The sequence below is a fragment of the Streptomyces sp. NPDC041968 genome, assembly GCF_055589025.1.
This window is the reverse complement of sequence record NZ_JBVJCB010000005.1, coordinates 335445-390948: the sequence shown is the minus strand read 5'-3', so window position 1 is coordinate 390948 and position 55504 is coordinate 335445. Positions and strand designations below refer to the sequence as shown.

Sequence of the window (55504 nt, the reverse complement as noted above, 5' to 3'; positions counted from 1 at the left end):
GGCAGCGCCTTCATGGACTGCGCCCGGCTGCCGCACACCGTCGGCATGGTCAGTGACCTCGACGCCCACCTGACCGAACGGGCACTTGCCTCGCTCGCCGCCGAACTGCACCGCCGCGAGAAGATCCTCTTCGACGCCGCCGCCAAGGACATCGAGGACTACAACGACACCCGCAAGCTCCGTCCCGAACTGGAGCCGATGCCCCGACTCGTCCTCGTCATCGACGAGTTCGCGTCCCTGGTCGCCGAACTCCCGGACTTCGTCGCCGGCCTGGTCGACATCGCCCGCCGGGGCCGCTCCCTGGGCGTGCACCTGATCCTGGCCACACAGCGGCCCGCCGGCGTCGTCAGCGCGGACATCCGCGCCAACACCAACCTGCGCATCGCGCTGCGCGTGACCGACGCCTCGGAGTCCATCGACGTCATCGAGGCCCCCGACTCGGGCGCCATCGCCAAGTCCACCCCCGGCCGCATGTTCGTCCGCTCCGGCGCCCAGTCCCTGGTCGGCGTCCAGTCCGCCCGAATCGGCGGCCGTCGTCCCGCGGTCGGCGGGACCGGCCCGAAGGCGACCCTGCTGCCGCTGCCGTGGCACGCCTACAGCCGGCCGCTGCCCAAGCGCGACGAGGCCGAGGACGACGGCACCATGGTCACCGACCTGGCCGTGCTCGTGGACGCCGTGTGCGACGGTGCGCGCCGGATGGGCTTCGGCGAGCAGCGCAGCCCCTGGCTCGACCCGCTCTCCGAACTGGTCACGGTGGACGAGGCGACGGCGTACGCCTCCCCGGCCGGACCGGAACCGGCAACGGACGTCGCGCCCATCCCGTACGGCCTGATCGACCTGCCGGCACGGCAGACGCGCATGCCGCTCTCCCTCGACCTGGTGCACGGCGAGCACACCATGATCCTGGGCGGTGCCCGCTCGGGCCGCTCGACGGCCCTGCGCTCCCTGGCGGGCTCCCTGGCGCGCAGCACCTCCCCGCACGACGTGCACGTCTACGGCATCGACTGCGGTTCCAACGCGCTCCTGCCGCTGATGCGGCTCCCCCACGTCGGCGCCGTGGTCACCCGTGACGAACCGGACCGGGTCCGCCGCCTCATCGAGCGCCTGCTCGCGGAGATCGCCCGGCGGCAGCAACTGCTCGCCATGGAGGGCGCCTCCAGCGCCGCCGAGCAGCGCGCGACGGCCTCCCCGGAGGACCGCCTCCCCTGGATGGTGCTCCTGCTGGACGGCTGGGAGGGCTTTGCCTCGACCTTCGAGGCGTACAACTACGGCTCCCTCCTCGAAGCGGCCCAGCGCATCTTCCGCGAGGGCTCCGCGGTCGGCCTCAAGGTCGTCATGACCGCCGACCGCACCGGCCTCAGCGGCCACGTCTCGTCCGCCTTCGCCGACCGGCTCATCCTGCGCTTCGCCGACCCGAACGACTACTCCACGGCCGGACTCCAGGCCCGCGAGGTCCCCAAGAACATGCCGCCCGGCCGCGCCCTGCGCATCACCGACACCGGCGTGGACGAGACCCAGATCGGCCTCCTCGCCCCGGACCCGGCCGGCCAGGCCCAGGTACGGGCGCTGCGCGAGATCGCCGAGGAGACCGCCGCCCGCCACGGCCGGATCCCCGCGGCACGCCGCCCGATGCGGGTGGACGCCCTCCCGTCGCACATCACGTCCTCCGAGGCCCTCGCCCTCGACCCCGACTTCACGCCGCCGTCCGCCCTCTGGGCGCTGATCGGCGTGGGCGGCGACGAACTCCACCCCGTCGGCGTGGACCTGGAGGAGAGCGGCCCCGGCTTCGTCATCGCGGGCCCGCCCAAGTCCGGCCGCTCGACGACCCTGATGGCCGCGACGGAGTCCCTCCTGCGCGCCGGGACGCCGGTGGTCCTGGTCGCCCCCCGCCGCTCCCCACTGCGCGACCTGGAAGGACGGGACGGCGTCCTCGGCCTCCTCAACGCCGACAGCCGCGAGTCCGACCTCGACGAACTGGTGGCCAAGGCGAACGGCGGCTCCTACGCCGTCGTCGTCGACGACGCGGAACTCCTCTACGACACGAGTCTCGACGAGGCCCTGGAAACGGTGGTCCGCAAGGGCGCCGACGGCGGCATCGGCCTCATCGCGGCCGGCTCCACGGACAGCCTCTCCGGCCAGTACCGGGGCTTCGCGGTCGAGGCCCGCAAGTCCCGCAACGGCATGCTCCTCACCCCCCAGAGCCCCTCCGAGGGCGAACTCTTCGGCATCCGCCTCCCCGCGAACGCCGGCGGCGGCCCAGCAGGCAGCGGCCTCTTCGTGACCGGAGGCTCCTTCATGCCGATCCAGGCAGTACTGAACGGCTGACGCCGCGTCACGGCACGAACACGGGCCCCTGCCTGGGAGGCGGGGGCCCGCAGCGGCGTCCGGGATGCCTACGGTTTGGTGAGGCGAACGCGGGTGATAGGGATGGTTTCGGGTTTCTCGGGGGGCCAATTGCGAAGCACCCAAAGACGGCGAAAGAATAGCACTACGGCCCCGACTAGAAAGAAAGCTGAAAGGATCGAGGTGCCGAACACGGGAAAGTTGGTTGGGGGAATACTGACCCAGTGGCGAGAGAGGAGGCGGGAAGGGTTCTCAGGGTCGTAAATCGCCCACATGTGGTCACCGGTGTGAAAGTCGGGATGCATGCCGGAAAATTCTGATAGCTCAACTTCTTCTCCTGCCCTAGGGCCCAGGGTGAACTTGATTTTTACAAATTTGGCGGTCTCGTTGACGTCCGTAACGATGGCGGGCGCAGCTACGCCACGTTCACGCAAATCTTGCAGCAAAGAGTGTGCTGGGAACCAAAGGAAAAGCGCCATTCCCAGAGTGAGTAAAAACCCACCGAATGCGCCAAAAATGTGGCGGTAACCAGGGAGGGGTGGTTGTTCCCTGTGTGTCGCCCGCCGGGCAGCGGACTGTTGATTCCGTGCGACTCTTGGCGGCAGTTTGTACTCACCAGGAGGACGCTTCTTTTTAGTCTTTTTAGTCATCCCTGCCTGCCTTCATGAGATCCATCTGCTCACGCACTTCTTGACGTCGGACGCGGCGTCGCCGATGACGGCACCTGTCTGCTTTACCGCTCCTGTGACCGCATCAACTGCAGGTTTGCCATACTCACTCTTGATGACATAGGAAGCCCCGTATCCGGCTCCGAAACCCAGCACCACGCCCGCAGCGATACCCCAGCCGACTGGCCCTCCGGCCAGCGCTACTAGTCCCATCGCGCCCCACGTGCCGACTGTGCCGGCCGCCATTCCCCCAACGTTGGCGGCGATGGCTACATCCGTCTCCGTTCCGTGAGTGACGTCCCAGCCGATGGCCCCGATGGTCAGTACCGTCCCTACCAAAGGCAGCTTTCCGCCCGCATGCAGCGATCGACCGAAGAGAGACGTCGAGCTGGGGGGACGGAGGCCCGGTACCTTACTCACCAACCAACTGCCCCCGTCCGCGACGGACGCCTCCATCAGGCGTGAGAACGATCCCATCCCGAACTTGCCGAGGATCCGCTCCGCCTCACGGACCGATTGCCTCGACGCTCGGGCCGCGCGCTTGGTCTCGTTCTTGAACTTCCTCTTGTCCTCCTTGCTCATGGCGTTGAGGCGCTGTTCGTACAGCCGACCCGCTTCGTCGGAGAACCTTTGCGACCGCTCCCAGAAATGCCCCGCGTACTTCGCCTGCGCCCCGATGACCGCGGCCAGCAATCCGGCTGTGTCCGACCAGGTGTCCGCAGGATCGCCCAGCTTCTTCACGGCAATCTTCGTATGCATCCAGGCCATGTCCCAGAGGGTCGGATCATCCCCCTGCATGAGCGCCCGGTTGAACACCGCAGTCGGCTGGTCCTCGTCGAAGTCCCCGTGGAACAGGGCGGCCGCCTTCTCGAACCCCGGCGCAGGGGAATGGGCGTAGATCGCGGCGGTGAAGGCCGAGCCGAACACCTTCACGTCCTCCTCGGCGGTCGACGCGCCGGCGGCCGCAACGGTCACCGGAAGAACCTCGAGCAGCCTCGGGTCCATCCTGGCGAAGAAGGCCGACGCAAAGTCCGGATCGCCCTTGTGCTTCGCCAATTCCGCCGCAATCCGATGGAAGGCGGCACCCGACTCGCCCGCACCGGGATCGAGCGTCTCGTTCATCTCGTCGGCGAGCTTCTTCCCGCCCGCCCGTGCTTCCCCCACGGTCGAAACCGGCTCACGCAGGTGCACCATGGCGCCGCGCCTGACGCCGCCCGGGTCGGTCTCCATGGCCGCTGCCAGCGCCTGCCTGCGCCGCAACATGGGCAGCTCGTCGTCCACCCACGCTGCGATCTTCCCGATCTCCCCGAGGTGCGTGGTGTCCACGCCGAGGCGCTGGAACCGGGTCGCGTACGAGGATTTCGCATCGTGCAGCGCCTTGCTGCCGCGGGCGAGGTCGTCGATGGTCCTGCGGAGGTTCTCCGGATTGATGCCGTTGAAGTCGGGGTCAACCACGGCCGGACTCCTGCTGCCCCTCGTCGGCCGGTCGCGGATCGACCAGTACGGTCCGCACCCCGGACCCGGCGAGGCAGTTCTCCAGTTCACCCGTAGGGATGATCACCCACGGCTGCTGCTCACCCATCGCCTCGACCAGGAGGGGGACCGACGTGAAGGCGAGAGCGGTGAGGTGAGTCGTGCCGTCGTCGCCGGTCGTCGGCAGGAGGGCCGCCTCGACCTGGTTGTCGCCCAAGGGGGTGCCGTCGGGATTGCGCGCCATCCCGGCCAGGGTGGGCAGCACAAGGAACTCGGGATTCGCCCGAGTTGTGTCACGGGACGTCATCGCCTCAGATTATGTGCTGGTGAGAGGCGGACCGGATTCGCTGATGCGCTGCGGCAGCAATGTGTTGACCAGTCGATGTCGAAAATATGAAAAGCAGTAGGGAGGTCCTTGTGGCGGAACAGGGAGCGAAAGTACCCAACCCGAAAAGGGCCGAGCTGGAGAAGCTCCGCAACGACCTCGCCAAGGAGGTGGAAAGCCTCCGCAAGACCCTCAAGACCCCGACCGAGGAGATCGGTGGTGACAAGGTCTGGGTCGGGAAGAACGCGAGAGCCTGGCACCGGGAGTTGGACGGCCGGCACCGGAAGCTCGCGGAGCAGGTCGGGAAGTTGTTGCCCGTCGTCGACGCGGCCATCCGCGGTGAGCCCGAGAAGGTGTCGGCGGCCGAGGCGCGCTCGTACCACCAGGCCCGGTGAACGCCGTCGGGGCGCCGGGGCCGCGGTCCCAAGGACCTGGCCCCGGCGCCCCGGCCGGTCACCCCGCTGCGCTGGAAACGCCTGCGATCAGGTGGCGCGCTCGATGTTGTCGGCGCTGGTGTTCGCGGACTTGCTGGCGTCGTTCAGCGTGTCGACCCACTTGTCGAAGGTCGGCTTCACATCGCGCCAGTCGTCCCGGAACCGGTCGGCCTTCGGACCCTTCCAGTAGCCGGAGCTGTCCGCCGTGGCCGACTGCAGGTCCTTGATCAGGAGCTGCAGGTCGTGGGCCTTGCGGGCGTACAGCTTCGACAGTTCCCGGAGCCTCGTGAGATCTGCACCGCGATCCATGGGCGTTCCTCCCCGTGTCATCAAAGGCAAGCGGACTGTCCGTTCGCAACAGTGGACGCTACAACACCACCTGCAGTTCCCGTCCACCGCTGTTGCGAATGGGATCTTCCGGTGAACGACCGGTGTGTACGGCGTGTGGCGGGGCAGGTCAGGCTCCTGCTGTGGCGCGGGGGGTGCGACAGTATCCTGGAGTTCCGGAGACAGCGGGGGAGAGCTGCTATGGCAAATCCTGACATACAGGAACTCAATCAGCGCGCGAGCCAGTTGAGGTCACTGGCCGACCACATAGACGAACTCGTCGACACCGCGAAGAACCACAGCACCACCGGCATGAAGACCTGGTCGGGTCCGAACGCGGACGACGTGCGAGGCGCGCTGAGAACCTGGAAGACGAAGTGCGGCACGGTCGCGAAGGCCTTGCGCGACGAGGCGCAGAAATGCTCTCAGGACGCCAAGGACTTGCAGGACAAGAAGAAGTAAGAGGCGAAGAGACCAGTGCCCTCCTTTGACAGCTCCCGTGCCCGCTTCCGGCTCGCCGACCGCCACATCGCGGTCTTCGCCCACCTCCTGGACGGTGAGACACCGCCGGAGGAGCTGACGCAGTCACTCACCGAGCTGCAACGCATCGGTCTGGTGGGCGAGGAGGGTGAACTCGCCCCGCTCCTCGGTGACCTGCTCCGCACCCTCGCCGACCCGGTCATGATGATCCAGGTGGAGATCACCGGAGCGCACGGCCCGTTGAACCACGGGGTGGTGGTCGGTCAGGACGCCGTGATCGCCCACGACGGCTGGCCGGGCGAGGAGGAGTCGGAGTACGTCTCCATCGAGCCCAACACCCTCGTCTGGGAGCTGGCCCGCAAGGTCAACCTGCACCGCGGTGAGCGGCCCGAGGAGGGCGCCCCCGAGGTCCGTGTCGGTACGACGATGGCCGCCCTGGACGCCGCCTTCGTCGCCCTGGAGGAACCGGGCCCGGACGACGACGCCACCCGCGACCTCGTCCGCACGGCACTCGTCGAGGCGGACCCCGCGCTCGCGGACCGGGACCAGGCACTCACCACCCTCCGCGACCTGATCGTCTCCCTGAACGCGACCTGGCGTATCACCACGAGCTGGGACGGCGAGCACGAGGGCGAACGCGCAGCCATGGTCCGCGCCCTGGCCGTCTGGGACTGCGGCCCTCTCGGCCACTGGATCCGCGAACAGCCGGAGGAGCCGATCCTGCCCGGGCAGGTCGGCCCCGAGAGCCCGCTGGTCCTGGTGCGCTCCCACGCGGCGGAGGTCTGGCGGAAGATCACCGCCCTGATCCCCGACCGGGAGGAACTGGTCGGCGGCAGCGCCGCGTGACTACCGCTCACACGGCCCCCGCGGGGGCGGCGCCCCCCGCCCGCGGGCCGGGACGACGCTGGTGGCCGGCGACCCTCTGGGTCACCCTGGGCACCCCACCGGCGCTGGCCGGCTGCGGCTGGCTCGGACAGGACGCCGGTCTGCTTGCGACGCTGCTCGGTGTGGTGGTGGCCCTGCTGGTGCTCGCCGTGGCCTGGATCCTGTGCGGCGCGAAAGCGGGCGCCGGCGTCGCTGTGTTCGGCTTCGCCTTTCTCCTTTTCGTGGGCCCCGCCCTCGGCGACTACGCGATGCAGGAGCGCGGAGTCCGGCACGACGACGCCGTGATCACGGAAGTCAGCACGTACCGGGGGAAGGGCGGGGAGAGGCGCCCCGTGTGCTCGGTCGCGCTCACCGACACCGACCGCGGACGCACCGTCGAAATCGGCGACACCGGCGGCTGCACACGCGACTTCACCCCGGGCACCCACGTCACCCTCGTCGACGACCCGGAGGGCCACCTCGCCCCACGTCTGGCCGACAAGGCCGACGGAGTCGCCCCCTACCTCCTGTGGACACTCGCCGGCCTCCTCACCGCCCTGGAGACCTGCGCCGTACTGGGCAGACAGCGACGGCGCCGGCGACACGACGAAACGCGGCCGGATCCGAGCTGACGGCAGGCTCGATCCGGCTCAACGGCGTCCATGGTCACCCGGTCTGACGAGTCGGAAGCGAGCAGGCCGAGTAGAGAAGGGGGCAGGGTATGTCGTTCCGGGGGGCGAACCCCGAGGATCTGGAGCGTCTGGCGAAGCTGCTGGACGGGCGTGGTGGGACGGCGGAGCGCCTCGACGAGGCTTTTGCCCGGGCGTCCCGGCTGGGGGTGAGCGGGCAGCTGGCGGTACTGAGGCCGATGCGGGCGTGGTCGGCCGACGGGGCCAGGGACCTGCGCAAGCGTGCCGTGATCCTGCGGCTGGAGAACGGTGATCCGACGGCGGGCCTGCTGTGGGCGGGGTTCACGGCGGAGGACCTGGAGAAGTACAAGGGCGAGGGGATCAAGCCGGAGACGCTGCTGCTGGCCAACTCGGTGGCGGCGAGCGGTGATCCTGCGGCGAAGGACCTGGCGCGGCAGCCGGGGGAGAAGCTCGGCGACTGGGTGGCCCGTCTGGAGGCGCACGCGCTGTCGAAGATCCCGGGTCTGGAGCCGCACGAGGAGACCCTCACCGAGATGATCAAGTTCGGCAGCGATGCGTTCAACGTCGCCGCCGCGGCCCAGGTCGTGGGCGCGACCGGTTTCTCGGGGACCAAGGTCCTGCTGGGCAACGCGATCAAGACCGGCAAGCTCGGTCCGATGAAGGACGCCCTCGCCGCCCGGTGGACCGCGCCCGGCAGCAACCCCCTCCTGAACTGGGCGGGATCGCGTCTCAGGAGTTACAACCCGCCGATCCGCTCGCTGTCCGCGCCGGGCAGCTGGTTCCCCGGTCAGCTCGGCAACATGGCCTCCCGGAGTCAGACGTACCAGCGGGTCGCCAACGTCCCCCTGAGCTCCGGCTTCCTCGGCGACCGCTGGGGTCGCGGTTGGGATGCGCTGCGCCGGCGCGGGTTCATGAACGCCAAGCTGCTGGGCGTTACTCCCAACCAGGCCATCAATCTCATCACCGGGTCGGACGACGTGGCCCGCATGTACGGCGGGCTGACCCACTCCGGGCAGGATGTCGTGCGGGCAGGGAATGCCAGCCTGGTGAAAGTCGGTAGGGCGGGTGGATTCAAGGCAGCGGTCAAAACTGCGGGGGCTTTCCGGGGCGGGGGCATCGTTTGGTCGGCGGGGGCGACGGCGTTCTCGGTGGCCAACATCGCCACCATGGACCACGGGAAGGAGTGGGAGAAGAGCAAGGCCGGCTACCTGGCCAACTACGCGGAGGTCGGGTTCAACGCCTCCCTGACCGCCGCGATGGTCGCCCCCACCCCCCTCACCATCGGCCTCGCCGTGGGCACCGGCATCGTCTACGGCGGACTGAAGGTCGTCGAGCACTGGGACGACATCACGGAAGGCGCCGACAAGGCCGCCGACTGGGTGGGCGACAAGGCGAGCGACATCGGAGGCGACATCGCCGACGGCGCCAAGAAGCTGGGCGGAGCGATCAATGTTTTCGACTAGCGGGCTGCGCAGGGCGTGAGCCGATCGAAGCAAGGAGCGGTCCTACACGCGATCTCCCACGAGCGCGAAGGCGAACGCAAGGCGCCGGTCGATCCAGTCGGCATGCACGGTCACCTTTTCGCTGCCCTCCGACGTCATGACCACCTCGTCTCCTACCCGCCACTCGAGCGAGCGGGGTTTGGAGCGCTGGTCACCGCCTTCGGAACCCAAGTCGGCGACTGCGCTGACGACGGTTCCGAGCAACCGGCCGGCCACACGACCGGCGATCTCCTTGGCGTCTCCGCTGACCCACTCATTGCGCCCCACGATGGCCGGGTGGCCCGGCTGCTCGATGCGCCAGGTGTGTCGCAGAGGGCGGTGCTTCGGCGGCACACGCGTGAGCGTGCCGAGGACCTGTCCTCGCCCGTCGCGCACCAGGTGGCGCTGCTCGCCCTCCTCGTCGACGGGCGGTTCCACGTGGCACAGGAGGCGACGGAGCACGGGATCCTCGTACAGGGTGTGTTCAGGGCGGGACGACAGCGCGGGTGGGTGAGCCTCGGCGTTCCCCAGGAAGGCGCAGGGTGCCATGACGCGCAGGGCATCGGATCCCTGCACCACCCGCACCGCGGGCGTTCCACGCACGGCGTACTTGCGCTTGACGGTCGCGGGGCGTTCCACGGATGAGATGACGAACGTCTGGACGTCGGCCCATTCGATCGGCTCCACCGGGGGCTCGTGGACCTTCTTCCTGCCGAACGCCATGTCTGCCTCTCCAGGCCTCTCGGGGTCCTCTCCACACGCTCGCCGAACGACTCTACCGAGACACTTCGCGGGTGGCGTGGCCCGCTACGCGCTCGTCCGAGTCAGCTCGACGCCCTGCTCCGTCAGGCCCGTCACCTCGAACTGCACCCCCGCGAACTCCACCGTCTCCCCGCTGCGTACGTCCTTGTAGAGGGCGACCGGAATCCCGGCACAGTTGGCGCCGATGCCCGCGGTGCCTGCGGTGGTGTCGACGTAGGAGACCGTGAGGGACAGGCCCGTGGGGAAGCGCTGGACGCCGCCGTTGTCGAGGAGGGAGAGGGTGGCGCCCTTGGGCGGGAAGCCGCCCGCGGCGGTGGTCAGGACCGTGCGGTTGGTGGTGAAGCAGAGGCCGTCGTCGGCGGGGCCCTGCCGGGATTCGAGGACCTCCGGCGCGGCGGCGAGGGTCGCGCGGTCCTCGGCGGCCTTCGGCTCCAGGACCACGCGGTAGGTGCAGATCTGCCGCACGGAGTAGGCGCGGCCGGCGACGGTGAGTTCCGCTCCTGGCTCCACGTTCCACTGCCGTTGCCCTGACGCGTACTTCGCGCCGTCCCGCAGCGTCGCCGTACGCTTCGTGCCGTCCGCGTCGGCTCCGGCGTACTGCACGCCGCCACCGCCGGGCAGCCGGAAGCCGCCCCCGCGCAGGACGTGCACACCGTCGGCCGGGGCGGTCCCCACGCAGGCAGGGCCCTTGTCGCGGGTCGCGGGGCTCGCGCCGCCGCCGCCCTCGTCACCACCGTCGGACGACGACCCGCAGCCGGCCAGCGCCAGCACGGCCAGCGCGACGATCGTTGCCGCCGCCCCCGAAACCCCGTATCGCGTACTACTCACCGGCCTGAACACCGCTCTCCTGCTCGGCCACGACCTCGGTCGGGCGCTCCAGAACGACACGGGTGCGGTAGTCGACCTCCGCCACCCGCCATGTGTCACCGGTGATCTCCACGGTGTCGCCCGCGGTCAGCCCGTCGTACTCCACGGGCGGCCGGCCCTCGCAGCTGACCTGGATGCGGCCGTGCACCGAGGGCTGCGCGAAGACCGTCGCGACGATCCGGTGCGGGAGCCCGTCGTGCTGCACCGTGTACGGCACGTGGTACCGGAGCACCCACCGGCCGTCGAACTCGAAGGGGTACTTCACCTGGGGTCGGTCGGGCACTGCACTCACCTGCGGGGCATCGTCACGGGACATCGAAGGCCTCGGGTCCCTGGAAGTACTTGTCGAGCTGGTCCTGGCTGACGGTGATCGGAGGGTAACCCTGCACGCCCCAGGGATTGCCGAGGATGATCCTGCCGTCGTCGGTGAAGCCGCGCACGTAGTAGGCGTGGTTGCTGTGGTACGTGCTGCCCCACTCCTGCGGATGGTCCTTGTCCAGACCCTCGTCGTCCGGGGTGGAGAGGGTGACGACCTTCCCCGACTCGTACGCGCTGCGCAGCGAGTCGATGTCCTTGTCGTCGTCCTTGCCGATGCCGAGGAAGCCGCCGGACTCGAGGTCGTCGCCCTCCCGGCCGGTCAGGTAGGGGGCGGCCTTCTTCGGGTCGTCGCCCTCGATACCGCCGTACCCGCGCTCCCCCTCGCCGTCCTCCGAGTAGGTCATCGCGAAGGCCTTCTCGTAGTACGCCGGCCAGGTCTCACCGTTGCCGTACGTGCTGATCGGGTTCCCGTTCTGGTCGGTGGGCAGGTCGGAGGTCATGGTCACCCAGTGGTGATTGCCCTCCTTGTCCCAGACACGCACGCTGACCGTGCCGTTGGGGTTCTCCTTGATGCCGTCCTGGATGAACTTCGGGTCCTTCTGTGCCAGGCCGGCCAGCGAGGCGACGTACCAGCAGTCGCCGAACTGGTTCTGGCTGACGTCGTCGGCGGAGACCCCGTTCTGGAACAGCGGGTCGGAGGGAGGCGCCCAGTGGATGCCGTTGTTGGTCTGGCCGTTCTGGCTGTTGCCGCCGCTCTCGTAGGCGTCGGTGTTGGTGAACGTCGGCTGCATGCCGGGGAAGGCCGCCTGGAACTTGCCCACGTTCTCCGGACTGATCTTGGACAGCATCAGGCTCAGCGTGTCCCGGCGCGCGGCCTCGGGCAGGCCGTTGTGGTCGAACGGGCTCCAGTTGGAGTCGTCGGTGTCGGTGAGCAGCTCGTTGTAGAAGGCCAGGTCCTTGGGGGAGGCCTTCGTCATGAAGGCGTCCAGCTCGGCCGCGGTCAGGCCGTCCAGTTCCCCGGAGAACTTCTGCAGGTCCTCCCGGTTGCCGTTGCTGCCGAAGTCCTTGCCGTCCAGGGCCCGCAGGTCACGCAGAGCTGAGTCGATCTTCTTCGCGTCCGGCGGCTTCTCGTCCAGGAAGACGCTGCCGTCGCTGACCGGGTACCCGCGCATCTCCAGCTCCTGCAGGCCCTCCATCTGCTTGACGCGGCGCTTCATGGACGCCTGCATGTCACCGAGCTCGCCCTGGAGCGAACCGGGCAGGCGCCGGCGGCCACCGAAGAACGACGGCATGGGGATCAGGTCGCCGACCAGCCCCTGGAGATCGGGGTCGCGGGAGGCGCTCTGCCCGGCCGGCAGGTTCTGCTGGGCGGTGGTGAGCAGGGTCGCGAGCCGGCTGTGCAGCTGCCCCGAGTGTCCGGCGAGGCTGTCGAGATCACCGGCCAGCGCCCGCAGCTTCGCGGCGTCGAAACCTCGGAACGCCATCAGTTGCCGCCCGTCCCGGCCTTGGCCTTGTCCTTCTCCTTGGCCTGCAGGTCCAGCTCCTCCGCCTGGCTCTCCCAGCGGGTCGCGTCCGCCAGCAGGGCCGTACCCATGCCGTTGAGCGTGCGCTGCCGCTGCTGCAGGGTGCCGGTGCACTCGTCGGCGAACGGACCCTGCCAGATCGCGCCCTCGTCGTCACCGGTACGGAAGCCGGCGGCGCGCGGGGTGGCCTTCTTCACCGCGTCGTCGAGGTACGGGCCGAGCTGACGGGCCAGGGTGCGCGCCTCGCGGGCACACTCGCGCAGCTGCTTGGCGCGCTTCTTCAACTCGACGGCGTCCTCGCTGGGCCCCACGTCCGCATCCTCCCCCGTTCGCCTTCTTCGTACGGCGCCGGGCTCGCTCGACGGAGCCATGACACCGCTGGTGCAGCATACGGGGCGCGGGATCAGGGCCCAGGAGGAGGCGATTCGTCTCCACGGATGACGCACAACCACCACACTTGCGCTCCCGGCCGAGGGCGGCGACGTGCTGTCCCGGCACGGGTGCGATGCGCCACCGGCCGGCTCGGAGCCCTCGCGGCCATCCTGCGACAGCCGGGCTCCGCCTGGCACCATGAGGTGTTCCGCCTCCCACGGGGGTGGGCCGGTGGTCGACGGACGGGGGACAGGTATGTCGTTCCGAGGGGCGAACCCCGAGGATCTGGAGCATCTGGCGAAGCTGCTGGACGGGCGTGGTGGGACGGCGGAGCGCCTCGACGAGGCTTTTACCCGGGCGTCCCGGCTTGGGGTGAGCGGGCAGCTGGCGGTACTGAGGCCGATGCGGGCGTGGTCGGCCGACGGGGCCAGGGACCTGCGCAAGCGTGCCGTGATCCTGCGGCTGGAGAACGGCGATCCGACGGCGGGCCTGCTGTGGGCGGGGTTCACGGCGGAGGACCTGGAGAAGTACAAGGGCGAGGGGATCAAGCCGGAGACGTTGCTGCTGGCCAACTCGGTGGCGGCGAGCGGTGATCCTGCGGCGAAGGACCTGGCGCGGCAGCCGGGGGAGAAGCTCGGCGACTGGGTGGCCCGTCTGGAGGCGCACGCGCTGTCGAAGATCCCGGGTCTGGAGCCGCACGAGGAGACCCTCACCGAGATGATCAAGTTCGGCAGCGATGCGTTCAACGTCGCCGCCGCGGCCCAGGTCGTGGGCGCGACCGGTTTCTCGGGGACCAAGGTCCTGCTGGGCAACGCGATCAAGACCGGCAAGCTCGGTCCGATGAAGGACGCCCTCGCCGCCCGGTGGACCGCGCCCGGCAGCAACCCCCTCCTGCGCTGGGCGGGCACCAAGCTGGGCAACTACAACCCGCCGATCCGCTCGCTGTCCGCGCCGGGCAGCTGGTTCCCCGGTCAGCTCGGCAACATGGCCTCCCGGAGTCAGACGTACCAGCGGGTCGCCAACGTCCCCCTGAGCTCCGGCTTCCTCGGCGACCGCTGGGGCGGCGGATGGGACTTGCTGCGCCGGCGCGGGTTCATGAACGCCAAGCTGCTGGGCGTCACTCCCAACCAGGCCATCAACTTCTTCGCCGGGTCGGACGACCTGGCCCGCATGTACGGCGGGCTGACCCACTCCGGGCAGGCGGTCACCCGCGCGGGACAGGCCAGCCTCATCACCGTGGGCAAGGCGGGAGGGTTCGGCGCGGCGGCGAAGACCGCGGGCCTGTGGCGAGGGGCCGGGATCGTCGGGTCGGCGGGCGCGACGGCGTTCTCCGTGGCCAACATCGCCACCATGGACCACGGGAAGGAGTGGGAGAAGAGCAAGGCCGGCTACCTGGCCAACTACGCGGAGGTCGGGTTCAACGCCTCCCTGACCGCCGCGATGGTCGCCCCCACCCCCCTCACCATCGGCCTCGCCGTGGGCACCGGCATCGTCTACGGCGGACTGAAGGTCGTCGAGCACTGGGACGACATCACGGAAGGCGCCGACAAGGCCGCCGACTGGGTGGGCGACAAGGCGAGCGACATCGGCGGCGACATCGCCGACGGCGCCAAGAAGCTGGGCAGCGCCCTCAACCCGTTCGACTAGCAACCTACGCACGAAACGAGCATCCGTCGCCATGGAAACGAGTAGCGAGCCCCTGAAGTTCGAGCTGGCGCCGTACACCGACCGGCCCAAGAAGGCGTTGCCCACGACCGGCATCAGGGGAGACGTGGGCCGCTTCGGAGCCGTGGCGGTGGAACGCTGCCCGTTGCACCGACCGCAGGCGAAGGGCATGGACACCGTCCGGCTGACCGGCCCCGCCTTCCCGGAGACGGTCTTCCGGGGCAAGCGCAGGTCGGGGATGCCCTCCCTCTTCAAGGCCGAGCTCACCCTGGACGGCGGCCCTGCCGAGCTCCGCTTCAACCCCCGGGCCCTGCGCAGGGAGGACCGGGCCCTGCGCATCGCGTACGAGGGCCGGGAGTACGTCTACTCCGTGGAGGGCCTGGGCAAGGCGAAGGTCCTGGAGCGGGAGGGCGTCCGGGTCTCGCTGCAGCACGGCCGGTTCGTCCCGTCGACCGGAACCGGCACCACGGGCACCGCCACCGGACCGGCCGACGCCGTGGACCTGGCGATCGCCATCGTGCTGGAACAGGTGGACACCGATGTCCTCACCCTCGGCGGCGCCGCACTGTCCTCCCCGTTCGCCCTGATGCAGCACTTCTCGGACCGGGCGGAGTAGCTGCCCCGGCGAGGCCTCGGGGGTGGCCGGGCGTCACTGGAAGATCTCGAGCCAGCCCAGCGACCTGTTGAAGAAGGCGCGCACCGCTCCACCCCGGGTGAGGTTGCGGGTGTTGACGCCGCACATCACGGCGGCGAGGGCGAGATCGGTGGCGTCCGCCGGGCCCAGAACGGTGAAGGTGGCCTTCCTCCGCGAGCCCTTGCCGTGCCGGTGCGTACGAATCTCCACACCGTCCCGGACCAGGGCGCGGTCCCGGTGCCGGGCGCTGGTCGCGAAGTAGCGGTACTCCCGCCCGGCGACCCGCATCCGCAGGGCACGCCCGGCTCTGGTCTGCGCCCAGCGGTTGCGCTTGAGGCGGATGCCGTCCCGGCCGACACTGAGCCGTCCACTGAAGAGCGAGGGCTTCCGTCCGTAGGCCCATCCGTCGAACGAGGTCGTGGGAACGGTGTCCCCCCGGACCTCCGCCACGTGACGGTCCCCGTGCCGTCGCGCCGGGTAGGTCACCTCGATCCGCCCGAACTCGCCCGCCGTCCCCCGGTACCCGAACTTCCAGGCGAGCCGGTGACCAGAACGGTCCTCCCAGTGGTCGAGGCTGTACGTGTGTGGCTGCATGGTTCCTTCCCTCGCCTCTGCTGCGGGCAGGTTACCCACCGGCACTGCTCGGGGCGGGTGGCGCCCGAGGTCGCGAAGCTGAACTCCCCACCTCCGCATGGGCATCACCAGGGCCCTCGGGTGACTCACGGCACTTCGATTACCTTTGCTTTACTGTTCTGTGGCGCGGCAACCGACAGGTGACGCGGAGATCAGGTGCCACCGAGGTCCCGTTTCGCCCATGTCGGATTCACGGCAAGTGAGGCAATGGTCGCGGTCGGGAAACAGGCGCGGCCGGACTGATCGAGGACTGAAAGGGGTCAAGCGAATGAGCGAGACCTCCTTCGAGCTCCAGCCAGGGCCATCCGCCCGGGGACGCCGGGGTGAGATTTCCTCGAGCCCATACACGCGGATTCTTCCGACGCTCGGCGCTCTGGGGTCGATGCCGGGGCGCTTTCTGAACCGGTGCAATTTTCTCTGAACTTCTGGGGGACAGGACACAATGCCTTCTTTGGATGCGGCGCGCCGCCGACTGCGGCTGTCCGACGACCATGTCAGCGTGCTGGGCGTACTCGTCGAGGAGCACCGGCTGCCGGACGAGTTGTCGCAGGCCCGGGAGGAACTGCGCGGGGCCGGGCTCCTCGACGCCGACGACAAGATCGTCGGTGATCTCTACCCCCTCGTCTCCACGCTGATGGAGCCTCGCGTCATCGCGCGTGTCGAGGTGACCGGTCCCCAGGGCGTGACCAGCAACGGGGCCGTCATGGGTGACGAGTTCATCTTCGTCCACGAGGCATGGCCCGGTGAGGCGGAGTCGGAATACGTGCCCGCCGAGCCCGAGACGCTGGTCTGGTCCCTGGCCAGGATGGTGGACCTGCACCGTGACCTCACCGACGAGGCGGACACCGGTGAGGTGATCGAGTCGACCATGGGCACGCTCGACCGGGTGATCGAGCGCATGGAAGGAGGGGAGAATGAGGAAGCCGAGGCCGTGGCCGAGGCGACCGGTGCTCCTCTGCGGCTCACGGAGGTCCTCGCCGAGCTGAACTGCATGTGGCGGATGACGGTGGCCTGGCAGGGCGACGGCTCGACCCGGACGGACTCCGGACTGGCCGTCTCGGCGCTGGCCGTGTGGGACTGCGGCATCGAGGGCTACTGGGTCCGCGAACGGCCCGCCGAGCCGGTGGCCGACGGACAGGTCGACGCGGCGAGCGCGCTGCGGGTGCGGCGCGCTTCTGCCAAGGAGCTGTGGCAGCGCGTCACCGATCTCCTGCCGGATGAAGCCCAGCTTGCCTCCGCGGCCTCATGAGGACTTGAGAGCGCTTCGCTGTCCGGTCATCGCACGCTGCACCAGCTGACTCAACGGGGAAAAAATGGGCGACAAATCCAAGCGCATGGGGAATCCGGAAGACCTCGAACACCTGGCGAAGCTTCTGGACGGTAGGGGGAAACTGCAGGACAAACTGGACGAGGCGTTCACCCGGGCGTCCAATCTCGGGGTGCGGGACAAACTGAGCCCTCTGAAACCCCTGCAGTCGTGGACCCGGGAGACGTCCACGGATCTGAGGCGGCGCGGCGCCATTCTCCGTGCGGAGAACGGTGACCCGCTGGCAGCCGCCCTGTACGCGGGCTTCAAGCCGGAGGACCTGAAAGGCAAGCAGCTTCCTCCGGACATCATGCTCATCGCCAACGCGTCCGTGGCCAACGACGGCAAATTCGACAGTGAGTGGCTGAAGCGTCAGCCGGGCGAGACCTACCAGGACTGGATAGAACGTGTGCAGTCCGACGCGGTGGCGAAAGTCTCAGGGGACAAGAACCTGGGCGAGGTGGTCGGCGACTACATCGACATCACCGCGATGGCGTCGACTGTTCCGGGTGCGTTCAAGATGGCGGCCGCCGGAACCATGGGGCTGATCAAGAGGTTCCGCAAGGGCGAGTTCCTGAAGGCACCCGGGACGACTCTGGCTCAGATCCTCAAGGGGAAGCCTCCGTCGTACATCCCCGCGCAGATCGCCCGACTGGGGGCGAGCATCGGCGCACGTACTCCGTCGGCGGTGCTCAACGTACTGACGGGCAAAGACAGCTACGCCGTACTCGCGGGCAAGCGTTGGGCCTGGGAAGCGAACCTGATCAAGGTCGGCAAGAACGCCGGTGCCCTGAACAGGGCGGCCGGCGCGAGCAAGCTGTCCGCCTTCACCTCCGGGGCCGGTACCGCGCTCCGCACGGGCGGCTGGTGGCGGGTCGCCGGCATCGGTGGCAGCGTCGTGGCCACCGGTATCGGTGCCTTCGACGTCTACCAGGAAGGCAACCCCGTCGAGGCCTTCAAGAGGGACAAGGCCGGATACGTCTCGAAGGTGTCCGGCGTGGCCTTCAACGCCTCGCTCACCGCAGCCATGATCGCCCCCAACCCGATCACGATCGGTGCGGCGGCGGTCACGGGCCTCGTCTACGGTGTCTCCTCCATCGTGGACAACTGGGACAAGGTCAAGCAGTTCCCCGGCAAGGTCGCGGACGCCGGGGCCTGGGCGGGGAAGAAGGTGGCCGAGGGGGCCGGGAAACTGGCGGACGGCGCCAAGAAGCTGGGCAGCGCCCTCAATCCGTTCGACTGACGTGACGCGCCGGAGGGCGCGAGATTCAAGGTGGACCATGTCTCAAGGGCCGTTTGAACTGCGACGCTTCACCAACTCCGTGACGTCGCAGACCCAGCACCACGTGACGTTCTGGCGTGGCGAGGTGGGCGGGCTGGGCTCTGTTGAGCTCGTGGTCCCCGCCCTGGAGGTCGTGCCGGTCGCGGACCAGACGCGGACCTGCGGGGCGATGGTGGTCGGAGAGAGCGTCCCGACCTCCTACTTCACCGGCATGCCCTATGGCGGGCGGCCCCGGCTGGCCTCGGGGCGGCTGAACGTCGCGGGGCAGCAGGCCGCCTTCGAGCGCAGCGCCCTGAGCACCAGCCGACAGGGGCGGGCCCTGCGGATCCGGGCTGTGGGGCGGGAGTATCGGTACGTCGAGACGGGCGGCCGGCGGCATCACGTGCTGGAGCGTGCCGAGGCGCGCATCGAGATGGTCCGCTCAAGCTGGGCCCGCCCCGATGTCCTCTCCGGCGCCCCGCACGGCGCCGTGGACTCCGTCGACATCAGCCTTGCCGTCCTCTTCGAGGGCGTGTACACGCGCAACCTGTCACTGAGAGGGGCACTGCTCTCGGGGCCGGGACGGCTGGCGGACCGGCTGGGGGGATAGCCGCTCGGGTGTCGGCTACTCCCCGGAGGGCGAGAAGGTCTCGGTCGACCGCGGCGTCAGGATCCTGTTCAGGGCCGAAGCGACGACGCCGCTCGACGTCAGGGCGGCTGTCTGCACCTCTTCGAAGATGACGGCCAGAGCCAGGTCGACTCCGTCCGCCTCCCCTTCCACCGTCCCGTAGCTGCTCGTCCTTTTCCCGGCCGAGCTCTTGCCGGGGCGCAGGAGGATCCGGACGTCCTGTCCTTCCAACGTCGCGTTCCTGCCGTGATCGCTCACGGTGTATGTCCAAGCTCGGCCCTGGTGAGCCAGATGCAGAGCTCTCGATCTGCTCCGCAACGCCCGAGCGTTGAAGTGCAGCTCGACGGGAACGCCGGCGACGAGGAGGCATGCCCTCTCGAGGCCGGGCCGGCCCGGGCCGATTCCGCGGTACGTGGTGGCCGGGAGGCGATCTCCGCGCAGGACCACTTCGCTGTAGCTGCCGCTTCTCCTGCTTTCCCTGATCGAGATCTTCGGGCGTGAAGCGACCACTTCTCCGAAGGGCCCGACCGTCCCTTTGCGGCCGACTTCCCGTCTGTTGGAGAACTCCTGCAGTTCGAACGTGACGGGGCTCAAGTCGCCTCCTCTCCCCGGTCGGTGATCTCGGCTTTCAGAACCAGTTCATCGGGTTCGCCGCCTTGGCGACGCTTTTTGCGCCACCGGCTATTTCCCGGCCTGCGTCCGACAGCCTGTCGCCGGTCCAGTCCACTGCCTTGCCCGTACCTTCCTTGATGTCGTCCCAGTGTTCCACGACCTTGGCTCCACCGTAGACGAGGCCCGTGCCCACAGCGAGACCGATGGTGACAGGGTTCGGGGCGACCATGGCGGCTGTCAGGGAAGCGTTGAAGCCGACCTCCGCGACGTCCGCCACATATCCGGCGCCCTTTTCCTTGAAGGCGTCCACCGGGTTTCCCTGGGCGACGACATTGGCGGAACTCAGGCCGGTCGCCAGGACGCTCCCCCCGATACCGAGACCCCTGATGAACCCACCGGTCCTGCCCGCGGTCTTGATTCCGGTCGCCAACGGCGAGACGGCCCGGCCCATACCGAGGGCGTTCTTCGTCCCTTGGAAATGTCGTGCGTTCTGTGCTACGCGCCACAGGTTGGCGTTACCGGCGCGGGTCACCGCTTGCCCTGAGTGGGTGAGGCCGCCATAGGTCCGAGCCAGTTTGTCGGAACCGACGACGAAATCGATGGCCCTGCTCGCGAAGGGAGACCTCACGCCAGGAAGTCTCCGAGCCAGGTCGTATCCCTCGCTGAGCAACGCGTTGCGACGAGCGGTGGTGAAAGGGACCCTGCTGGCCTGCTGGTAGAAGCGGTTGTTGCCGAACAGGCTCCCCAGCCGGCTGGGGAGCCAGCTTCCCGGAGCGGACAAGGAAGCGGGTATTCCCTTCGGGAGCAGCCCGAGGCCTCGACCGAGCAGTTTGACGGTCCCGCTGCGTTCGGGCCGGGCCCACCATCCGGAGTTGATCGCGGCACGCAGGAGTCCGTCGCGCCACGAGTTCCTGGCCAGGACGTTCACCATGCCTGACCCGATGAACATCGTCCGGGCGCCGATGTGAAGAGTTCCGCTGACGGAACTCAGGAATTGGAGGGTGCCGGTGAGGTTCTTCTCGCCGAAACGGTCCAGTCCCGGGACCTTGGCGAGATAGTGGGCTTCGACCCGGTTCAACCAGTCGGTGTACGTCTCCCGGTGACCCCGTTCCAGCAGACCGTCGGCTCTCGCGATCGTCGCGCGCCTGCGGAGGTCGGATGGTGTCTCGGTGGCCCAGGCTCGCATCGGCTTGATGGGCGCGAGTTTGTCGGTGACGCCCAGGCGGGAGGCCCGGGTGAAGGCTTCGTCGAGATTGTCCGCCAGGCCTCCTCTCCCGTCCAGAAGCTTGGCGAGGTGGTCGAGGTCGTCCGGGTTGACGGTGCGCATCCTGGTCCCCTGTCTATGTGGTCGCGACCGCGAGCTCTTCCGTGTCCGGCAGCAGGTCCGCAAGCCGGTCCCAGATCTCTCCGGCGCTGGCCCGTACGACCGTCAGGGCACTCTCGGGGCCGATCTGGCCGTCCTCGACCGGTTCCGCGGGCCGAGTGCGGAGCCAGTGGCCGTGGCGACCGCAGTCCCATACCGAGATGCTCCGCTGCGACGGGGCGCCCTGGGCGCCCTCCCACGCCGCTGTGACGCGCCAGGACGAGTCCATGGCCAGGATGAGGTCGACTAGGCGGGAACGCTCCGGTTCGGAGAGGCCGGCGGTGCCGGAGAGCGCGTCGAGCGCGGCGGCCTTCACGACAGCGACCTTGTCGGGCCGGCCCTCCACCGCGGTGAGGATCTGGTCGAGCGCGCCCATGTTCGTCGTGATCTCTGCGATCTCGGAGGTCTGCGAGGGCGAGGCGGTCTCCGGGGCCTCGGCGGTGTCCGGGGCGTCGTGCGGGTTGCGCCGCAGCTTGACCTTGCGGGCCATTTCCCACACCAGCGTCTTCGGCTCGATCGGGACGTACTCCGACTCCTCCTCGCCGGGCCACGCGTCGTGAGAGAAGACGCCGTCCTCCCCGACGACCAGGCCGTGGGTCAGCAGGCCGTGCCGGCCGGTGATCTCGGCCTGGATCAGCACCACGGGCCGGGCCAAGGTGGTCAGGAGCTCGCGCAGGAGAGGGGGGAGTTCCCCCTCCGGGCCTACGAGACCGGCCCGCTGCAACTCGGTCAGGGAGTGGTGCAGCTCCGTGGGTGGGACTTCCTTGTCCAGCAGGTGGGCGAAGACGGCGATGTGGCGGTCGGCGAGCTTGAAGCGGCCCCGGGAACTGTCGAAGGAAGGCATGTCAGCAGTCTCCCGCACCCTGCGTGGCACACGTTCAGCGGTGCTGGGGCGAGGGGGTCGTCGCCTGGGTGAGTGCCGTGAGGAAGGCCGTGCGGTCGCGGGTGGCGATGCGGAGGGGTTCTCCCCGGTGGGTGCGGAGGACGACGCTGTCCATGCCCATGGGCACGCTCCAGCCGCCGCCCACCAGGCGGGGGTCGCCATGGTCGGTGGCGCGGAGGCCGGGCACGGGGGCGTCCACGGCGTTCAGTGACGCGGCGTACTGCTCGCGCGTGGTGGGCGGCGCGGCCTGGGCGGCCGTCTGGACGGACGTCGGGTCGATGGCCGTGAGCGGAATGCGCTCACGGCCGACGCGAAGCGTCGTCCCGTCCACCTGGATGCGGTGGTAGACGAATTTCGAGAGGGGGACGGCGAGACAGGGGAGCAGCAGCAGGAGGAACAGCGCGCACATGCCGAGCCACAGGCCGAACTCGCCGGGGATCGTGCCGACCCCCATGTACGCCATGCCGGCCGCATAGAGGGCGATGCAGATCGCGGACCAGGTCTTCGGGGTCTTCTCCGTGTAACGCATTTTCCCTCATCTGACTGCTACTGCCGTGCTCACCGGTTGACGGACTGGATCTCCTGGACCGTGACCGCCTGTGCGTTCCCGAAGGTCCCGTCGGGCAGGTCGCCGCCCGCGCCCCCGGTGCCGGTCCACGCAACGTCCCAGGTGATGGTGGCCTGGAGGTTGTACGTCCCGTCGCCGGAGGAGCGCAGGTACTTGATCCCGCAGGGCGGGGTCTGGTCGGCCTTGCCCTTGGCGTACGGCTCGCCGATGGAGTCGTCGGCGTTGATCGTGCATTCGCCGGAGGCCGGGTAGGTCTCGGCGTCCGGTGTGCCCGGTTCCAGCTTCAGGGACACCGGCTTGGCGGTCGTCGTGGCCGTGAGGTTGAAGCCGGGAGCGGCGATCGAGGCTGTGGCCTGGACCTCGTCGAAGACGGCCTTGTCGAGCCACGCCCAGGTCGGCAGGTTCACCTTCGTCGTCCCGTCGGGGGCGAGGCTGACCTCGGTGTCGGGAAGCTGCATGTGCTGGTAGGCGAGAGCGGCGAGTATCTCCGGGGTGATGGCTTCCTCGTACCGAGGCGGCGGGGCCTCACCGTTGTCCACCCAGAAGGGGAGTTCAGTGCAGGCGCTGCGCTTGAGGATGTCCGGTTCGTCGGGATTCTCGACGCCGGCCCAGAACATGCCCTCGCCGTCCTTCTCGACGTTGTAGTCCTTGTAGCCGGGGGTGTCGGCCCAGCCGAACTCGTCCTCGTAGTGACTCTTCGTCTGTCCGATCGCCGCGCCCGCGTGCCCGGCCATGCCGGGAGCGCTCGCGGCCTTCTTGAGGTCCGCGGACATCTTCTTTTTGAAGTCCTTGGCTCCGAGGTACGGGGCGTACCAGCAGGGAGGGGGCGTCCAGTTGACGTCCGTGGACGTCACGTTGCCCTTGCCGCCGCCCTTGGCGACGGATCCCGAGTACTGGATGCGGGCGGCGGCGTAGATGCCGGTGTTGTCGCTGCCACCGCCCTGGTCAGAGCTGGCGCCCTGGTCGTTGCCCGTCTGCTCTGCCGAGTGGGCCGGCTGAGCCAGAACGCCAACGCCAACGGCCAGTGTCAGGGCGGCAGCGCCGGTGCTGATTGCCGTACGTCGCGACCTGCTCACCGACATTCCTCCGCCTTCGTCTTGACGAACACCTTAGAGGCCTGCCAAAGGCCAGCGCCCGTGGGGTACTTGACCATAATGACCCTGAAGTGGTCGTAGTCGGCGATGCTGGGGTCGCTCTTCAAGACCTTTCCGGTCTTGACTTCTTTTCCGTAGAATTTGCTGGAGTCGACGCAGAATGCGACCTCGACCGAGTTGCCGTTCGAGGCGGACCGGGTGGATGCCTCGTAATGCCGTCGCGTGCCGGTTGCGGTCCAGCCGCCTTCCACCCGGCTGTCGATCTGCGTCTTCGCGTAATGCAGCCCCTCGCCCGTCGCGTAAGCGGCTACGGCGGCTTCCCTGGAGGTGCGCTTGTCCACGCCCCGATAGATGGCGCGGAAGAAGTTCGCGGCATCTTCCATAGCCGCAGCCTCGTTCTTGTCCTTCGGTTTCTCCCAGTCGAAGACCAGGTTCATGTCCTTGGGCAGGGACACGTCCACGCCGTCCGGCTTGTCCGCGGCCGGGGCGCCCGACGGGCTCGGTGACTTCGTCGGCTGTGCCGAGCTCTGGTCCGCACCGGCGATCTTGCCGTTCTCCCCCGAGTCGTCGTCCCCTCCTCCGCAGGCCGTCAGCAGCAGGGCTGCCGTGGCGGTGAGTGCGGCGGCAACGGGCAAAGAGCGGCGCTTCACTGTGGGCTCCCCGTGAGACAAAGGTTCAGTCAAGAGAACAGACGCTATCGGTGGGGTTCGTGGTTTCGCCAGAGCGAACCGTCCGAGGCCGGAGGCCGCCGTGCGCGCTTCCGATCGGAGCGACAGGTGGGCCGGCGCCCCTCACTCCTGCCGGAGCGGCAGTGGGCCGGCGCCCCTCACCCCAGCTTGCGGTTCTGCGCGTTCACCACCGTCGGTGACAGCTTCGCGTCGCTCGGCCTGCGGTCGGCGATGGCCATGCCGTCGACCGAGAAGTGGACGGCGAGGACGTCGCCGCTGCGGACGACCTCCGTGTGCAGGACGTGCGGGACGCCGAGCGTGGTCATCGTGGCCTTGAAGCCGAGCGACTCGTCCCCGGCGGGCGTGACCTGCTCCGCGGTGACGGAGTCGTAGGGGGTCTTCGCTCCGTTCGCCTCGGCCGTGAAGCCGCCGCCGCACGACTCCACGGCCTTGCGTACGCCGGTGAAGGCGGACTTCGCGCCTCCGGACCGGTGGGCGGTGAGGGTGATGTACGTGAAGCCGATGCCGTTCGCCGTCCCGGTGCCCGGTGACCCGGTGTCCCGCTGTCCCGAGACCACCCGGGTGAGGTCCGCCTCGGGCTCGCCGAGCGGCAGTTGGTTCATGGCGTGGGCCAGCGGTGCGCAGACGGGCTTGTCGAGCGTCACCTCGTCCGGGGTCCGGGCGAAGCGGAACTCCTCGTCGGGCTCCGCCACCCTGAACCCCTCCACGTCGGACGTCGTGACCATCGTCCGGGCCAGGCGCTCGGCCGCGCCGGGTTCCTTCGTCGAGGGCGCGGTCGTCGTCGGCTCGCCGACCGCCGAGTCCGAGCCGGAGTCGGCGTCCCCGGTACCGCCGCAGGCGGTGAGCGCGGCGACCGCGAGCAGGGACAGGGTGGCGAGCGCGGCCGAGGTGGCGCGATGCATGCGGGCTCCTGCGTGGGGGGCGTCACTGGTCCGAACGAAGATCTTGGCACGGTCGATCCGTTCCCTCGTGAGTGATTCGTGCAGGCATGATGGCGGCACCGTGACGGACCGCACGCCCGGAAGGCTTCCGGGATCCGTTCCTGAATTCGCACGCGCACAGTCGGGCCGGACGTACGTGGGGCGGTGGCCAACAGGGTTGTGGCCTTGCGAAGTTGCGGACGGGTAACACCGGGTGGGGAGGGGTCCGGGGAGGTGGCCGTGCCTTGAGGGGCTTATGGGCTGCTGATACGGTGCCATGGCTTGACACTCGCCCCAGCGCTGGATATTCGCCCAGGTCGGACGGGTGCGTCAGGGGATGTCCCTGGACGTCACCGACCGGGCGGCGCGGGCGAAGTGTCCGAGAATGCAGGCGATTCAGGTGATTCCGTGCGCTCGAGTAGTGCGCGGAGACGAATCTTGGGTGTACGGGGAGCGGTTGCGTGAAGATCCAGGAGCGTACGGGGGCGGGCGCGGGACGTTCCGCGGCTCCGGCTCAGCCGTCGGTCGGTGACCGGCTTCCCAGCCCCCCTCGCGAGCGCAAACCGGCGCTGGCCGCGCTGGCGGTGCTGCTGATCCTGGTGGGTGCGCTGGGCGCGACGATGCTGGTGCTGCGGGCCGGTGACCGGATCGAGGCGGTCCAGGTCACCGCCGACATCAAGCCCGGTGAGTCCCTCACCAAGAAGAACATCAAGGCCGTCATGGTCAACGACGACTCCGGCGCCGACTTCGTGCTGTGGGAGCAGCGGGCGAGCCTGATGAAGCTCCAGGCGAAGTCCACGATCTACGGCGGCACGGTCGTCGTCGGCCAGATGTTCGCCGACAAGACCGGCATGGAGCAGGGCAAGGCCACGGTCGGCGTCTCCCTCAAGGAGGGCCAGTACCCGGCCGGTCTGGGATCGGGCGACAACGTGGCCGTCTACCGCGTGGGCAGCAAGGCCTCCTCCGGCGGCAGCGGGCAGACCGGCTCCTCCGGCTCGTCCGGCGCCGACAGCTCGCTGCTGGTCGAGCGGGCGGTCGTCGTGTCCGCCGGGTCGACCGACAGCGACACGATCAGCAGCACCGCCCTGCCGGTCACGCTGACCGTGGACGCCGCCGACGCGGCCGCCGTAGCGCAGGCCGCCTCCGCCGGCGAGGTCGCCGTCGTCCTGATCCCCGGCAACTAGAAGGCGACCTCACATCCCATGGCCCTCATCGCCTTCGCCGCCGACAAGGGTTCCCCCGGCGTCACCACCGCGGCCGTCGCCCTCGCGGCGGTCTGGCCGCGCCGTGTCCTGCTCGCCGAGACCGACCCGGCCGGCGGCGACCTCGTGTACCGCTCCGCCGCCGCCCACGGCGGACCGCTCAATCCGAACACCGGCATGCTGTCGATAGCGGCCACCGCCCGGCGCGGCCTCGTCCCCGACCAGCTCTGGGACCACGTCCAGCCGCTGAGCGGCGGCCTCGAAGTCCTCGTCGGGCTCGGCATCTCCGAGCAGGCCGCCGGTCTCGCGGGCCTGTGGCCCACCCTCGGCCGGGCCTTCGCCTCGCTCGCGGACTCGCCGAACGCCCCCGCGGACGTCATCGCCGACTGCGGCCGCATCAGCGGTGACACGCCGGCCACCGAGCTGTTCCCGCACGCCGCGCTGGTGCTCCTCGTCTCCCGTACCGAGCCGGAGGCCATCGCCCGGGTCCGCGACCGCGCCGCCGCCCTGTCCGCCAAGCTGCACGGGGGCCCGCGCGGTGCCGCGACCCTCGGCATGCCGATGATCGGCGTCGTCCTCGTCGCCGACACCAACGACGCGGCGAAGCTCTCCGGCCAGGTCAACGACATGCTCGTGCACGCCCAGACCGGCGCCCGCGTGGTCGGCACCATCGCCGACGACCCGGCCGGCGCCGAACAGCTGGCCGGCCGCAGGCGTGGCCGGCTGGAGAAGTCGCTGCTCATCCGCTCGGCCCGCAAGGTCACCTCGGACCTGTACCAGCAGTTCGGCGCGGCCTGGTCCATGCCCGCCGGAACCGCCGGCACCGACCTGTCCGGCCACGCGGGGGCCGGCCGATGACCGCTGTCGACCACTCGCTGGTCAAGCGGTTCCGGCAGGACGCCGGCGACCGCATCGCCGAGCAGCGCCGCCAGGACCAGGTCAGCGGCGTCACGCCGATGTCCACCGAGGACGAGCGGCAGTACGCGCGTGCCGTCATCGCGCAGATCCTGGAGGAGTACGCCCGCGCGGAGATCAACGCCGGGCGCACGCCGTTGGACGCGGAGACGGAGGAGGCGTACGCCGCCGCCGTGCACGCGGCCCTGTTCGGCGTCGGGCGGCTCCAGCCGCTGCTCGACGACCCCGAGGTCGAGAACATCGACATCAACGGCTGCGACCACGTCTTCGTCGGCTACTCCGACGGACGCGAGGAGCGCGGCGAGCCGGTCGCCGAGACCGACGAGGAACTGATCGAGCTGATCCAGATCCTCGGCGCCTACTCGGGCCTGTCGTCCCGCCCCTTCGACTCCGCCAACCCGCAGCTGGACCTCAGGCTGCCGGACGGCTCGCGCCTGTCGGCGGTCATGGACGTGGCGCGGCGCCCGGCGCTGTCCATCCGCCGCGCCCGCATGGGCAAGGTCTTCATCTCCGACCTGGTCGGCAACGGCACCCTCACCCCCGAGCTGGGCCACTTCCTGGCCTGCGCGGTCCGGGCCCGCAAGAACATCATGATCGCCGGCGCCACGAACGCCGGAAAGACGACGCTGCTGCGCGCCCTCGCCAACGAGATCCCGCCGCACGAGCGGCTCATCACGGTCGAGCGGGCGCTGGAGCTGGGGCTCGACACCTTCCCCGACCTGCACCCCAACGTGGTGGCGTTCGAGGAGCGGCTGCCCAACTCCGAGGGGCAGGGCACCATCAGCATGGCGGAGCTGGTCCGCCGCTCGCTCCGCATGAACCCCTCCCGCGTCATCGTCGGCGAGGTGCTCGGCGACGAGATCGTGACCATGCTCAACGCGATGTCGCAGGGCAACGACGGCTCGCTCTCCACGATCCACGCCAACAGCTCGCACGAGGTCTTCAACCGCATCTCGACGTACGCCCTCCAGGCCACGGAGCGGCTGCCGATCGAGGCCAGCCAGATGCTGGTGGCGGGCGCCGTCAACTTCGTCGTCTTCGTCCAGCGGCGCAACAACTTCCAGAGCGGCGGACGCCTCCAGCGCATGGTCACCTCGGTCCGCGAGGTCAACGGCGTCGACGGACGCGTGCTGTCCAGCGAGGTCTTCGCCGAGACGCCCGACGGCCGGGTGGTGCCGCACGCCCCCATAGCCTGCCTGGAGGAACTCATCGCCTACGGCTACCGGCCCAACGGAACCTGGGGGTGAGGGACATGACCACGCACACCGTCGGCGTGCCGCTCGCCGCACTGGACTCCCTCGGCTCGATGGGCGGCCTGTTCTCCACCACCGTCCTGTACGCGCTGGGCTGCGGTGTCGCCGTCGGCGGCGGCCTCGCCCTCCTCCTCGTCGCCGTACGCGGACTGCCCGCCAAGCCCGAGCACGAGAAGCGGCAGGCGGCCGAGCGGGCGAGCGAGCTGATCCGCTGGGCCGGTCAACGGGGTTCCCTCGCGGCCATCGTCGGCCTCGCCGTGCTGCTCCTGACCCGTTGGGCGGTGCTGGGCATCGCGGCCGGCGTCCTCGTCTTCTTCTGGGACCGCCTCTTCGGCGGCGCCGGTGAGGAACGGGCCGCCATGAAGCGCGTGGAGGCCCTCGCCTCCTGGACGGAGTCGCTGCGCGACACCATCGCCGGCGCGGTCGGCCTGGAGCAGGCCATCCCCGCCTCGGCCCGCGCCGCCGCCCCCGTCCTGCGTCCGCACCTGGACGCCCTCGTCGACCGGCTGCGCTCCCGCACGCCGCTGCCCGAGGCGCTCCAGCACCTCGCCGACGAGATCGACGACGCGTCCGCCGACATCATCGTCGCGGCGCTGATCCTCAACGCGCGGCTGCGCGGCCCGGGTCTGCGCCAGGTCCTCGGCGCGCTCGCCAAGTCGGCGCGCGAGGAGGTCGACATGCGCCAGCGGGTCATGGCGCAGCGCGCCTCGACCCGCCGGTCGGTCCAGATCGTCGTCGCGGTCTCGGTGCTGTTCGTCCTCGGCCTGTCCGTCTTCAACCGGGACTTCGTCGAGCCGTACGGCTCACCCGTCGGCCAGCTCGTCCTGGCCTGCGTGTGCGGGCTGTTCGCGCTGGGCTTCTGGTGGCTGCGCAAGCTGTCGACCATCGAGACGCCGGAGCGCTTCCTGGTCCGGGACGGCTCCGACGTCCAGTTCGTGCGCCCCCGCACCGCGGACCGCACGGGCGCCCAGGGCCAGCCCGCGCAGCGCCTGCCGCAACCGTCCCAGCCGTCGCAGGCGTCTGGGGACGAGGGGGTACGACGATGAACCTGACAATGCCGGTCCTGGTCGGCGCGGTCATCGGCCTGGGTGTGTACGCCCTGGTCCGCGCCCTGATGCCGAGCAGGCGGAGCCCGATCCAGCAGGTCGCCCGGATCGACGCGATGCGGGCCCGCGGGACGGCGTACGAGTCGGCCCGGACGGTCCAGGACTCCGGCCGCCTCGGTTCGCTGCGCGCCCAGGTCGGCGCACGCGTCGCCGAGCTGTACATGCAGCAGGGCTGGGAGCAGCGCTCGCTGCGGGCGGACCTGGCGGTGCTGGACCGCAGCTGGGAGAAGTTCCTGGCGACGAAGGCGCTGCTGGCGGCGGGCGGCCTGTTCTTCGGGCCGTTCCTGTTCGCCATCGTCTGGACGCTGGGTTTCAACGACAGTCCGATCGTCCCGGTCTGGCTGGCGCTGCTCTGCGCCGCGGTCTTCTTCTTCCTCCCCGATCTGGAGGTGCGCCGGGACGCGGCCGAGAAGCGCCGCGACCTGCGCCGCGTGATCGGCGCCTACCTGGACCTGGTCTCCATGAGCCTGGCCGGCGGGCGCGGTCTGCCCGAGGCGCTGATGGCGGCGGCGGAGGTGTCGGACGGCTGGGCCACCCACCGCATCCGCAACGCCCTGGCCGACGCGCGCATCACCGGCATCAGCCAGTGGCAGGCGCTGGGCCAGCTCGGTGAGGACCTCGGCGTCGAGGAACTCAAGGACCTGTCCGCCTCGCTGGCCCTGGTGGCCGACGACGGCGCCAAGGTCCGCGAGTCCCTCGCCTCCCGCGCCGAGACCATGCGCCACCGCGAACTCTCCGAGATCGAGGGCAGCGCGGGCGAGAAGTCCCAGTCGATGCTCGTGGCCCAGCTCCTGCTGTGCGCCGGGTTCCTGGTGTTCCTCATCTACCCGGCGGCGATGCGGGTGTTCCAGGTGTGACGCTCCGTCCCCGCCTTCGCCTCCTTCGGCTCCTTCGGCTCCTTCGACTCAGCAGCTCCGAGCCGCTCCGACCCCAGAACTGATACGAGAGGACACAAGCCACCATGAACGGACGGAACCTCCGCACCGGCACCACGGGCATCGTGCCCGTGGACTTCCTGATCACCTTCCTGCGGGCCCGCGTGGACCGCGCCCGCTCCGGCGAGCTGGACCGCGGCGCGTCCGCGGTCGAGTGGGTCATCATCTCCGCGGTCGTCGTCGCGATCGTCGGCGTGGTGGCCGCCATCATCAACGCCGCGCTCAGCGAGGGCGCCAACAAGGTCGGCGACTGCATCAAGGGCGCGGACGCGGGCAGCACCTGCTGACCGCGGGCACGGGTTCCGCCGCGGCAGGCAGTACGGGAAGCAGGGGGATACGGGGTGTCAGTGCGCGTACGTGGTTGGGTGCGCCGACGCGTGGAGGCTGCCTCCGCGCGCGGTGACTCCGGCATGACCGCGATCGAGTTCGTGCTGCTCACGCCGGTCCTCTTCTTCATGATCTTCGCGACCGTGCAGTTCGGGCTGTACTTCTTCGCCGACCACGTGGCGCAGGCGGCGGCCCAGGCGGGCGCGCGCAAGGCCCGCGCCACGGCGCACGACCAGCCCGGCGGCTGGCGGGGCGAGGCCCAGGACGTGGTCGACAGCTACATCCGCCAGCTCGGCCCCCAGCTGGTCCTCTCCCCGGACGTGAAGCTGCTCCAGCCGGAGCAGGACACGGTCGGTGTGGAGATCACGGCCCGCATCCCCACGGTCTTCCCGGGCCTGGACCTGACGGTGCACGCCCAGTCGATGGGGCCGGTGGAGCGGTTCGTCCAGGAGGGGGAGAACTAGATGAACGACTCCCGTCCGACCACCGGTGACGAGGGCCTGTCCACCATCGAGGTGGTGATCCTGGCCCCGGTGATGATCCTCTTCATCCTCGTCCTGGTGGCCTTCGGCCAGCTCGTGGACGGCCGCGGCGCGCTCGACGGCGCGGCCCGGGACGCCGCCCGCGCGGGCTCCATCCAGAAGGACCACGGCACGGCCCTCGCCGAGGCGAAGAAGGCGGCCGAGTCCAACCTGGCGGACGTCTGCGCCGGCCCGGTCTCCGTCGTCCAGAAGAGCGCGGGCTTCGAGCCCGACACCCTCTTCACGGTCGAGGTGAGCTGCGAGGTGCGGGGCCTGGCCTCCATCGGCCTGAACATCCCGACGACGCTGACGGCGAGTTTCAGCTCCCCGCTGGACCCCTACCGGAGGACGGCGTGAGGGCCCCCGTACGCACCTGGCTCACCGACCGGCGCGCCCGCCTCGACGACCGCGGCTCGGGCGCCGGCGCGGTGATCGTCTTCGCCCTGGTCTTCCTCTCCCTCTCGGCCTTCGTCATCGACGGCGGCATGTCCATCTCCAAGCGGGAGCGTGCCGCGGACATCGCCGAACAGGCCGCGCGCTACGCCGCGCAGGACATCGACCGCGAGGCCCTCTACGACGACGTGGGCGGCCCCGCCCCCATCAACTACGAGAACTGCGACGCCCGGGTCAAGTCCTTCGCCGCGGAGATGGACATGACCGGCCAGGACATCGCCGCGACCCACTGCGTGACGGCCGACGTCGCCCAGGTGCAGGTCGAGGTCCAGCTGACCTACTCCCCGGTCTTCACGGGGATGTTCTACGGCGGCGACGTGGTCGTCCACGGGCAGGCGGTGGCGGAGAACGAGGTGGGCTGACCCGACGCCCTCCCTCCCGTCCCGCGCCCCATCCCCCCACCAACGGAGGTACTGCTCCCATGCGCACACGCCCGACCACCACCGCGGCCGCCGCCCTGACGGCCGCGGTCGCCCTGATGCTGTCCGGCTGCGGCGGCTCCGACACCGAGGACTCCGGCAAGGACAAGATCACGGGCGCGGACACGGGGGCTTCGGCCTCGGCGTCCCCGACCGCGTCGGCGCCCGCCGGCGGGGACGGGGTCGAGCGGCCGGAGGTCAGGCTGCCGTCCGATGTCGAGAACGTCTTCGAGGACGGCTCGACGGGTGACACGAAGAAGGACGCCGTACTGGCGGACAACGAGAGGCGCGTCAACTCGATCGACGAGGCGATCGTCGTGGATGCGGACAAACATCCGGCGCTGGAGTTCTACTCGAAGGGCGACGCCCTCATGTCGGCCGCCACCTACATCAAGTCGTTCTACGACAACGACCGCAGCTTCACGGGCAAGACCCGTTATTACGACCGTGAGGTCACGTTCGCTAAGGACGGATCGGCAACTGTCACGTACTGCATGGACGCGACCGGCACATACCCGAAGAATCGCAAGACCGGCAAAGTGGACCGTTCGGTAACGGCGTCACCCAGCGACTACGCCTTCTACAACACCCGGTTGGAGAAGAACGCCCAAGGCGTGTGGCAGACGACGAGTGTGTCCTCGACCGAGGCGGCCAAGAGGTGCATGTGATGCGAGCTGCTTTCTCCACCCGCCTGCTCCTGGTCCCCGTCCTGGCCCTGGGAATCGGCGCAGTGCCGTCCGTAGCCGTGGCAGGTGGCGGCCGCGACGCCGGAGGTGGCACGGAGGCCAGCTCCAGCGCGTCCGCCCAGGAGGGCGTCATCAGGGCGGAGACCAAGGTCACGACCACTGTGAACGGCAGCTCTCGGACTACCGGCACGGGGACACTCACGCCGGACAACAGCGATTGGACGCCGCCGGCATGCTGGTACGAGCCCGCCTTCTCGCCCAAGGAGATCGAGGAAACCGTAAAGCTGTGGCGGAGTATTGACGGCTTGCCGTTCCTTGGTGGCGTCGGGGACTTCGTCGGTGACTCTCTGGATGCTTACTACAAGGACGGAGAGCCCTACAAGGACTACAACCTCGACAAAGAGGGCGAGGGAATGTTCTGGGCGGCGGTGAAGAACCCTAACCGCAAGGACGATCCCGAGGCCAACTCCTGTGACAAGCAGCCCTTCTGGGTGGATGAGGGCGAGGTCCCTGAAGAGCCCCTGGCGCTCACCCCCCAGATCCTCGCCGAATACGCCTACGACGAGCTCCCCGTCCCCGACACGGAGATCGCCATGGCGCCGGCCGGGGCCACCAAGGTGAACCTGCCGACCTGGATCTGGCTGGACAAGGCGAAGTTCAAGAAGATCTCCGTCACCGCCAGCCTCCCCGGTACCGGGCTCTCCGCGACCACCACCGCCGAGCCCGTCTCCCTGCACATCGACCCGGGCACCGGCGACGCCCAGACGTACCCGGCCTCCGGCGACTGCGAGATCAACGGCGACGGCAGCATCGGTGAGCCCTACGCGGCCGGAAAGGCCGACGACACCCCGCCCTGCGGCGTCACCTACCTGCGCGCCTCCGCCGCCGACGGTGCGTACCCCCTGCAGGCGACCGTCACCTGGAAGATCTCGTGGACCAGCACCACGGGCGAGGGCGGCAACCTCCCGGAGGGCACGTTCGGCGCGACGCAGGACGTGACGGTGCAGGAGATCCAGTCGGTGAACCGCTGATGCCGGCCGGTGGACGGGGCGGCGCCGCCTCGTCGGCCGTGGCGCGTCGGCTCACCGCCCCGTCGCTCCACCGTCGCTTGTGCGGGGGCGGTGAAGAGGCCCCGGCGTCAACGGGCAAAGACCGTAAAGCGGGCGGCGGTCGTGAGGTCGGCCCCCGCCGGCCCTTCGACGCTGTCGGTATGAGTCCATAAGATCTCTGTAGGCTCAGCACACCCCTCATACCTGGTACCCCGACCACCCCGACCACCCCTGCTCACGCTCACCACACGACCCGGGAAACCCGCCATGCCGCGACGCCGCACCCCCAGCTCGTCAAGCTCGACGGGAAGTTCGCCGGCCCCGAGAAACCGGACGCCTCAGCCGGTGCGGGTGCGGCGGCGGTCGTTCGGGGACTTCGTCAAGGCGTTCCTGGCCTTCGTGGCGCTGGTGGGGCTGGTCGTCGGGGTGCCTCTCGGGCTGGCCGTGACCGTCGGGTGGCCGTTCCCGGACGGTGCGCCCGGTCTCGACTGGCTGCAGCGCGAGATCACCGTCGACACCTTCCTGAGCATCCTGACCGTCATCGTCTGGTTCGCCTGGGCGCAGTTCGCCGCCTGCGTGCTCGTCGAGGTCAAGGCCGCGCTGTCCGGCGTGGGGGTGCCGGGGCGGGTGCCGGGGGCCGGACCCAGTCAGCTGCTGGCCCGGCAGCTCGTGGCCGCGCTGCTGCTCGTCGGCGCCACCGCGGCGAGCCTCACGCCGGGGCTCTCGCAGCTCGGGCACAGCCTGGAGGGGAACCAGAAGCCGTCCGTGGCGGCCGCCCAGCAGACGCCGGGACTCTTCGCCCAGCAGCAGGAGCAGGCCGCCGGTGCCGCGGGCGCCCTCGCCGAGCAGGCCGGTCAGGCCGCGGCCCGCGCCGACGGAGCCTCCGCCGCGCACGGCGACACGAAGTACTACCGCATCCAGCCGCCCGAGGGGCGTCACCACGACTCCCTCTGGGAGATCGCCGACCGGCACCTCGGGGACGGGCGCCGGTACCACGAGATCTTCGAGCTCAACAAGGACCGCGTACAGCCGGACGGGTCGAAGCTGTCCGAGGCCTCCCTGATCCGGCCGGGGTGGATCATGGAGATGCCCGGCGACGCCCGCGGCGGCGAGCTGGTCGAGATGCCCGACGAGGCACCGAAGGTCTCCGAGCAGGTGCGGCAGCAGATCCAGGACTACGCGCGGACCGGGGACCAGGCGCAGGGGAGCGGCGGCGCCCAAGGCGGCGAGGCCGGCGACGCCCACGTCTCCCTTCCCGAGCAGCGACCCGCGCCCGCCCCCGCCCCGAGTACCGGGCAGGAGCACACCACCCCCGCCGAGGCGGGACCGACCGCGCAGGACGGCCGGTTCGGGGACTCCTTCGGGCTTCCCGAGGCCCTCCTCGCCGCCCCCCTCCTCGCCGCCGGCCTCCTCGGCGCCCTCGGCCGCCGGCGCCGGCAGGCGCTGTGGCAGTCGGCGCTCGGCGGCATCGGCGGACGGCGCGGCATGGAGCCGCCCACGCCGAGCGGCGACGCCCAGGACGTGCAGGACGCGCTGCTCGTGGGCGCCGACCCCGAGGGCGTACGCCTGCTGGACCGGTCCCTGCGCGGGCTGGCCGGCGCGCTCGCCGCCGAGTCACGGCCGCTGCCGGTCGTCTACGCCGCCTGGATGAGCGGCAACGGCGACCTGCACCTTCAGCTCGCCCAGCCCGCCGGGAAGCCGCCGGCGCCCTGGCAGGTCGGGCAGGACCAGACCTTCTGGCTGCTGGCCCGCGCCGACGCCGAGCGGTACGAGGACGTCGACGCCGCGGCACCGTACCCCGGGCTCGTCAGCCTCGGCACCATGGACGACTCCCGGCTGCTGCTCAACCTGGAGTCGGTGCCCGGCCTCGTCTCGCTCAGCGGTACGCAGGCCGACCGGGCCGCCGTCTTCGCGTCGGTCGCCGCCGAACTGGCCACCAACGGCTGGTCGGACCGCATGACCATCACCCTCGTCGGGTTCGGCGAGGACCTCACGCCCCTCGCGCCCAGCCGGATCCGGCACCTCGACGGATTCGACGACCTCTTCGAGACCATGTCCGCCGAGACCCGGCAGCGCCGCGGCGCGCTCGGTGCGGCCGGGCACGACTCCGTCCTCACCGGCCGCACCGGACCCGCCCAGCACACGCGCTGGGCACCGCACCTCGTGCTGCTCGCCGCCCAGCCGTCCGACGAGGACGCCCTGCGCCTGGCCGAGCTCGCGGCCGACGCGAGCCGCCTCGGCATCGGCTACCTGGTCGGCACCGAGGGAGCGGAACTGCCGGGCGCCGCCTGGGAGATGGAGATCACCGGCGAGGGCAGGCTGCTCGCGCCGCTCCTCGGCCTGGAACTGGAGGCCCAGTTGCTGCCGGCCGCCCAGCAGCGGGCCGTCGTCGAGCTGTTCACCGACGCCGACCCGGAGCACGGCCCCGGCGGCCCCGGCGGACCGTCCAACACCCCGCCGTTCCTGGTCGACATCAGCGAGCAGGGCCGCCCGGCGGTGTACGCCCGCCTCGTCGGGTCGTACGAGATCATCGGCCTGGAGGCGCCCGACGGCGAGCGCAGCGCCCAGCTGCACGAGGCGCTCGCCCTGCTCCTGTTGCACCGCGAGGGCGTCCACCCGCGCGTGCTGGCCTCCGCGCTCTGGCCGCGCGGGGTCACGCCGGACGTGCGCGACGCGCTGCTGGAGCGCTTGCGGGCCTGGCTGGGCACCGACCCCGACGGCACGCCGAGGCTCGGCACCGACGCCACCGGGCGGCTCACCCTCGCCCAGTCCGTCGTCTCCGACCTGGACGTCCTGCGCTCCCTCTACTACGAGGCGACCCAGGGCCGGGGCGTCGGCAGCCGCCAGGTGCGCGGCCGGCTCCTCACCGACGCGCTGGTGCTGGTGCGCGGGCCGCTGCTCGCCGACCGGCCCGAGGGCCGTTACCGCTGGCTCACCCACGAGATCGTCGACGCGCAACTGCCGCTGCTCGTCGCGGACACCGGGCTGGCGCTCAGCGAGTTCCACCTGGAGAAGGACCGTGCCGAGAAGGCGATCGAGGCGCTGAACGCGGCCCTGCGCACCGCCCCGGCCGACGAGCGGCTGTGGCACGAGCTGCTGCGCGCCACGCACGCCACGGGCGACCCGGACCGGCTGCACGCCCTCGCCGCCGACCTCGTCGGGCGCAGTGGCGCGCGCGGTCTGCCGCCGCGCACGGAGGCGCTGCTCGACGAACTGCTGCCGACCTGGCGCGAGGGCGTCGCCGCCGCCGGATGAGCCTCGACCTGCTGCTCGTCGTCGTCGCCGCGCTCTGGGGCGCGGCGACCGGCGCGCTCCTGCCCCGGGCGGCCTACCGCTTCTCCGCCCCTTCGGGGGAGGAGTGGCGCGAGTGCTGTCCGCGGGAGCACCCGGTCGCGGGCTGGCTCGGCCGGGCCCGATGCGGGCAGTGCCCGGCCGGGACGGCGCCCTACGGTCCCCGGGCGACCTCCCCGGCCACCGTCACCGCGCTCGTCTGCGCCGCCCTCGCCGCCGCCACCGGGACCCGTCCCGAGCTGGCCGTCTGGCTGCTGCTCGCCCCCGCCGCCGTCCTGCTCGCCGTGGTCGACCTGCGGGTACGGCGGCTGCCCGACCCCCTCACCCTGCCGCTCGCCGGCGCCGCCCTCGCCCTCCTCGGCCTCGCCGCGCTCCTGCCCGAGCACGCCGGCCGCTGGACCACCGCCCTGCTGGGCGCCCTCGCGCTCGGCGCCGGCTACGGCGTGCTGTTCCTCATCAACCCGGCCGGCATGGGCTTCGGCGACGTGAAACTGGCCCTCGCGGCCGGCGCCGCCCTCGGCTGGTACGGCTGGTCGGCGGTCATGCTCGGCACCCTCGCCGGTTTCCTGCTCGGCGCGCTCTACGGCGGGGCCCTCGTCGTCGCCCGGCGGGCCGGCCGCAAGACCGCCATCCCCTTCGGACCGTTCCTGCTCGCGGGCGCGTTCCTCGGCGTCCTGGCCGGGGCCGGTGCGGCCTGAGCGCGGACCCGTGAAAGGCCTGGCGTACGCTGGGTCGCGTCCGTCCACAACCCTTACGAACTCTGCGAAAGGGACGCCGGTGACCGAGAAGGCCGACCTTCAGCCCATCCTCGACCGCGCCGCCGCCGGTGGGCGGATCACCCCCGAAGAGGCGCTCGACCTCTACCGGGACGCGCCGCTGCACGCCCTGGGCGCCGCCGCCGACGCCGTACGCAGGCGGCGGTACGCCGGTACCGAGCACATCGCGACGTACATCATCGAGCGGAACATCAACTACACGAACGTGTGCGTCACGGCGTGCAGGTTCTGCGCCTTCTACGCCGCGCCCAAGGACACCGCCAAGGGCTGGACCCGCGACCTCGACGACATCCTGCGCCGCTGCGCGGAGACGATCGAGCTGGGCGGCACCCAGATCATGTTCCAGGGCGGCCACCACCCGGACTACGGCGTCGAGTACTACGAGAAGCACTTCTCCGCCATCAAGAAGGAGTTCCCCGAACTCGTCATCCACAGCCTGGGGGCGAGCGAGGTCGAGCACATGGCGCGGATCTCGAAGGTGTCGGTCGAGGAGGCCATCACCCGTATCCACGCCGCCGGGCTCGACTCCTTCGCGGGCGCCGGCGCGGAGCTGCTGCCCGAGCGTCCGCGCAAGGCCATCGCGCCGCTGAAGGAGTCCGGCGAGCGCTGGCTGGAGATCATGGAGATCGCGCACAACCTGGGCGTGGAGTCCACCTCCACCATGCTCATGGGGACCGGCGAGACCAACGCCGAGCGCATCGAGCACCTGCGGATGATCCGGGACGTGCAGGACCGCACCGGCGGCTTCCGCGCCTTCATCCCGTACACCTACCAGCCCGAGAACAACCACCTGAAGGGCCGTACGCAGGCCACGCTCTTCGAGTACCTGCGGATGATCGCCATCGCCCGGCTGTTCATGGACAACGTCGCCCACATCCAGGGCTCCTGGCTGACCACCGGCAAGGAGGTCGGCCAGCTCTCCCTGCACTACGGCGCCGACGACCTCGGCTCGATCATGCTGGAGGAGAACGTCGTGTCGTCGGCCGGTGCCAAGCACCGCTCCAACCGGCTGGAGATCATCGACCTGATCCGCAAGGCGGGCCGCGTCCCGGCGCAGCGGGCCACGACGTACGAGCACCTGGTCGTGCACGACGACCCGGCGAACGACCCGGTCGACGAGCGCGTCGTCTCGCACATCTCGTCCACGGCGATCGAGGGCGGCACGGCCCACCCCGAGCTGAAGCTGCTCGCCTCCAACTGAGGCCGCCGTGCTGACGATCCACGTCTCCGAAGCCTCGCCCGAGGCGGCCGTCGTCGTCGACGGCGCGCTGCTCGCCGCCGTCGGCCCGTACGAGGCACTGGCCGCCGCCCATCCGCGGGCGCGGGTGCGCCGGTGGCCCGGCCTCCTGACGCCCGGCCTGCTCAACCCGTACGGTCCGGAACTGCTGGAGCAGGCCTACCACCCCGACCCGCGCGAAGCGGACCGGCTGGGCACCGAGCCGATCTTCGGGGAGCGCGCGCTCGCACTCCTCGGCGCGGACCCGTCCGCGCGCGGCGCCAGCGCACGCCGAGGGGTGCAGCGCATGCTGGCGCACGGCACGGTCGCCGTCGCCGGAGAGCTGCGGGGCCGCGCGGCCCTGGACGCGGTGCGCGGCGCGGGGCTCGCCGTGGCGGCGCGTCCGGCCACCCTGCCCGGGCCCGCGTCCCTCTCGCCGAAGCCGCTGGTGCTGCTTCCCGGGCTCGCTCCCGGGAAGCCCGCCCGGTTCGCGGTGTTCGACGTACCCGACCGGGCCGCGCTCGTGCGGGACGGCGCGGCCACGTGCGTGGCCACCGTCGTGGGCGGCCGTCTGGTGTACCGGGGGCGCTGACCCGCGGTTCCGTGGGGCGCCTTTGCCCGGCCTACGCGCCGAACGCCGCCCCGAACGCCCCGTCCTCCTGCTCCACGCCGCTGCACGTGGTCAGCGCGTCGGCGGCCGACGCCTCCTCGCCGCACCGCCGGTCCCGGAAGGCGGCCCACACCGACACCCACGCGAGGCCCTTCTCCTCGGCGAAGGCGCGCACCTCCGCCGCGTCCGCCAGGGTGAAGGTCTCGCCGGCGACGTCGTTGACGCCGAGCATCGAGGTGAGCGCCATGCCGCGCCAGGCGTCCGCGCCCGAGGTGCCGAAGACCTCGCGGAGCTGCGCGTGCGCGGCCCGGGCCGAGGCGAGGGCGTACGCGCCCATGTCGCCGTCGTACGACTCGCCGTAGTTCATGGTCATGAGGTTGACCGTGGAGACCCGGGCGCCGCGGTCGTTGGCGGACGCCAGCAGGGCCAGGCCGTCGGCGTCCAGGCCGGAGGGCATCACCGGGAGGGTGAAGGAGACCTCCAGGTCGCTCCGCTCCTCCTGGAGCAGCGCGATCGCCGCCGAGCGCAGGGCGACGGAGTCCGTGTCGGTCAGGTCGTCGCCCTCGACGTCGAAGTCCGCGCGCGTGGCGCCGGCCGCGTCCAGGGCCGCGCCGTACGCGTCCGCCAGGTCCGAGGCGCTGTCGCAGGCCGCCGCCAGTTCCGTCCCGGAGGCGCCGCCGAAGGAGACGCGGACGTCGGCGCCGGACTCCGTCAGCCGCGCGACGCGCGAGGCGACGGCGGGGTCGTCGATGTCCTGGACACCGTTCCAGCGCGGGACGCAGTCGTCGCCGGAGGAGAGGACGAACGCCAGGTTGTACGTAGCCGGGGAACCGCCGGAGTCGGTCGCGGAGGCCGTGGTGGCGCTGACGTAGGGGGCGTAGGCGGTGACCGGCTCGGACGACCCGGACGGTGCCGTGGTGGCGCCGTCGTCCGTGCCGCCGCCCGCGCCGTCGTCCTGTCCGGCGCAGCCCGCGGTGGCCAGGGCGAGCAGCAGGGCGCACCCTGCCGCCGCCTTCCGGTATGCCCTCATGTGCGGCACGCTCCCGTTCTCGTCGTCGGACGAGTGAACGTCTCACGCGTTGCTGGGGCTTTCCTGAGGAAAGGGGCCGTGCTCCCGTCGTCCCACAGGACGCGCACAGGCTGCGGCGCCTTTCATCGGAATCCCACAGCGCGGTCCGAGTTCGCGCCGGACAAAGCTCCCTAGCGTCCGGGGAATGCACTCCGAGCCTGCCCTCCCCTCCCGCGCCGCCCCGCGCGGTCGCCGTCGCAAGCGCGGCATCGGACCCGCGCAAGGGCCCGTCTTCGTCGACGGTTCCGGACGCCGGGCCCGGCTGCTGCGCCGGCTGGGCCTCCTCGTCGGGGCGGTCTGCCTCGGCTACGCGGCCGTCCTCGGCCTGGCCTTCATGGGCGTCGGCACCTCGGTGAACCCGTCCTCGCTGCTTCCCCTCGGGGGCGGACGGGACGCCGGTCCGGGACCCGGCGGCGGCACGCGTCCGCAAGGCGGACCGGGCCCCACGGGCACCCCGCCCACAGAGACGGCCGGGGCCCCCACCGCCACGTCCGGCGCCACCGCTCCCGGCGCCGCCACCACCGACTGACCGGGAACGCCCTCACCCCATGACCACGCCCCCACCCCCCTCCCCGCCCACCCGGCGCCGCCGCCGCGCACCCTCCCGCATCGAGCGGGCCGCCGGCCGGGCCGCCGCGCTGCAACGCCCGCGCGTCCTCCTCGCCCTGCTGCTCCTGCTCGCGCTGACCTGCGTGATGCTGCTCGACGGCTATCTGCGCGCCGAGGTCGGCGGCGACCAGCGCGTCCGCACCGGCGCCAGTGCGAGCGACGTACCCGAGGAGGTCCTCGACGGCGGGCCGATCCTCACCTTCCCCGGCGGACAGGCCACCACCGTCTCCGTCCCGGACAAGACGATCGCCCTGACCTTCGACGACGGCCCCGACCCCACCTGGACGCCGCAGGTGCTGGAGATCCTGGAGAAGTACGACGTGCCCGGCACGTTCTTCCTGGTCGGCTCGATGATCGCGCGCTACCCGGGCATCGTCGGGGACCTGGTCGAGCAGGGCAACGAGGTGGGCGTCCACACCTTCACCCACATCGACCTCTCCTACCAGGGCGAGTCCCGCGTCACCCGGGAGATCGAGCAGACCCAGCTCGCCCTCGCGGGCGCGGCCGGCATCACGACCACCCTGTTCCGGGCGCCGTACTCCTCCCAGACCGACGCCATCGACAACTACAGCTGGCCCGTCTACGAGCAGCTCGGCGAGGACGGCTACACCAGCGTCTTCATCGACACCGACAGCGACGACTGGAAGCGCCCCGGCGTCTCGAAGATCGTCGAGTGGGCCACTCCTGAGGACGACGAGGGGGCCTCCGTCCTCTTCCACGACTCCGGCGGCGAGCGGTCGCAGACGATCGAGGCGCTGCCGAAGTACATCGAGAAGATGACGGCGAAGGGCTACACCTTCACCACCATCAGCGGCGTCATGGCGGAGCAGCAGCCCGCCGCCGGGCCCGCCGGACGGGCGGGCGGCGCGGCCGGCCCCGGGGGCGGCCTCCAGGCGGCCCACCACGAGGCCACCGGCACCACCCTCTACGAGGGCAAGGCACTCGTCGCGGCCGTCGCCGTCGCGGAGTGGGTGGTGCCGACGCTGTCGGCCGGACTCGTCGTCGTGGGCGTGGCCGTCATGGGCCGGTTCGGGCTGATGCTGCTCCTCGCCCGCCGCCACCACCGGCGGCGCAGCAGACGCCGCTTCAGCTGGGGCCCGCCGGTGACCGGCCCGGTGAGCGTGATCGTGCCGGCGTACAACGAGAAGGAGTGCATCGCGGCCACCCTCCGCTCGCTGGCGGACAGCACCCACCCGATCGAGATCATCGTCGTGGACGACGGCTCGACGGACGGCACCGCCGAGATCGCCGAGTCCCTGGGCCTGCCGCGCGTGCGGGTCGTACGGCAGGCCAACGCGGGCAAGCCGGCCGCCCTCAACAACGGCGTGCGGCACGCCCGGTACGGCATCGTCGTGATGATGGACGGCGACACCGTCTTCGAGCCGGACACCGTACGGCACCTCGTGCAGCCCTTCGCCGACCCCTCCGTCGGCGCGGTCGCGGGCAACGCCAAGGTCGGCAACCGGCGCACCCTCATCGGCGCCTGGCAGCACATCGAGTACGTGATGGGCTTCAACCTCGACCGCCGCATGTACGACCTGCTGCGCTGCATGCCGACCATCCCCGGCGCGATCGGCGCGTTCCGCCGCGAGGCGGTGCTCCAGGCCGGCGGCATGAGCGACGACACCCTCGCCGAGGACACCGACATCACCATCGCCCTGCACCGCGCCGGATGGCGGGTCGTCTACCAGGAGCACGCCCGGGCCTGGACGGAGGCGCCGGGCTCCCTGAAGCAGCTCTGGTCGCAGCGCTACCGCTGGTCCTACGGCACCATGCAGGCGCTGTGGAAACACCGCGGCTCCCTGGCCGACAAGGGGCCGTCGGGCCGCTTCGGGCGGGTCGGCATGCCGCTGGTCGTGCTCTTCCAGGTCGTCACGCCGGTCTTCGCGCCGCTCATCGACGTGTTCACCGTCTACTCGATGCTCTTCGTCGACTTCCGGGCGGCCCTGCTCGCCTGGCTGGCGGTCCTCGCCGTGCAGCTCGGGTGCGCGGCTTACGCCTTCCGCCTCGACCGGGAGAAGTACCGGTACCTGCTGATGATGCCGCTCCAGCAGCTGGCGTACCGGCAGATGATGTACCTCGTCCTCATCCACTCCTGCGTCACCGCCCTCACCGGCGGCCGGCTGCGCTGGCAGAAGCTGAAGCGGACGGGCGAGGTGGGGACGCCGGCCGGGTCCTCGGGGGCCGGGTGATGGGCGCGCACGGCAAGGGGACGGCCCGCCGCGCTCCCGCCGCGGACGCGCCGCCCGCCGGCGCCGTACCAGGGGCCGCGAGCGGCGGCCGGGACCGCTACTTCGACACCCTGCGCGCCCTCGCCCTCGTCCGGGTCGTCGCCTACCACGCCTTCGGCTGGCCGTGGGCCGGGCTGGTGTTCCCCTCCATGGGCGTCATGTTCTGCCTGGCCGGCACCCTGATGGCCAGGTCGCTCCGGCGCCCCGCCGCGACGGTGGTCCGGGCCCGGCTGCGCCGCCTGCTCCCCCCGCTGTGGTGCTGGGGGGTCTTCGTGGTGGGCGCGATGCTGGTGCGCGGCTGGATGCCGGGATGGCGGATCGTCTTCTGGGCCGTGCCGCTCGCCGACCCGCCGGGCAGCGCCTGGGCCGAGCAGGCCTGGGAGATCCTCTGGTACCTGCGGACGTACCTGTGGCTGGTCCTGCTCTCCCCGCTCCTGCTGCGGGTGTTCCGGCGCGCGCCCGTGCCGGTGCTGCTGCTGTCCCTCGCCCCGGTCGTCGTCCTGCAGTGCGTGGGGCGGCCGCCGGACAACCGCCTCGGGACCGGCTTGCTCGACCTCGCGACGTACCTCTTCTGCTGGGTCCTGGGCTTCGCGCACCGCGAGGGGGTGCTGGGGCGCCTCAGGCCGGCCGCGGTCGTCGCCCTGTCCTGCGCCGCCCTCGCGAGCGGCGGCTGGTACGCGTTCGCCCACCGCGCCGAGTACGGCACGTACGACCTCGACGACATCCCGCTCGCCCAGGCCTTCTGGTCGGCCGGGTTCGTGACGCCGCTGATGTACGCGAGGGCCCGCCTCGACACCGGCCGCGCCGGGCTCACCCGGTCGCGGGGGCAGTCGCGGTGGCGGTGGCGGTGGCCCGCCCGGCTGGTGGGGGTCCTCAACGCGCGGGCCGTCACGGTCTACCTCTGGCACGAGATCGCCCTGGTGGCCGCGGTCCCGCTGATCGACCGGCTCTGGGAGGTGCCCGCCTTCGAGGCGTACCTGCCCCTGGACAGCCAGTGGTTCCTGCTGGGGGTGGCCTGGGTCCTCATCGCGGTCTTCGTGCTGCTGTTCGGCTGGGTCGAGGACGTCGCCGCGCGGAGGAGGCCGCGCCTGCTGCCCTGAGTCCGTGCTGCAACAATGGGCCCGTGACCCGCGCTTCCCTGAACAAGCAGCCGCACGAAGTCGCCTCGATGTTCGACCACGTCGCGCAGCGGTACGACCTGACGAACGCCGTGCTCTCGCTCGGCCAGGACCGGGCGTGGCGCAAGGAGGTCGCCAGAGCCGTCGACGCCCGCCCCGCGCAGAAGATCCTCGACCTCGCGGCCGGCACGGCGACCTCCTCGCTGCCCTTCGCCCGCACGGGCGCCTACGTCGTCCCCTGCGACTTCTCCCTCGGCATGCTCCAGGTCGGCAAGGAGCGGCACTCCTGGCTGCCGTTCACCGCGGGCGACGCGACCCGGCTGCCGTTCGCGGACGACGCCTTCGACGCGGTCACCATCTCCTTCGGGCTGCGCAACGTGCAGGACACGGACGCCGCGCTGCGCGAGATGTACCGGGTGACGCGGCCGGGCGGCCGGGTCGTCATCTGCGAGTTCTCGCACCCGACCTGGACGCCGTTCCGGACCGTCTACACCGAGTACCTGATGCGCGCCCTGCCGCCGGTGGCCCGCGCGGTGTCGTCCAACCCCGACGCGTACGTCTACCTCGCCGAGTCCATCCGCGCCTGGCCCGACCAGCCGGCGCTCGCCCGGCGCCTGGGCGAGGCCGGCTGGTCCAAGGTGGCGTACCGGAACCTGACCGGCGGCGTGGTGGCGCTGCACCGCGCCTTCAAGGAGAGCTGAGGCCGCGCGGCGGGGCGAGTCGGCCACCCGCGGCCCGGCCCGCTCCCGCCGGGCCGCGGACACTGCCGTACGACGTGGTCGACGACGGCGAGGCGGAGGTCGGACCGGCCCGGTGGCTGCGGGGACAGCCCCGTGCGCGGGCGGGCCGCCTCCCGGGCGTCCACGGACGTCAGGCCGACCAGGTGCGGTACGCGCACATCGGCGTTCCCGGATACCGGGCGCACGGGCGTCACCCCCAGCGGTACCCGGCAGACCGGCTCCGCCGGGAACCACCCGGAAGGGGCGCGTGGCCGGTTGTGACACGCCCCTACTTCAGGGGACCGGCGTCGTCCGTCCGCGGCAGGGGCAGCCGGTAGCAGTGTCCCTGACGCGCGGAGACCGGCGTCGTGAAGACCTCGGAGAGCCGCATGCCCAGCCGCTCCGTGACCGCGATGGACCGGGCGTTGCGCGCGTCGACCATCGCCACGACCTCGGACACGCCCGCGGCCCGCACCCGCTCCAGCGTCTGCCGGGCCGCCGCCGTGACATACCCCTTGCCCCAGTGCTCCCGGCCGAGGCGCCAGCCGATCTCGATCTCGCCCTGGGGGCCCCATTCCCCCGGCCACGGCTGGGCGCCGGTGAAGCCGACCACCCTGCCGTCCTCGTCCACCATCGTCCACAGGCAGAAGCCGTGCTCGGCGTCGTGCCGGCGCTGGCGGGCGGTGAGCTCCTCGTAGACGGACAGCTCCGCGGACCTCCCGCCGTGGAACTCCATGACGTCCGGGTCGTCGAAGATCCGGTGCCAGGCGACGGCGTCCTCGTCGGTGGGGACGCGCAACCGTACAACGGGCAGAGCTCGGTTCACTGGGCAGCCCTTCAGCCGGGTGATCGGTGACGCTGAATAGACTGCCCATGTCCAGTGCCCGTCGGCACGCAGATTTCGAATCTCTGGGGAGATCCCGCCGTGACCGAGCCCCTCTCCGACAACACCGCCGATGTGATCGTCGTGGGCGCGGGGCCAGCCGGCTCCACGACCGCGTACCACCTGGCCAAGGCGGGACTCGACGTCCTCCTGCTGGAGAAGACCGCCTTCCCACGGGAGAAGGTCTGCGGCGACGGCCTCACCCCGCGCGCGGTCAAGCAACTCGTCGCCATGGGGATCGACATCTCCGAGGAGGCCGGCTGGCTGCGCAACAAGGGTCTGCGCATCATCGGCGGCGGCTCCCGCCTCCAGCTCGACTGGCCGGATCTGGCCTCCTTCCCCGACTACGGACTCGTCCGCAAGCGCGACGACTTCGACGACCAGCTCGCCCGGCAGGCCCAGAAGGCCGGCGCGCGCCTGTACGAGCGCTGCAACGTCGGCGCCCCGATCGTCGACGACCGCACCGGCCGCATCACCGGCGTCCACGCCAAGCTCGGGGAGGAGAAGCGCGAGGCCACCTTCCACGCGCCGCTGGTCGTGGCCGCCGACGGCAACTCCACGCGGCTGTCCCTGGCGATGGGCCTGCACCGCCGCGAGGACCGCCCGATGGGCGTCGCGGTCCGTACGTACTTCACCTCGCCCCGCCACGACGACGACTACCTGGAGTCCTGGCTGGAGCTGTGGGACCGCCGGGGCGCCCAGGACCGCCTCCTGCCGGGCTACGGCTGGATCTTCGGCATGGGTGACGGCACCTCGAACGTGGGCCTCGGCGTGCTGAACACCTCCTCGTCCTTCAAGGAGATCGACTGGCGCGAGATCCTCAAGGCCTGGTGCGCCTCCATGCCGGAGGACTGGGGCTACACCCCGGACAACATGACCGGCCCGATCCGCGGCGCCGCCCTGCCCATGGCCTTCAACCGCCAGCCCCACTACACCAAGGGCCTGCTGCTCGTCGGTGACGCCGGCGGCCTGGTGAACCCCTTCAACGGCGAGGGCATCGCCTACGCCATGGAGTCCGGCCAGATCGCCGCCGACGTCATCGTCCAGGCCCACGCCCGGGCCACGCCGGCCCAGCGCGAGATCGCCCTCCAGCGCTACCCGCGCGTCCTGAAGGACACCTACGGCGGCTACTACACGCTGGGCCGCGCCTTCGTGAAGCTCATCGGCAACCCGAAGGTCATGCAGATCGCGACCCAGCGCGGCCTCACCCACCCCATCCTGATGAAGTTCACCCTCAAGATGCTCGCCAACCTGACGGACCCGACGGGCGGCGACGCGATGGACCGCATCATCAACGGGCTGAGCAAGGTCGCGCCGAAGGCGTGATCAGCCCCGGGGCGGGCGGGGCCGGGTGAGGTCCCCGGACGCCCCGTCGAGGGCCCGGGCGTTGGCGGCCCGGCGGGCGAGGACCTCCTCGCGCCGGTCCGCCGACTGCCGCAGCGCCGCCTTCCGGTCGCGCGCGGAGAGCCGGTCCACGTAGACGTGCCCGTTCAGGTGGTCGGTCTCGTGGGCCAGGCAGCGCGCGAAGTACCCGGTGCCCTCGACGAGGAGCGGGGCGCCGTCCTTGTCGAGGCCCCGGACGACGGCCCGGTCGGGGCGCGGGACGCCCATGGTGGCGCCCGGCACCGACAGGCAGCCCTCGCCCTCGTCGAGCAGCCGTCGCGCGGCGGGACCGAGGGGTTCCGGCACCGGGTTGACGATGTGTCCGACATGTCGGACACCGTCGTCGTCCAGGCAGTCGTAGACGAAAAGGCGCAGGGGGACCCCCACCTGATTCGCCGCCAGGCCGGCCCCTTCCGCGACGTACATCGTGCGGAACATGTCGTCGACGAGCGCGGCGAGGTCGGGTCCGAACTCGGTGACGTCCCGGCACGGCTTGTGCAGCACCTCCTCGCCGAACTCCGTGATCCGCCGCACCGACCCGCGCAGGGCCTCCGGTGCGAGCGGGGGACAGGACGCGGCGGGCCGCCCTTGTACGAACACACTGGGCATGACGTTCTCTCCTTCGGCTCGCGGACGGGCCGGGGGGAGCCCCGGCCCGCGCCGAGCATGCCAGGAGAGCCCGAAGGGCCGCAGCCCCCGAGCGGCTGCGGCCCTTGCGGTAGGTGCTGTGCGGCGTCCTGCTACAGGACGCGGACCGCGCCGCTCGGCGGGTCGTACGACAGCGACGCCTTGACGACGCCGGTGGAGGAGTTCTGCGCGCCGACGAACATGCCGTCGCCGACGTAGATGCCCACGTGGTACGCGCTGCCCGCACCGCCCCAGTAGAGGATGTCGCCGGGCTGGAGGTTGTCGAGGCCCACCTGGGTGCCGGCGGTCGACTGCGACTGGGAGACGCGCGGCAGGTCGATGTTGACCTGCTTGAAGGCGGCCTGCACCAGGCCGGAGCAGTCCCAGGAGTTGGGGCCGGTGCCGCCGGAGACGTAGGCGTCGCCGACCTGGGCCTGCGCGAAGGCGATGACCGCGGCGGCCGAACCGGTGGCCGACGAGGAGTTGCTGCTGCTGCCGACGCTGCTGCCCGTGCTGTCCGAGGACCCGGTGTCCGCGGAGGCGCTCAGGGTGGCGCGCTCGGCGCTGCGGGCGGCACGCTCGGCGGCCGCCTTGCGCTCGGCCTCCTCGGCCTTCTTCTTCTCCTCCGCGGCCTTCTTCTTGGCCTGCGCGAGGTCTGCCTTGGCCTGCTTTGCCGCCTTCGCGGCGGCCGCGTCGCGCTCGGCCACCAGCTCGTAGTTCGCGGCCGCCTGCTGCGTGGCGTCCGCGGACTGGGCGACCTGAGCGGCCAGGTCGGCCGTCAGGGTGGGCAGTTCGAGGGTCTGCGTCACCGGTTCTGCCGCGTGGGCCGAACCCGACGCCCCGGCCACTGCCAGGGTGCTGAGGACGCCACCGGCAACTCCGGCCCGCATCGCGATGGTCGACGCGCTGCGGCGGGGCTTCCGGTGGCTGCGTATGTGAGCGGTGTGGGACATAGGGACAACCGGTATCAGGAGCTCCTCCATACCTTCAAGAAACGTGGGCTGCGCCACAGTTGTTCAATCGGGCCCCGAATCCCGGGCGTGTCGCTTCTTATTGACGCCCTAACGGACATTGCGGGCGGCCCGTAACCAGCCTGTGATCACGGCCTTTGATCGTTACGCCCGAATTGCCCCGCGCTTACCACTGGTTGAGGCAGTTGGCCAAGCCCGGTTCTCGGACGCCTCTCATGAATGTGGCACAGGTCACGGAACGGTTGCCCCGCCCGCCGCGTCCGTGACGCGCGCCCCGGGCGTCGCGGAGTTCGTGAACGCGTGCACGTGTCCACATCGCACCGGCTCCTCCCTCTGATGTGTGAACGCGCCCTCTATCAAGTGATCGTGTTCGACGCCAGTTTGCATGCAAGGGAAGCATCTTGATATGGAGACGCCCCCGCCCGCACCCCTCTGGCCAGCGGTGACGATCGGAATTGTCACCTCTGGTGATCAGCTGAACGCTTCTTGTGTGAAGATCACCGCTCATCCGACTTCATGATCCTTCGTCAGGTGGTGGAGATCACAAAGCTTGTGCAATACCCCGTGTCGCAGATCACAGAGCGGCAGGCATAAGATGCGAGGCAGTTGGGCTTGTGACCTGCTTCACATGTTCGCGATCTTCGCCGGGACGAGCGGGGCTCGTGGGGCTGTCGGGGCGGGAGGGAGCGAGCCCGATGCAACCGCCAGCAGTCAGTGCCGACTGAGAGGAGCGAGGAGCGGTGAACGCGTATGCGCCCATCCTCGTACTGGGAGCCCTCGGGGCAGGCTTTGCGATCTTCTCCGTGGTCATGGCCACGCTGATCGGTCCGAAGCGGTACAACCGGGCGAAGCTCGAGGCCTACGAGTGCGGCATCGAGCCGACCCCCACGCCGGCCGGCGGCGGGCGCTTCCCCATCAAGTACTACCTGACGGCGATGCTCTTCATCATCTTCGATATCGAGATCGTCTTCCTCTACCCCTGGGCCGTCACCTTCGACGCCCTGGGGATTTTCGGGCTCGTGGAGATGCTGCTCTTCGTGCTCACCGTCTTCGTCGCGTACGCGTACGTATGGCGGCGCGGCGGCCTGGAATGGGACTGAGGGGCCATTGACATGGGACTCGAAGAAAAACTGCCGAGCGGCTTCCTGCTGACCACCGTCGAGCAGGCCGCGGGCTGGGTGCGCAAGTCGTCCGTCTTCCCCGCCACGTTCGGCCTCGCCTGCTGTGCCATCGAGATGATGACCACCGGCGCCGGCCGCTACGACCTGGCGCGCTTCGGCATGGAGGTCTTCCGCGGATCGCCGCGGCAGGCGGACCTGATGATCGTCGCGGGCCGGGTCAGCCAGAAGATGGCGCCGGTGCTGCGGCAGGTCTATGACCAGATGCCGAACCCGAAGTGGGTGATCTCCATGGGGGTCTGCGCCTCCTCGGGCGGCATGTTCAACAACTACGCGATCGTCCAGGGCGTCGACCACATCGTCCCGGTCGACATCTATCTCCCCGGCTGCCCGCCGCGGCCCGAGATGCTGATGGACGCCATCCTCAAGCTCCACCAGAAGATCCAGGGCTCCAAGCTCGGCGTGAACGCCGAGGAAGCGGCCCGGGAGGCGGAGGAAGCGGCGCTCAAGGCCCTGCCCACGATCGAGATGAAGGGGCTGCTGCGGTGAGCGACGCGAACAACACCGCGGGTGACGCGGACGGGGTCAACCCCGAGAAGGAACTGTCCGCGGAGAACCTCCCGGGCCAGCGCGGCCAGGGCGGCGAGGAGATCCGCGTCCAGCGCGGGATGTTCGGCGCGAACAACGGCGGCGACACCTCCGGCTACGGCGGCCTGGTCCGCTCCGTGCGGCTGCCCGGACCGGCGAGCAGGCCCTACGGCGGCTGGTTCGACGAGGTCGCCGACGAGCTGGAGGGCGCGCTCGAGGAGCAGGGTCTCCTGCCCGCCAACGCCATCGGGAAGACGGTCGTCGACCGGGACGAGCTGACCTTCCACATCGAGCGCGAGCACCTCGTCCGCGTCGCCCGCACCCTGCGGGACGACCCGGCCCTGCGCTTCGAACTGTGCACCGGCGTCAGCGGCGTCCACTACCCGCACGACAAGGGCCGTGAGCTGCACGCCGTCTACCACCTGCGCTCGATCACCCACAACCGGCTGATCCGCCTCGAAGTGAGCGCCCCCGACAGCGACCCGCACATCCCGTCGCTGGTCCCCGTCTACCCGACGAACGACTGGCACGAGCGCGAGACGTACGACTTCTTCGGCATCGTCTTCGACGGTCACCCGGCCCTGACGCGGATCATGATGCCGGACGACTGGCAGGGCTTTCCGCAGCGCAAGGACTATCCCCTCGGCGGCATCCCCGTCGAGTACAAGGGCGCCCAGATCCCGGCTCCGGACCAGCGGAGGTCGTACTCGTGAGCAGCACACAGTCAGCGTCGGCGGCCTCGGCGCGCGAGACCACCGAGGGCACCGTCTACACGGTCACCGGTGGCGACTGGGACGAGGTCGTCCAGTCCGCGGCCCGCGCCGACGACGAGCGCATCGTCGTCAACATGGGCCCGCAGCACCCGTCCACCCACGGCGTGCTCCGCCTGATCCTGGAGATCGACGGCGAGACGGTCACCGAGGCCCGCTGCGGCATCGGCTACCTGCACACCGGCATCGAGAAGAACCTCGAGTACCGGACCTGGACGCAGGGCACCACGTTCGTGACGCGCATGGACTACCTGACGCCGTTCTTCAACGAGACGGCGTACTGCCTGGGCGTCGAGAAGCTCCTCGGCGTCGAGGACCAGATCCCGGACCGGGCCTCGATCATCCGGGTCCTGCTGATGGAGCTGAACCGGCTCTCCTCGCACCTGGTCTGCATCGCCACCGGCGGCATGGAGCTGGGCGCCACCACGATCATGATCTACGGCTTCCGCGACCGCGAGCTGATCCTCGACATCTTCGAGCTGATCACCGGCCTTCGGATGAACCACGCGTTCATCCGGCCGGGCGGACTCGCCCAGGACCTGCCGCCCGGCGCGGTGGACCAGATCCGCGAGTTCGTGAAGACGATGAAGAAGAACCTCCCGGAGTACGACAAGCTCGCCACCGGGAACCCCATCTTCAAGGGCCGCATGCAGGACGTCGGCTACCTCGACCTGGCCGGCTGCATGGCGCTCGGCGCCACCGGCCCGGTCCTGCGCTCCACCGGCCTGCCGCACGACCTGCGCAAGAGCCAGCCGTACTGCGGCTACGAGACGTACGACTTCGACGTCCCGACCGCCGACACCTGCGACTCCTACGGCCGCTTCCTGATCCGGCTGGAGGAGATGCGCCAGTCGCTGCGGATCGTCGAGCAGTGCCTGGACCGGCTCCAGCCCGGCCCGGTCATGGTCGCCGACAAGAAGATCGCCTGGCCCGCCCAGCTCGCCCTGGGCCCGGACGGGCTCGGCAACTCCCTCGACCACATCAAGAAGATCATGGGCACCTCCATGGAGGCCCTGATCCACCACTTCAAGCTGGTCACCGAGGGCTTCCGCGTGCCGCCGGGACAGGCGTACACGGCGGTCGAGTCGCCCAAGGGCGAGCTGGGGGTGCACGTCGTGTCCGACGGCGGCACCCGCCCCTTCCGGGTCCACTTCCGCGACCCGTCCTTCACCAACCTGCAGGCCATGGCGGCGATGTGCGAGGGCGGCCAGGTCGCCGACGTCATCGTCGCCGTGGCATCCATCGACCCCGTGATGGGAGGCGTCGACCGGTGACCACCTCTTCTTCGGAGCGGGGCGTCAGCCTGGGCATGCCGGAACTGCCCGCGCCCGCCTACCCGGACGACGTCCGGGCCCGGCTGGAGACCGACGCGCGCGAGGTCATCGCCCGCTACCCGGACTCCCGGTCCGCCCTCCTGCCCCTGCTGCACCTGGTGCAGTCGGAGGAAGGCCACGTCACGCGCACCGGCATGCGGTTCTGCGCGGACGTGCTCGGCCTCACCACGGCCGAGGTGACCGCGGTCGCCACCTTCTACTCCATGTACCGGCGCAGGCCGAGCGGCGACTACCAGGTCGGCGTCTGCACCAACACGCTCTGCGCGGTCATGGGCGGCGACGCGCTCTTCGAGTCCCTCCAGGAGCACCTGGGCGTCGGCAACGGCGAGACCACCGAGGACGGCAAGGTCACGCTGGAGCACATCGAGTGCAACGCGGCCTGCGACTTCGCGCCGGTCGTGATGGTGAACTGGGAGTTCTTCGACAACCAGACCCCGGCGAGCGTCCGGCGCCTCGTCGACGACCTGCGCGCGGGACGGACGGTCACGCCCACCCGGGGCGCACCCCTGTGCACCTTCAAGGAGACCGCCCGGATCCTGGCGGGCTTCCCCGACGAGCGGGACGGCGCCGTCGCGGCCGGCGGCAGCGCGGGTCCCGCCTCCCTGGCCGGACTGAAGCTGGCCAAGGGCGAGGCGACCGCCGCGCGCGTGGTGCACCCGCGGGACGGCGGGCCGCACGACGCGTCGCAGGACCGCGCCGCGCACGACCCGTCCCCGACGGAACACCTCAGCTCGCACGACGCGCCGCAGGACACATCGGCATCCGACCCTTCCCACCCGGCAGGGCCTACCGCCGAGGAGGGGGAGTGATGACCGTGGCAGCCGAGATCAAGGACACCAGCCCGGAGAAGCTGCTCGCACCCGTGCTGTCGGCCTTCTGGGACGAGGACGAGTCCTGGACCCTGGACGTCTACCGGAGGCACGAGGGGTACGAGGGGCTCCGCAAGGCGCTGGCGATGTCGCCGGACGACCTGATCGCGTACGTCAAGGAATCAGGTCTGCGCGGACGCGGCGGTGCCGGCTTCCCGACGGGGATGAAGTGGCAGTTCATCCCCCAGGGGGACGGCAAGCCTCACTATCTTGTTGTCAACGCCGACGAGTCGGAGCCGGGGACCTGCAAGGACATCCCGCTCCTCTTCGCGAACCCGCACAGCCTCATCGAGGGCATCGTCATCGCGTGCTACGCCATCAGGTCGTCGCACGCCTTCATCTACCTGCGCGGTGAAGTCGTACCGGTGCTGCGGCGGCTGCACGAGGCCGTGCGCGAGGCCTACGCGGCCGGCTTCCTCGGCGAGAACATCCTGGGCAGCGGACTCGACCTCGAACTCACCGTGCACGCGGGCGCGGGCGCGTACATCTGCGGTGAGGAGACCGCGCTGCTCGACTCGCTCGAAGGCCGCCGGGGTCAACCGCGGCTCCGTCCCCCCTTCCCCGCTGTGGCCGGCCTCTATGCCTGCCCGACTGTGGTGAACAACGTCGAGTCCATCGCGTCGGTTCCCGCGATCCTGCACAAGGGCAAGGACTGGTTCAGGTCGATGGGCAGCGAGAAGTCCCCGGGCTTCACGCTCTACTCGCTCAGCGGCCACGTCGCGGGCCCCGGCCAGTACGAGGCTCCGCTCGGCATCACGCTGCGCCAGCTCCTCGACATGAGCGGCGGCATGCGCCCCGGTCACCGGCTGAAGTTCTGGACACCGGGCGGCTCCTCGACGCCGATGTTCACCGACGAGCACCTCGACGTCCCCCTCGACTACGAGGGAGTGGGCGCCGCGGGTTCCATGCTCGGCACCAAGGCGCTCCAGTGCTTCGACGAGACGACCTGCGTCGTGCGCGCCGTCACCCGCTGGACCGAGTTCTACGCCCACGAGTCCTGCGGCAAGTGCACGCCCTGCCGCGAGGGCACCTACTGGCTCGTCCAGTTGCTGCGCGACATCGAGGCCGGCAAGGGCGCGATGTCCGACCTCGACAAGCTGAACGACATCGCCGACAACATCAACGGCAAGTCCTTCTGCGCCCTCGGCGACGGTGCCGCCTCGCCGATCTTCTCCTCGCTCAAGTACTTCCGCGAGGAGTACGAGCAGCACATCACGGGCCGCGGCTGCCCCTTCGACCCGGCCAAGTCGACGGCCTGGGCGGACCACCGTACGGAGGTGAACGCATGACTGTGACCACCAGCTCTCCCTCCG

General features: G+C 70.6%; 59 protein-coding genes (2 of these 59 only partly in view). 38 read left to right on the top strand and 21 right to left on the bottom strand.

The annotated features are described in order from the left end of the window. Positions 1–2325: the 3' portion of an FtsK/SpoIIIE domain-containing protein gene (locus ACZ6EG_RS15485; RefSeq protein WP_469604865.1), read on the top strand. Its footprint begins 2157 nt before the window's first position; the window shows 2325 of its 4482 coding nt (coding positions 2158–4482); the start codon falls outside the window, past its left edge; its stop codon occupies positions 2323–2325. 68 nt (positions 2326–2393) lie between these two features. Here ACZ6EG_RS15485 and ACZ6EG_RS15480 read toward each other — a convergent pair whose 3' ends face one another. From ACZ6EG_RS15480 to ACZ6EG_RS15470, 3 genes are all read right to left on the bottom strand, one after another. Continuing rightward, the gene (locus ACZ6EG_RS15480) at positions 2394–2822 is read right to left on the bottom strand and encodes a hypothetical protein (protein WP_469604862.1); all 429 of its coding nucleotides are present in this window, start codon (positions 2820–2822) and stop codon (positions 2394–2396) included. A 183-nt stretch (positions 2823–3005) separates the two neighbouring features. Beyond that, the gene (locus ACZ6EG_RS15475) at positions 3006–4466 is read right to left on the bottom strand and encodes a hypothetical protein (protein ID WP_469604859.1); all 1461 of its coding nucleotides are present in this window, start codon (positions 4464–4466) and stop codon (positions 3006–3008) included. Next, the gene (locus tag ACZ6EG_RS15470; protein ID WP_391970077.1) at positions 4459–4791 is read right to left on the bottom strand and encodes an SAV_915 family protein; all 333 of its coding nucleotides are present in this window, start codon (positions 4789–4791) and stop codon (positions 4459–4461) included. The genes ACZ6EG_RS15475 and ACZ6EG_RS15470 overlap by 8 nt, the downstream gene beginning before the upstream one ends. A 110-nt stretch (positions 4792–4901) precedes the next feature. Here ACZ6EG_RS15470 and ACZ6EG_RS15465 point away from each other — a divergent pair, with 110 nt between their 5' ends. Further along, positions 4902–5204: a hypothetical protein gene (locus ACZ6EG_RS15465; protein WP_391970076.1), complete on the top strand. Its 303-nt coding sequence runs from the start codon at positions 4902–4904 to the stop codon at positions 5202–5204. 87 nt (positions 5205–5291) lie between these two features. On the opposite strand, the gene ACZ6EG_RS15460 is transcribed toward ACZ6EG_RS15465, so the two are convergent. After that, complete coding sequence (locus tag ACZ6EG_RS15460) at positions 5292–5552, bottom strand: WXG100 family type VII secretion target (RefSeq protein WP_366768461.1); 261 nt, start codon at positions 5550–5552, stop codon at positions 5292–5294. 219 nt (positions 5553–5771) lie between these two features. Here ACZ6EG_RS15460 and ACZ6EG_RS15455 point away from each other — a divergent pair, with 219 nt between their 5' ends. From ACZ6EG_RS15455 to ACZ6EG_RS15440, 4 genes are all read left to right on the top strand, one after another. Then, positions 5772–6032: a WXG100 family type VII secretion target gene (locus ACZ6EG_RS15455; RefSeq protein WP_391970075.1), complete on the top strand. Its 261-nt coding sequence runs from the start codon at positions 5772–5774 to the stop codon at positions 6030–6032. 15 nt (positions 6033–6047) lie between these two features. Beyond that, positions 6048–6896: a hypothetical protein gene (locus tag ACZ6EG_RS15450; protein ID WP_469604848.1), complete on the top strand. Its 849-nt coding sequence runs from the start codon at positions 6048–6050 to the stop codon at positions 6894–6896. Further along, the gene (locus ACZ6EG_RS15445) at positions 6893–7546 is read left to right on the top strand and encodes a hypothetical protein (protein ID WP_469604845.1); all 654 of its coding nucleotides are present in this window, start codon (positions 6893–6895) and stop codon (positions 7544–7546) included. Before ACZ6EG_RS15450 ends, ACZ6EG_RS15445 begins: the two co-directional genes overlap by 4 nt. Before the next feature lie 89 nt (positions 7547–7635). Further along, positions 7636–9027, top strand: a complete 1392-nt coding sequence (locus tag ACZ6EG_RS15440) for a PE-PGRS family protein (RefSeq protein ID WP_469604842.1) — start codon at positions 7636–7638, stop codon at positions 9025–9027. A gap of 42 nt (positions 9028–9069) precedes the next feature. Here ACZ6EG_RS15440 and ACZ6EG_RS15435 read toward each other — a convergent pair whose 3' ends face one another. From ACZ6EG_RS15435 to ACZ6EG_RS15415, 5 genes are all read right to left on the bottom strand, one after another. Beyond that, entirely contained in the window at positions 9070–9768 is a 699-nt protein-coding gene (locus ACZ6EG_RS15435; RefSeq protein ID WP_469604839.1) for a hypothetical protein, read from the bottom strand. Positions 9769–9852: 84 nt separating this feature from the next. Further along, on the bottom strand, positions 9853–10635 hold the full coding sequence (locus ACZ6EG_RS15430) for a hypothetical protein (protein WP_469604836.1): 783 nt from the start codon (positions 10633–10635) through the stop codon (positions 9853–9855). After that, complete coding sequence (locus tag ACZ6EG_RS15425) at positions 10628–10957, bottom strand: hypothetical protein (RefSeq protein ID WP_469604833.1); 330 nt, start codon at positions 10955–10957, stop codon at positions 10628–10630. Before ACZ6EG_RS15425 ends, ACZ6EG_RS15430 begins: the two co-directional genes overlap by 8 nt. Before the next feature lie 22 nt (positions 10958–10979). Next, positions 10980–12476, bottom strand: a complete 1497-nt coding sequence (locus ACZ6EG_RS15420) for a C2 family cysteine protease (RefSeq protein WP_469604830.1) — start codon at positions 12474–12476, stop codon at positions 10980–10982. Continuing rightward, positions 12476–12826, bottom strand: coding sequence for a hypothetical protein (locus tag ACZ6EG_RS15415; RefSeq protein ID WP_391970069.1), 351 nt, complete (start codon positions 12824–12826; stop codon positions 12476–12478). The genes ACZ6EG_RS15420 and ACZ6EG_RS15415 overlap by 1 nt, the downstream gene beginning before the upstream one ends. Before the next feature lie 316 nt (positions 12827–13142). On the opposite strand from ACZ6EG_RS15415, the gene ACZ6EG_RS15410 reads away from it, so the two are divergent. Together ACZ6EG_RS15410 and ACZ6EG_RS15405 are read left to right on the top strand one after the other, a co-directional pair. After that, complete coding sequence (locus ACZ6EG_RS15410) at positions 13143–14534, top strand: PE-PGRS family protein (RefSeq protein ID WP_469604828.1); 1392 nt, start codon at positions 13143–13145, stop codon at positions 14532–14534. A gap of 31 nt (positions 14535–14565) precedes the next feature. After that, positions 14566–15168: a hypothetical protein gene (locus tag ACZ6EG_RS15405; RefSeq protein ID WP_469604826.1), complete on the top strand. Its 603-nt coding sequence runs from the start codon at positions 14566–14568 to the stop codon at positions 15166–15168. A gap of 33 nt (positions 15169–15201) precedes the next feature. Here ACZ6EG_RS15405 and ACZ6EG_RS15400 read toward each other — a convergent pair whose 3' ends face one another. Further along, positions 15202–15780 carry a hypothetical protein gene (locus ACZ6EG_RS15400; protein ID WP_391970066.1) on the bottom strand — a complete coding sequence of 193 codons (579 nt, stop codon included), beginning with the start codon at positions 15778–15780 and terminating at the stop codon, positions 15202–15204. 481 nt (positions 15781–16261) lie between these two features. On the opposite strand from ACZ6EG_RS15400, the gene ACZ6EG_RS15395 reads away from it, so the two are divergent. The 3 genes from ACZ6EG_RS15395 (at position 16262) to ACZ6EG_RS15385 (ending at position 18996) form a co-directional block, all read left to right on the top strand. Next, a complete protein-coding gene (locus ACZ6EG_RS15395; RefSeq protein ID WP_469604824.1) occupies positions 16262–17068 on the top strand; it encodes a hypothetical protein in 807 nt (268 codons plus the stop codon). 64 nt (positions 17069–17132) lie between these two features. Next, the gene (locus tag ACZ6EG_RS15390; protein ID WP_458418725.1) at positions 17133–18368 is read left to right on the top strand and encodes a mucin-2; all 1236 of its coding nucleotides are present in this window, start codon (positions 17133–17135) and stop codon (positions 18366–18368) included. A gap of 37 nt (positions 18369–18405) precedes the next feature. Further along, positions 18406–18996 carry a hypothetical protein gene (locus ACZ6EG_RS15385; protein ID WP_469604820.1) on the top strand — a complete coding sequence of 197 codons (591 nt, stop codon included), beginning with the start codon at positions 18406–18408 and terminating at the stop codon, positions 18994–18996. Between the two features lie 15 nt (positions 18997–19011). On the opposite strand, the gene ACZ6EG_RS15380 is transcribed toward ACZ6EG_RS15385, so the two are convergent. The 7 genes from ACZ6EG_RS15380 to ACZ6EG_RS15350 all read right to left on the bottom strand — a co-directional run bounded on the left by ACZ6EG_RS15380 (position 19012) and on the right by ACZ6EG_RS15350 (position 25125). After that, positions 19012–19608, bottom strand: coding sequence for a hypothetical protein (locus tag ACZ6EG_RS15380; protein WP_469604817.1), 597 nt, complete (start codon positions 19606–19608; stop codon positions 19012–19014). A 34-nt stretch (positions 19609–19642) separates the two neighbouring features. Continuing rightward, positions 19643–20953 (bottom strand): PE-PGRS family protein, encoded by a 1311-nt coding sequence (locus ACZ6EG_RS15375; RefSeq protein ID WP_469604814.1) that lies wholly within the window; start codon positions 20951–20953, stop codon positions 19643–19645. A gap of 13 nt (positions 20954–20966) precedes the next feature. Continuing rightward, positions 20967–21833 (bottom strand): hypothetical protein, encoded by an 867-nt coding sequence (locus tag ACZ6EG_RS15370; RefSeq protein ID WP_469604812.1) that lies wholly within the window; start codon positions 21831–21833, stop codon positions 20967–20969. A 34-nt stretch (positions 21834–21867) separates the two neighbouring features. Beyond that, complete coding sequence (locus ACZ6EG_RS15365) at positions 21868–22401, bottom strand: DUF3093 family protein (RefSeq protein ID WP_469604809.1); 534 nt, start codon at positions 22399–22401, stop codon at positions 21868–21870. Between the two features lie 29 nt (positions 22402–22430). Continuing rightward, entirely contained in the window at positions 22431–23522 is a 1092-nt protein-coding gene (locus ACZ6EG_RS15360) for a hypothetical protein (protein ID WP_469604806.1), read from the bottom strand. Next, positions 23513–24184 (bottom strand): hypothetical protein, encoded by a 672-nt coding sequence (locus tag ACZ6EG_RS15355; protein ID WP_469604803.1) that lies wholly within the window; start codon positions 24182–24184, stop codon positions 23513–23515. The genes ACZ6EG_RS15360 and ACZ6EG_RS15355 overlap by 10 nt, the downstream gene beginning before the upstream one ends. A gap of 176 nt (positions 24185–24360) precedes the next feature. Further along, complete coding sequence (locus tag ACZ6EG_RS15350; protein WP_469604801.1) at positions 24361–25125, bottom strand: hypothetical protein; 765 nt, start codon at positions 25123–25125, stop codon at positions 24361–24363. Between the two features lie 479 nt (positions 25126–25604). Between ACZ6EG_RS15350 and ACZ6EG_RS15345 the strand changes: the two genes are divergently transcribed. The 15 genes from ACZ6EG_RS15345 to ACZ6EG_RS15275 all read left to right on the top strand — a co-directional run bounded on the left by ACZ6EG_RS15345 (position 25605) and on the right by ACZ6EG_RS15275 (position 39884). Next, on the top strand, positions 25605–26327 hold the full coding sequence (locus tag ACZ6EG_RS15345; protein ID WP_469604798.1) for a hypothetical protein: 723 nt from the start codon (positions 25605–25607) through the stop codon (positions 26325–26327). An 18-nt stretch (positions 26328–26345) separates the two neighbouring features. Then, complete coding sequence (locus tag ACZ6EG_RS15340) at positions 26346–27203, top strand: hypothetical protein (protein ID WP_469604795.1); 858 nt, start codon at positions 26346–26348, stop codon at positions 27201–27203. Beyond that, positions 27200–28507 carry a CpaF family protein gene (locus ACZ6EG_RS15335; protein WP_356609261.1) on the top strand — a complete coding sequence of 436 codons (1308 nt, stop codon included), beginning with the start codon at positions 27200–27202 and terminating at the stop codon, positions 28505–28507. Before ACZ6EG_RS15340 ends, ACZ6EG_RS15335 begins: the two co-directional genes overlap by 4 nt. Positions 28508–28512: 5 nt before the next feature. Next, the gene (locus ACZ6EG_RS15330; RefSeq protein WP_469604791.1) at positions 28513–29559 is read left to right on the top strand and encodes a type II secretion system F family protein; all 1047 of its coding nucleotides are present in this window, start codon (positions 28513–28515) and stop codon (positions 29557–29559) included. Then, positions 29556–30476, top strand: a complete 921-nt coding sequence (locus ACZ6EG_RS15325; protein WP_356609259.1) for a type II secretion system F family protein — start codon at positions 29556–29558, stop codon at positions 30474–30476. The genes ACZ6EG_RS15330 and ACZ6EG_RS15325 overlap by 4 nt, the downstream gene beginning before the upstream one ends. A 104-nt stretch (positions 30477–30580) precedes the next feature. Beyond that, on the top strand, positions 30581–30841 hold the full coding sequence (locus ACZ6EG_RS15320) for a hypothetical protein (RefSeq protein WP_043381290.1): 261 nt from the start codon (positions 30581–30583) through the stop codon (positions 30839–30841). A gap of 54 nt (positions 30842–30895) precedes the next feature. Beyond that, entirely contained in the window at positions 30896–31345 is a 450-nt protein-coding gene (locus ACZ6EG_RS15315; RefSeq protein WP_063482782.1) for a TadE family protein, read from the top strand. Beyond that, on the top strand, positions 31346–31759 hold the full coding sequence (locus ACZ6EG_RS15310) for a TadE/TadG family type IV pilus assembly protein (protein ID WP_391970051.1): 414 nt from the start codon (positions 31346–31348) through the stop codon (positions 31757–31759). Then, positions 31756–32217 carry a pilus assembly protein TadG-related protein gene (locus ACZ6EG_RS15305; RefSeq protein WP_356609252.1) on the top strand — a complete coding sequence of 154 codons (462 nt, stop codon included), beginning with the start codon at positions 31756–31758 and terminating at the stop codon, positions 32215–32217. The genes ACZ6EG_RS15310 and ACZ6EG_RS15305 overlap by 4 nt, the downstream gene beginning before the upstream one ends. Positions 32218–32276: 59 nt before the next feature. Beyond that, a complete protein-coding gene (locus ACZ6EG_RS15300; RefSeq protein ID WP_469604785.1) occupies positions 32277–32942 on the top strand; it encodes a hypothetical protein in 666 nt (221 codons plus the stop codon). After that, positions 32942–33991, top strand: coding sequence for a hypothetical protein (locus ACZ6EG_RS15295; protein WP_469604782.1), 1050 nt, complete (start codon positions 32942–32944; stop codon positions 33989–33991). Before ACZ6EG_RS15300 ends, ACZ6EG_RS15295 begins: the two co-directional genes overlap by 1 nt. Before the next feature lie 285 nt (positions 33992–34276). Further along, positions 34277–37264, top strand: coding sequence for a BTAD domain-containing putative transcriptional regulator (locus ACZ6EG_RS15290; protein ID WP_469604780.1), 2988 nt, complete (start codon positions 34277–34279; stop codon positions 37262–37264). Then, on the top strand, positions 37261–37998 hold the full coding sequence (locus tag ACZ6EG_RS15285; RefSeq protein ID WP_469604777.1) for a prepilin peptidase: 738 nt from the start codon (positions 37261–37263) through the stop codon (positions 37996–37998). Before ACZ6EG_RS15290 ends, ACZ6EG_RS15285 begins: the two co-directional genes overlap by 4 nt. Positions 37999–38077: 79 nt before the next feature. Beyond that, a complete protein-coding gene (mqnC, locus tag ACZ6EG_RS15280) occupies positions 38078–39277 on the top strand; it encodes a cyclic dehypoxanthinyl futalosine synthase (RefSeq protein ID WP_469604774.1) in 1200 nt (399 codons plus the stop codon). 7 nt (positions 39278–39284) lie between these two features. Beyond that, a complete protein-coding gene (locus tag ACZ6EG_RS15275; protein WP_391970045.1) occupies positions 39285–39884 on the top strand; it encodes a hypothetical protein in 600 nt (199 codons plus the stop codon). Between the two features lie 31 nt (positions 39885–39915). On the opposite strand, the gene ACZ6EG_RS15270 is transcribed toward ACZ6EG_RS15275, so the two are convergent. Continuing rightward, positions 39916–40932: a chitinase gene (locus tag ACZ6EG_RS15270; RefSeq protein WP_469604770.1), complete on the bottom strand. Its 1017-nt coding sequence runs from the start codon at positions 40930–40932 to the stop codon at positions 39916–39918. Between the two features lie 184 nt (positions 40933–41116). Here ACZ6EG_RS15270 and ACZ6EG_RS15265 point away from each other — a divergent pair, with 184 nt between their 5' ends. The 4 genes from ACZ6EG_RS15265 to ACZ6EG_RS15250 are packed head-to-tail and all read left to right on the top strand — an operon-like array spanning position 41117 to position 45630. Then, positions 41117–41500, top strand: a complete 384-nt coding sequence (locus tag ACZ6EG_RS15265; protein WP_391970043.1) for a hypothetical protein — start codon at positions 41117–41119, stop codon at positions 41498–41500. 19 nt (positions 41501–41519) lie between these two features. Further along, positions 41520–43772 (top strand): bifunctional polysaccharide deacetylase/glycosyltransferase family 2 protein, encoded by a 2253-nt coding sequence (locus ACZ6EG_RS15260; RefSeq protein WP_469604766.1) that lies wholly within the window; start codon positions 41520–41522, stop codon positions 43770–43772. Continuing rightward, complete coding sequence (locus tag ACZ6EG_RS15255) at positions 43772–44911, top strand: acyltransferase family protein (RefSeq protein ID WP_391970041.1); 1140 nt, start codon at positions 43772–43774, stop codon at positions 44909–44911. Before ACZ6EG_RS15260 ends, ACZ6EG_RS15255 begins: the two co-directional genes overlap by 1 nt. 23 nt (positions 44912–44934) lie before the next feature. Next, the gene (locus tag ACZ6EG_RS15250) at positions 44935–45630 is read left to right on the top strand and encodes a demethylmenaquinone methyltransferase (protein ID WP_391970040.1); all 696 of its coding nucleotides are present in this window, start codon (positions 44935–44937) and stop codon (positions 45628–45630) included. 307 nt (positions 45631–45937) lie between these two features. Here ACZ6EG_RS15250 and ACZ6EG_RS15245 read toward each other — a convergent pair whose 3' ends face one another. Further along, positions 45938–46474, bottom strand: coding sequence for a GNAT family N-acetyltransferase (locus ACZ6EG_RS15245; protein WP_391970039.1), 537 nt, complete (start codon positions 46472–46474; stop codon positions 45938–45940). 99 nt (positions 46475–46573) lie between these two features. On the opposite strand from ACZ6EG_RS15245, the gene ACZ6EG_RS15240 reads away from it, so the two are divergent. Further along, positions 46574–47857 carry a geranylgeranyl reductase family protein gene (locus tag ACZ6EG_RS15240; protein ID WP_361014197.1) on the top strand — a complete coding sequence of 428 codons (1284 nt, stop codon included), beginning with the start codon at positions 46574–46576 and terminating at the stop codon, positions 47855–47857. Here ACZ6EG_RS15240 and def read toward each other — a convergent pair whose 3' ends face one another. Both def and ACZ6EG_RS15230 read right to left on the bottom strand, forming a co-directional pair. Further along, positions 47858–48523: a peptide deformylase gene (gene def, locus ACZ6EG_RS15235; RefSeq protein WP_391970038.1), complete on the bottom strand. Its 666-nt coding sequence runs from the start codon at positions 48521–48523 to the stop codon at positions 47858–47860. Positions 48524–48654: 131 nt separating this feature from the next. After that, entirely contained in the window at positions 48655–49494 is an 840-nt protein-coding gene (locus tag ACZ6EG_RS15230; RefSeq protein WP_469604759.1) for a C40 family peptidase, read from the bottom strand. A gap of 758 nt (positions 49495–50252) precedes the next feature. Here ACZ6EG_RS15230 and ACZ6EG_RS15225 point away from each other — a divergent pair. The 7 genes in view from ACZ6EG_RS15225 to ACZ6EG_RS15195 are tightly spaced (at most 12 nt apart) and all read left to right on the top strand, a layout consistent with a single transcriptional unit that may run on beyond the window. Beyond that, positions 50253–50612, top strand: coding sequence for an NADH-quinone oxidoreductase subunit A (locus ACZ6EG_RS15225; RefSeq protein WP_003974383.1), 360 nt, complete (start codon positions 50253–50255; stop codon positions 50610–50612). 12 nt (positions 50613–50624) lie between these two features. After that, positions 50625–51179, top strand: a complete 555-nt coding sequence (locus ACZ6EG_RS15220; protein WP_005313804.1) for a NuoB/complex I 20 kDa subunit family protein — start codon at positions 50625–50627, stop codon at positions 51177–51179. Beyond that, positions 51176–51931 (top strand): NADH-quinone oxidoreductase subunit C, encoded by a 756-nt coding sequence (locus ACZ6EG_RS15215; RefSeq protein ID WP_391970036.1) that lies wholly within the window; start codon positions 51176–51178, stop codon positions 51929–51931. Before ACZ6EG_RS15220 ends, ACZ6EG_RS15215 begins: the two co-directional genes overlap by 4 nt. Then, a complete protein-coding gene (locus ACZ6EG_RS15210; protein ID WP_391970035.1) occupies positions 51928–53262 on the top strand; it encodes an NADH-quinone oxidoreductase subunit D in 1335 nt (444 codons plus the stop codon). Before ACZ6EG_RS15215 ends, ACZ6EG_RS15210 begins: the two co-directional genes overlap by 4 nt. Continuing rightward, positions 53259–54131 carry an NADH-quinone oxidoreductase subunit NuoE gene (gene nuoE / locus ACZ6EG_RS15205; protein WP_356609226.1) on the top strand — a complete coding sequence of 291 codons (873 nt, stop codon included), beginning with the start codon at positions 53259–53261 and terminating at the stop codon, positions 54129–54131. Before ACZ6EG_RS15210 ends, nuoE begins: the two co-directional genes overlap by 4 nt. Continuing rightward, positions 54128–55480, top strand: coding sequence for an NADH-quinone oxidoreductase subunit NuoF (gene nuoF, locus ACZ6EG_RS15200; protein WP_384696112.1), 1353 nt, complete (start codon positions 54128–54130; stop codon positions 55478–55480). The genes nuoE and nuoF overlap by 4 nt, the downstream gene beginning before the upstream one ends. Further along, positions 55477–55504 carry the beginning of an NADH-quinone oxidoreductase subunit G gene (locus ACZ6EG_RS15195; protein WP_391970034.1) on the top strand. The gene runs 2477 nt beyond the window's last position, so the window shows 28 of its 2505 coding nt (coding positions 1–28); its start codon is at positions 55477–55479; its stop codon lies beyond the right edge, outside the window. Before nuoF ends, ACZ6EG_RS15195 begins: the two co-directional genes overlap by 4 nt.

Excerpts from the sequence above, each read along its gene's own strand:
- ACZ6EG_RS15375 (WP_469604814.1), bottom strand. The coding sequence starts at position 20,953 with ATGCGCACCGTCAACCCGGACGACCTCGACCACCTCGCCAAGCTTCTG.
- ACZ6EG_RS15420 (WP_469604830.1), bottom strand. The coding sequence starts at position 12,476 with ATGGCGTTCCGAGGTTTCGACGCCGCGAAGCTGCGGGCGCTGGCCGGT.
- ACZ6EG_RS15360 (WP_469604806.1), bottom strand. The coding sequence starts at position 23,522 with ATGTCGGTGAGCAGGTCGCGACGTACGGCAATCAGCACCGGCGCTGCC.
- ACZ6EG_RS15270 (WP_469604770.1), bottom strand. The coding sequence starts at position 40,932 with ATGAGGGCATACCGGAAGGCGGCGGCAGGGTGCGCCCTGCTGCTCGCC.
- ACZ6EG_RS15455 (WP_391970075.1), top strand. The coding sequence starts at position 5,772 with ATGGCAAATCCTGACATACAGGAACTCAATCAGCGCGCGAGCCAGTTG.
- ACZ6EG_RS15410 (WP_469604828.1), top strand. The coding sequence starts at position 13,143 with ATGTCGTTCCGAGGGGCGAACCCCGAGGATCTGGAGCATCTGGCGAAG.
- ACZ6EG_RS15385 (WP_469604820.1), top strand. The coding sequence starts at position 18,406 with ATGTCTCAAGGGCCGTTTGAACTGCGACGCTTCACCAACTCCGTGACG.
- ACZ6EG_RS15470 (WP_391970077.1), bottom strand. The coding sequence starts at position 4,791 with ATGACGTCCCGTGACACAACTCGGGCGAATCCCGAGTTCCTTGTGCTG.
- ACZ6EG_RS15460 (WP_366768461.1), bottom strand. The coding sequence starts at position 5,552 with ATGGATCGCGGTGCAGATCTCACGAGGCTCCGGGAACTGTCGAAGCTG.
- ACZ6EG_RS15480 (WP_469604862.1), bottom strand. The coding sequence starts at position 2,822 with ATGGCGCTTTTCCTTTGGTTCCCAGCACACTCTTTGCTGCAAGATTTG.
- ACZ6EG_RS15390 (WP_458418725.1), top strand. The coding sequence starts at position 17,133 with ATGGGCGACAAATCCAAGCGCATGGGGAATCCGGAAGACCTCGAACAC.
- ACZ6EG_RS15295 (WP_469604782.1), top strand. The coding sequence starts at position 32,942 with ATGCGAGCTGCTTTCTCCACCCGCCTGCTCCTGGTCCCCGTCCTGGCC.
- ACZ6EG_RS15440 (WP_469604842.1), top strand. The coding sequence starts at position 7,636 with ATGTCGTTCCGGGGGGCGAACCCCGAGGATCTGGAGCGTCTGGCGAAG.
- def (WP_391970038.1), bottom strand. The coding sequence starts at position 48,523 with ATGCCCAGTGTGTTCGTACAAGGGCGGCCCGCCGCGTCCTGTCCCCCG.
- ACZ6EG_RS15395 (WP_469604824.1), top strand. The coding sequence starts at position 16,262 with ATGCCTTCTTTGGATGCGGCGCGCCGCCGACTGCGGCTGTCCGACGAC.
- ACZ6EG_RS15340 (WP_469604795.1), top strand. The coding sequence starts at position 26,346 with ATGGCCCTCATCGCCTTCGCCGCCGACAAGGGTTCCCCCGGCGTCACC.
- ACZ6EG_RS15335 (WP_356609261.1), top strand. The coding sequence starts at position 27,200 with ATGACCGCTGTCGACCACTCGCTGGTCAAGCGGTTCCGGCAGGACGCC.
- ACZ6EG_RS15325 (WP_356609259.1), top strand. The coding sequence starts at position 29,556 with ATGAACCTGACAATGCCGGTCCTGGTCGGCGCGGTCATCGGCCTGGGT.
- ACZ6EG_RS15350 (WP_469604801.1), bottom strand. The coding sequence starts at position 25,125 with ATGCATCGCGCCACCTCGGCCGCGCTCGCCACCCTGTCCCTGCTCGCG.
- ACZ6EG_RS15405 (WP_469604826.1), top strand. The coding sequence starts at position 14,566 with ATGGAAACGAGTAGCGAGCCCCTGAAGTTCGAGCTGGCGCCGTACACC.
- ACZ6EG_RS15290 (WP_469604780.1), top strand. The coding sequence starts at position 34,277 with ATGCCGCGACGCCGCACCCCCAGCTCGTCAAGCTCGACGGGAAGTTCG.
- ACZ6EG_RS15310 (WP_391970051.1), top strand. The coding sequence starts at position 31,346 with ATGAACGACTCCCGTCCGACCACCGGTGACGAGGGCCTGTCCACCATC.
- ACZ6EG_RS15255 (WP_391970041.1), top strand. The coding sequence starts at position 43,772 with ATGGGCGCGCACGGCAAGGGGACGGCCCGCCGCGCTCCCGCCGCGGAC.
- ACZ6EG_RS15400 (WP_391970066.1), bottom strand. The coding sequence starts at position 15,780 with ATGCAGCCACACACGTACAGCCTCGACCACTGGGAGGACCGTTCTGGT.
- ACZ6EG_RS15265 (WP_391970043.1), top strand. The coding sequence starts at position 41,117 with ATGCACTCCGAGCCTGCCCTCCCCTCCCGCGCCGCCCCGCGCGGTCGC.
- ACZ6EG_RS15230 (WP_469604759.1), bottom strand. The coding sequence starts at position 49,494 with ATGTCCCACACCGCTCACATACGCAGCCACCGGAAGCCCCGCCGCAGC.
- ACZ6EG_RS15365 (WP_469604809.1), bottom strand. The coding sequence starts at position 22,401 with ATGCGTTACACGGAGAAGACCCCGAAGACCTGGTCCGCGATCTGCATC.
- ACZ6EG_RS15435 (WP_469604839.1), bottom strand. The coding sequence starts at position 9,768 with ATGGCGTTCGGCAGGAAGAAGGTCCACGAGCCCCCGGTGGAGCCGATC.
- ACZ6EG_RS15300 (WP_469604785.1), top strand. The coding sequence starts at position 32,277 with ATGCGCACACGCCCGACCACCACCGCGGCCGCCGCCCTGACGGCCGCG.
- ACZ6EG_RS15220 (WP_005313804.1), top strand. The coding sequence starts at position 50,625 with ATGGGACTCGAAGAAAAACTGCCGAGCGGCTTCCTGCTGACCACCGTC.
- ACZ6EG_RS15330 (WP_469604791.1), top strand. The coding sequence starts at position 28,513 with ATGACCACGCACACCGTCGGCGTGCCGCTCGCCGCACTGGACTCCCTC.
- ACZ6EG_RS15320 (WP_043381290.1), top strand. The coding sequence starts at position 30,581 with ATGAACGGACGGAACCTCCGCACCGGCACCACGGGCATCGTGCCCGTG.
- ACZ6EG_RS15370 (WP_469604812.1), bottom strand. The coding sequence starts at position 21,833 with ATGCCTTCCTTCGACAGTTCCCGGGGCCGCTTCAAGCTCGCCGACCGC.
- ACZ6EG_RS15285 (WP_469604777.1), top strand. The coding sequence starts at position 37,261 with ATGAGCCTCGACCTGCTGCTCGTCGTCGTCGCCGCGCTCTGGGGCGCG.
- ACZ6EG_RS15260 (WP_469604766.1), top strand. The coding sequence starts at position 41,520 with ATGACCACGCCCCCACCCCCCTCCCCGCCCACCCGGCGCCGCCGCCGC.